General features: G+C 56.8%; 38 protein-coding genes and 2 pseudogenes. 20 read left to right on the top strand and 20 right to left on the bottom strand.

Annotated features, from left to right (window positions below; genetic code table 11):
* Positions 1-56: 56 nt before the first annotated feature.
* On the top strand, positions 57-749 hold the full coding sequence (locus ENTHG_RS07360) for an amino acid ABC transporter permease (RefSeq protein WP_044177423.1): 693 nt from the start codon (positions 57-59) through the stop codon (positions 747-749).
* Here the strand turns inward: ENTHG_RS07360 and ENTHG_RS07355 are convergent.
* The 3 genes and pseudogenes from ENTHG_RS07355 to ENTHG_RS07345 all read right to left on the bottom strand — a co-directional run bounded on the left by ENTHG_RS07355 (position 732) and on the right by ENTHG_RS07345 (position 4,669).
* Positions 732-1,178, bottom strand: coding sequence for a DUF441 domain-containing protein (locus tag ENTHG_RS07355; protein ID WP_044177421.1), 447 nt, complete (start codon positions 1,176-1,178; stop codon positions 732-734). The genes ENTHG_RS07360 and ENTHG_RS07355 overlap by 18 nt on opposite strands.
* Before the next feature lie 100 nt (positions 1,179-1,278).
* Positions 1,279-3,318, bottom strand: a complete 2,040-nt coding sequence (locus ENTHG_RS07350) for a glycoside hydrolase family 31 protein (protein ID WP_044177419.1) — start codon at positions 3,316-3,318, stop codon at positions 1,279-1,281.
* A 15-nt stretch (positions 3,319-3,333) separates the two neighbouring features.
* Positions 3,334-4,669 (bottom strand): annotated as a pseudogene (locus ENTHG_RS07345) (glycoside-pentoside-hexuronide (GPH):cation symporter).
* 313 nt (positions 4,670-4,982) lie between these two features.
* Between ENTHG_RS07345 and yoaI the strand changes: the two are divergent.
* Entirely contained in the window at positions 4,983-5,093 is a 111-nt protein-coding gene (gene yoaI / locus ENTHG_RS26280; protein ID WP_275404578.1) for a small membrane protein YoaI, read from the top strand.
* 237 nt (positions 5,094-5,330) lie between these two features.
* On the opposite strand, the pseudogene ENTHG_RS07335 reads toward yoaI, so the two are convergent.
* Both ENTHG_RS07335 and yeaG read right to left on the bottom strand, forming a co-directional pair.
* A pseudogene (locus tag ENTHG_RS07335) lies at positions 5,331-6,613 on the bottom strand (YeaH/YhbH family protein).
* 137 nt (positions 6,614-6,750) lie between these two features.
* Positions 6,751-8,685, bottom strand: a complete 1,935-nt coding sequence (gene yeaG / locus ENTHG_RS07330; protein WP_044177414.1) for a protein kinase YeaG — start codon at positions 8,683-8,685, stop codon at positions 6,751-6,753.
* Positions 8,686-9,116: 431 nt separating this feature from the next.
* Between yeaG and ENTHG_RS07325 the strand changes: the two genes are divergently transcribed.
* Together ENTHG_RS07325 and ENTHG_RS07320 are read left to right on the top strand one after the other, a co-directional pair.
* Positions 9,117-9,863 (top strand): MipA/OmpV family protein, encoded by a 747-nt coding sequence (locus ENTHG_RS07325; protein WP_044177411.1) that lies wholly within the window; start codon positions 9,117-9,119, stop codon positions 9,861-9,863.
* A 91-nt stretch (positions 9,864-9,954) separates the two neighbouring features.
* Positions 9,955-10,812: an aldo/keto reductase gene (locus ENTHG_RS07320; protein ID WP_044177409.1), complete on the top strand. Its 858-nt coding sequence runs from the start codon at positions 9,955-9,957 to the stop codon at positions 10,810-10,812.
* 107 nt (positions 10,813-10,919) lie between these two features.
* Here ENTHG_RS07320 and ENTHG_RS07315 read toward each other — a convergent pair whose 3' ends face one another.
* Entirely contained in the window at positions 10,920-11,804 is an 885-nt protein-coding gene (locus ENTHG_RS07315) for a D-hexose-6-phosphate mutarotase (RefSeq protein ID WP_044177406.1), read from the bottom strand.
* A gap of 74 nt (positions 11,805-11,878) precedes the next feature.
* Positions 11,879-12,874, bottom strand: coding sequence for a glyceraldehyde-3-phosphate dehydrogenase (gene gapA, locus ENTHG_RS07310; protein WP_044177403.1), 996 nt, complete (start codon positions 12,872-12,874; stop codon positions 11,879-11,881).
* A gap of 341 nt (positions 12,875-13,215) precedes the next feature.
* Between gapA and msrB the strand changes: the two genes are divergently transcribed.
* Positions 13,216-13,629 (top strand): peptide-methionine (R)-S-oxide reductase MsrB, encoded by a 414-nt coding sequence (gene msrB, locus ENTHG_RS07305; protein ID WP_044177400.1) that lies wholly within the window; start codon positions 13,216-13,218, stop codon positions 13,627-13,629.
* A gap of 41 nt (positions 13,630-13,670) precedes the next feature.
* Positions 13,671-13,949 (top strand): YeaC family protein, encoded by a 279-nt coding sequence (locus tag ENTHG_RS07300; RefSeq protein ID WP_044177398.1) that lies wholly within the window; start codon positions 13,671-13,673, stop codon positions 13,947-13,949.
* 57 nt (positions 13,950-14,006) lie between these two features.
* On the opposite strand, the gene pncA is transcribed toward ENTHG_RS07300, so the two are convergent.
* From pncA to sppA, 3 genes are all read right to left on the bottom strand, one after another.
* A complete protein-coding gene (gene pncA / locus ENTHG_RS07295; RefSeq protein ID WP_044177395.1) occupies positions 14,007-14,648 on the bottom strand; it encodes a bifunctional nicotinamidase/pyrazinamidase in 642 nt (213 codons plus the stop codon).
* A 10-nt stretch (positions 14,649-14,658) separates the two neighbouring features.
* Positions 14,659-15,675 carry an asparaginase gene (gene ansA, locus ENTHG_RS07290; protein ID WP_044177392.1) on the bottom strand — a complete coding sequence of 339 codons (1,017 nt, stop codon included), beginning with the start codon at positions 15,673-15,675 and terminating at the stop codon, positions 14,659-14,661.
* A 108-nt stretch (positions 15,676-15,783) separates the two neighbouring features.
* Positions 15,784-17,637, bottom strand: coding sequence for a signal peptide peptidase SppA (gene sppA, locus ENTHG_RS07285; RefSeq protein WP_044177391.1), 1,854 nt, complete (start codon positions 17,635-17,637; stop codon positions 15,784-15,786).
* 162 nt (positions 17,638-17,799) lie between these two features.
* Here sppA and ENTHG_RS07280 point away from each other — a divergent pair, with 162 nt between their 5' ends.
* The 4 genes from ENTHG_RS07280 to ENTHG_RS25580 all read left to right on the top strand — a co-directional run bounded on the left by ENTHG_RS07280 (position 17,800) and on the right by ENTHG_RS25580 (position 21,824).
* Positions 17,800-18,351 (top strand): NAD(P)H nitroreductase, encoded by a 552-nt coding sequence (locus tag ENTHG_RS07280; RefSeq protein WP_044177388.1) that lies wholly within the window; start codon positions 17,800-17,802, stop codon positions 18,349-18,351.
* A 116-nt stretch (positions 18,352-18,467) separates the two neighbouring features.
* Positions 18,468-19,511 carry a selenide, water dikinase SelD gene (gene selD / locus ENTHG_RS07275; RefSeq protein WP_044177386.1) on the top strand — a complete coding sequence of 348 codons (1,044 nt, stop codon included), beginning with the start codon at positions 18,468-18,470 and terminating at the stop codon, positions 19,509-19,511.
* A gap of 4 nt (positions 19,512-19,515) precedes the next feature.
* Positions 19,516-21,441, top strand: a complete 1,926-nt coding sequence (locus ENTHG_RS07270) for a DNA topoisomerase III (protein ID WP_044177384.1) — start codon at positions 19,516-19,518, stop codon at positions 21,439-21,441.
* A 209-nt stretch (positions 21,442-21,650) separates the two neighbouring features.
* Positions 21,651-21,824 (top strand): hypothetical protein, encoded by a 174-nt coding sequence (locus ENTHG_RS25580; RefSeq protein ID WP_154657535.1) that lies wholly within the window; start codon positions 21,651-21,653, stop codon positions 21,822-21,824.
* 71 nt (positions 21,825-21,895) lie between these two features.
* Here ENTHG_RS25580 and gdhA read toward each other — a convergent pair whose 3' ends face one another.
* Positions 21,896-23,239 (bottom strand): NADP-specific glutamate dehydrogenase, encoded by a 1,344-nt coding sequence (gene gdhA, locus ENTHG_RS07265; RefSeq protein WP_044177380.1) that lies wholly within the window; start codon positions 23,237-23,239, stop codon positions 21,896-21,898.
* Between the two features lie 231 nt (positions 23,240-23,470).
* On the opposite strand from gdhA, the gene ENTHG_RS07260 reads away from it, so the two are divergent.
* Positions 23,471-23,755: a YnjH family protein gene (locus ENTHG_RS07260; protein WP_044177378.1), complete on the top strand. Its 285-nt coding sequence runs from the start codon at positions 23,471-23,473 to the stop codon at positions 23,753-23,755.
* Here ENTHG_RS07260 and ENTHG_RS07255 read toward each other — a convergent pair.
* Both ENTHG_RS07255 and xthA read right to left on the bottom strand, forming a co-directional pair.
* Complete coding sequence (locus tag ENTHG_RS07255) at positions 23,721-24,131, bottom strand: pyrimidine (deoxy)nucleoside triphosphate diphosphatase (protein ID WP_044177375.1); 411 nt, start codon at positions 24,129-24,131, stop codon at positions 23,721-23,723. The two genes, ENTHG_RS07260 and ENTHG_RS07255, sit on opposite strands and share 35 nt — an antisense overlap.
* Before the next feature lie 4 nt (positions 24,132-24,135).
* A complete protein-coding gene (gene xthA / locus ENTHG_RS07250; protein ID WP_044177372.1) occupies positions 24,136-24,945 on the bottom strand; it encodes an exodeoxyribonuclease III in 810 nt (269 codons plus the stop codon).
* A gap of 489 nt (positions 24,946-25,434) precedes the next feature.
* On the opposite strand from xthA, the gene astC reads away from it, so the two are divergent.
* The 7 genes from astC (at position 25,435) to ves (ending at position 33,202) form a co-directional block, all read left to right on the top strand.
* Positions 25,435-26,655: a succinylornithine/acetylornithine transaminase gene (astC, locus tag ENTHG_RS07245; RefSeq protein ID WP_044177368.1), complete on the top strand. Its 1,221-nt coding sequence runs from the start codon at positions 25,435-25,437 to the stop codon at positions 26,653-26,655.
* Positions 26,652-27,686 (top strand): arginine N-succinyltransferase, encoded by a 1,035-nt coding sequence (gene astA, locus ENTHG_RS07240; protein WP_044177364.1) that lies wholly within the window; start codon positions 26,652-26,654, stop codon positions 27,684-27,686. The genes astC and astA overlap by 4 nt, the downstream gene beginning before the upstream one ends.
* Complete coding sequence (gene astD, locus ENTHG_RS07235) at positions 27,683-29,161, top strand: succinylglutamate-semialdehyde dehydrogenase (RefSeq protein ID WP_044177361.1); 1,479 nt, start codon at positions 27,683-27,685, stop codon at positions 29,159-29,161. Before astA ends, astD begins: the two co-directional genes overlap by 4 nt.
* Positions 29,158-30,483, top strand: coding sequence for an N-succinylarginine dihydrolase (gene astB / locus ENTHG_RS07230; RefSeq protein ID WP_044177359.1), 1,326 nt, complete (start codon positions 29,158-29,160; stop codon positions 30,481-30,483). Before astD ends, astB begins: the two co-directional genes overlap by 4 nt.
* Positions 30,484-30,494: 11 nt before the next feature.
* Positions 30,495-31,460, top strand: coding sequence for a succinylglutamate desuccinylase (gene astE / locus ENTHG_RS07225; protein WP_044177356.1), 966 nt, complete (start codon positions 30,495-30,497; stop codon positions 31,458-31,460).
* Between the two features lie 391 nt (positions 31,461-31,851).
* Positions 31,852-32,337, top strand: coding sequence for an ATP-independent periplasmic protein-refolding chaperone Spy (gene spy / locus ENTHG_RS07220; protein WP_044177354.1), 486 nt, complete (start codon positions 31,852-31,854; stop codon positions 32,335-32,337).
* Positions 32,338-32,644: 307 nt separating this feature from the next.
* Complete coding sequence (ves, locus tag ENTHG_RS07215; protein WP_044177351.1) at positions 32,645-33,202, top strand: environmental stress-induced protein Ves; 558 nt, start codon at positions 32,645-32,647, stop codon at positions 33,200-33,202.
* Here the strand turns inward: ves and cho are convergent.
* Positions 33,196-34,062, bottom strand: coding sequence for an excinuclease Cho (gene cho / locus ENTHG_RS07210; protein ID WP_044177350.1), 867 nt, complete (start codon positions 34,060-34,062; stop codon positions 33,196-33,198). The genes ves and cho overlap by 7 nt on opposite strands.
* A gap of 82 nt (positions 34,063-34,144) precedes the next feature.
* Positions 34,145-34,975, bottom strand: a complete 831-nt coding sequence (gene nadE / locus ENTHG_RS07205) for an NAD(+) synthase (protein WP_044177347.1) — start codon at positions 34,973-34,975, stop codon at positions 34,145-34,147.
* A 253-nt stretch (positions 34,976-35,228) separates the two neighbouring features.
* Here nadE and osmE point away from each other — a divergent pair, with 253 nt between their 5' ends.
* Positions 35,229-35,570 carry an osmotically-inducible lipoprotein OsmE gene (osmE, locus tag ENTHG_RS07200; RefSeq protein WP_044177345.1) on the top strand — a complete coding sequence of 114 codons (342 nt, stop codon included), beginning with the start codon at positions 35,229-35,231 and terminating at the stop codon, positions 35,568-35,570.
* Positions 35,571-35,702: 132 nt separating this feature from the next.
* On the opposite strand, the gene katE is transcribed toward osmE, so the two are convergent.
* Positions 35,703-37,961 (bottom strand): catalase HPII, encoded by a 2,259-nt coding sequence (gene katE, locus ENTHG_RS07195; RefSeq protein ID WP_044177343.1) that lies wholly within the window; start codon positions 37,959-37,961, stop codon positions 35,703-35,705.
* Between the two features lie 186 nt (positions 37,962-38,147).
* Here katE and cedA point away from each other — a divergent pair, with 186 nt between their 5' ends.
* Positions 38,148-38,423 (top strand): cell division activator CedA, encoded by a 276-nt coding sequence (cedA, locus tag ENTHG_RS07190; RefSeq protein WP_071825819.1) that lies wholly within the window; start codon positions 38,148-38,150, stop codon positions 38,421-38,423.
* A gap of 52 nt (positions 38,424-38,475) precedes the next feature.
* Here cedA and ENTHG_RS07185 read toward each other — a convergent pair whose 3' ends face one another.
* The 4 genes from ENTHG_RS07185 to hxpB form a co-directional block, all read right to left on the bottom strand.
* The gene (locus tag ENTHG_RS07185; protein WP_044177340.1) at positions 38,476-39,867 is read right to left on the bottom strand and encodes an L-cystine transporter; all 1,392 of its coding nucleotides are present in this window, start codon (positions 39,865-39,867) and stop codon (positions 38,476-38,478) included.
* A 131-nt stretch (positions 39,868-39,998) separates the two neighbouring features.
* The gene (locus ENTHG_RS07180) at positions 39,999-40,589 is read right to left on the bottom strand and encodes a metal-dependent hydrolase (protein ID WP_044177338.1); all 591 of its coding nucleotides are present in this window, start codon (positions 40,587-40,589) and stop codon (positions 39,999-40,001) included.
* Positions 40,590-40,684: 95 nt separating this feature from the next.
* Positions 40,685-41,446 (bottom strand): 2-dehydro-3-deoxy-D-gluconate 5-dehydrogenase KduD, encoded by a 762-nt coding sequence (gene kduD / locus ENTHG_RS07175; RefSeq protein ID WP_044177336.1) that lies wholly within the window; start codon positions 41,444-41,446, stop codon positions 40,685-40,687.
* 126 nt (positions 41,447-41,572) lie between these two features.
* Positions 41,573-42,076, bottom strand: a 504-nt coding sequence (gene hxpB / locus ENTHG_RS07170) for a hexitol phosphatase HxpB (protein WP_044177334.1), incomplete at its 5' end; no start/stop codon positions are given.

The following is a 42,076-nucleotide window of genomic DNA, read 5'->3' as shown; positions in this document are numbered from 1 at the left end:
CCTGCTGTTTAACCTCCCGCGCGGATGGCGGGCCATGACGCGCAAGGAGATGAAACGTGCTCGCTAACATTACGGTGATTACCGACAACCTTGATTACCTGCTGGTGGGGCGCGCCGCGCAGGGCGAGCCGGGCGGGGTGCTGCTTTCGCTGCTGATGACCGTTGGCGCCGGGCTGCTGGCTTTTCCCGGCGGCATCCTGCTCGCCTGTTGCGCCTGGCGTTTTCCCGGCTGGCCGCGCCGGGTACTGTTTATCTGGGCGGAGCTGATTCGTGGTATTCCACTGATTTTTGTCATCTTCTGGCTATGGTTCTTACTGCCGTGGCTGACCGGGAGTAATTTGCCCGGCGCGGTGACGGTCACTCTGGCGCTGGCCTGGTTTACCTCCGCGTCGGTGATGTACTCGACGCTGGCGGCGCTGAATGCCTTACCCAGCGGGCAGTACGAGGCGGCGTTGAGCAGCGGTTTTAGCAGTGCTGGCATTCTGCGCCTGGTGCTGCTGCCCCAGGCGCTGCGCAACGCGATTCCGTCTTATATCGGGCTGCTCATCGCGCTGTTAAAAGACACGTCGCTGGCTTTTATCGTCAACGTACCGGAGCTGACAACCGTTGCCGGTCAGGTAAATAACCGGGTACAGGTCTATCCGGCCGCGCTGTTTATTTTTACCGGTCTGGTTTATTACCTGCTGTGCAGCCTGCTTGAACTGGCGGTAAAACGCTGGCAGCGCCGCCCGCTACTGCCTGCCAATTAGCAGCGAAACAAGGCCCGCCGCGATCAGTGGCCCTACCGGCACGCCGCGGAACAGGGCCACACCCAGCACCGTTCCCACCAGCAGCCCGGCGACCAGCGAGGGCTGTGAACTCATTAGCGTCACCCCCCGCCCGCCAAGCCAGGAGACAAAGACCCCGACGGCGATGGCGACCAGCGATTTCCAGTTCAGAAAAGAGCTAATCAGCGTCGATGGGGGCAGTGTGCCGCTGGCGATAGGGGCCATGACGCCAATGGTCAGGATGACGATGCCGACGGTTAGCCCCTGTTTTTCCACCCAGGGGAAATAACTGTTGAGCGGGGTGATCCTGACGATAATCAGCACCATAACGGCAACGGCGACGGTGGTGTTGTGGCTGATAAAGCTGAGCGCCACCAGACCCAGAAGGATAAAAAGCGTGGTATCAAACATGGAGTTCGTTTCGTTCCTTGCTAAAAAAAGATAAGCCTGCTTACTTTACGCGGATGCGCGCAAGGAAGCAGGCTTTTTATAACGAAACGTGCTGTAGCGGTTAGCGGTTTACCAGCAGGGAGACCAGCGGGCTATCCTCGCGCACGAAGACCGGAATAGTGTCCAGCCCCGCGTCGACGGTTACCTTCTGCTGGCCCTGATAGCGTTCGCCGTTAAGCGCGATCCAGCCATGGTCGCCCGGCAGCCAGACCGTGCGCTGGCGCTCGCCTGCGTGCAGCACCGGCGCTATGAGCAGGTCATCGCCGAACAGATACTGATCCTCCACCTGCCAGCTCTGAGGCTCGTCAGGGTAGCGCCAGAACAGCGGGCGCATCAACGGATCGCCGTGGCGGTGGGCATTGTCAAACAGGGCATCGACATAAGGGCGCAGTTTTTCGCGCACGCCCAGCCAGTGCTGCATAATGGCATAGTTCTCTTCGCCGTAGCTCCACAGCTCATTGGGTGAGCCGCTGTTGCACTGGGGAATGCCGTTGCGATAGCTTTCCGGCGGCTGGATCTGCGGTTCGCGGTAACCATGCATACGCAGCACCGGGCAGAAGACCGCCCACTGGAACCAGCGAATCAATAATTCGTGGAACGCCGGATCGTTGACGTTGCCGCCCTGAAAACCGCCGATGTCGGTAGTCCACCACGGAATGCCTGCCAGCCCCATATTCAGCCCGGCCGCCAGCTGGTTGCGAAACGCGTGGAAGGAGGAGTGAACATCCCCGGACCAGGCCAGCACGCCAAAGCGCTGGCTGCCCGCCCACGAGCAGCGCACCAGGTTGATAATATCTTCCTCCCCGCAGGCCGCTAAGCCCTCGTAGAAGCCCTGGGCGAAATCACGCGGATACTGGTTGCCGACTTCCAGCACCGGCCCTGCGTGGTAGCGATAGTTATCAAAATCGTAGGCCCGGTACTCCGGCTCTGCCTCATCGAGCCAGAACAGTTTGATGCCCAGATCGTAGTAGTTTTTCTTTACCGTCTCCCAGACAAACGCCCGCGCCTGCGGATGGGTGGCGTCGAAAAAGGTGGTGTTGCCCATAAAGTCGAGGTTGACCTGCACCCCGCGATCGCTGGTGACCAGCAGCCCTTTCGCTTTCATCACCGGAAAGAGCGGGCTACGGGCTTCCACCGTTGGCCAGACGGAAACCATCAGCTCAATGCCTAAGGATTTCAGCTCGTCTACCATCGTTTTCGGATCGGGCCAGTCCACCGGGTCGAAGCACCAGGTGCCCTGGTTTGGCCAGTGAAAGAAGTCGATGACCATCACCGACAGCGGCAGATGGCGGCGGCGGTATTCACGCGCCACCTCCAGCACCTCCTGCTGGGTGCGGTAGCGCAGTTTGCACTGCCAGAGCCCGCTGGTGAACGCCGGGGCAGGGGGCGGCGTGCCGGTGGCCCTGGCGTACTGCCGGGTTAACGCCGGTACGCTATCGGCGGCGGTTATCCAGTAGTCCATCTCCTGGGTAACGCGGGCAAGCCAGGTGGTCTGGTTTTTAGCGAAACTGGCTTCGCCAATCGCCGGGTTGTTCCACAGCAGGCCATAGCCCAGGCTTGACTGCATAAAGGGCACGCTGGCCTGCGAGTTTCGCTGCGCCAGTTCCAGCGCGCAGCCCTTCAGATCCAGCCAGGGCTGCTGGTACTGGCCCATGCCGTAGATATGCTCGTCGGGGCGGGATTCAAACCGTACCGTAAGCTGATACTTGCCGCCTGGCAGGGGGCGGAATTCGCGGCCATCAAGCTTTAACGCGCTGACATATTTGTCCTGGCTTTTTTCGCTGGCGCCGATGCCGACCGTGGAGCGCTGTCGCCACATCTCTTCAAGCAGCAGCTCCCCGCGCTGGTTGTAGAAAGCCAGCTGCCCTTTCAGGTTGAGCACGGCGGTAATGTTGCCGTTGCGCAGTGTCAGCTGCTCTGCACCGGCGGTGATGTGCGGCGTGCTGGCAGGGGCAGGAAGCAGGGCATGCAGGGTATCGTTAAAGGCCGGAGCACAGGTCGCGCGAACGCGCAGGCTGTGCTCGCCCCAGGGTTCGATACGCAGGATCTGACGCTCAAAACGCCATTCGATACTGTCAGAGTGTTGAATCAGTTCGCTCATGAATATGCGTCCTTTTTATGCGAGATTTTGACGGGCAAGATTGATGGATTTCATGGTGTTGTCGTCGAGTTTGTACCAGCGCAGAGCGGCGAAAGAGAGCAGCGAAAGCACGCCCGGTACGACGGTGAACAGCGCCACAATGCAGTACATGGCCGTGGAGGTCTGGTGCGGCGCGTTGGCGACATAGCCGCTGAGGCCGAGCGTCCAGCCGACAATTGCGCCGCTGATGGCCATCCCCAGTTTCAGCACCGCCAGGAAGGTTGAGAAGATAACGCCGTCCATGCGCTTGCCCTGCAGCCATTCGCCGTAGTCGGCAACGTCAGCCATCATCACCCACATCAGGGTCGTGGTCGCCTGGTAGAAGGTGGAGATGATAAAGGTGAGGGGAACCAGTACGTAGACCGATTTGGGCGCGAAAAAGAGGGCGATGCTCAACACCCCAACCAGCACGCAGCAGTAGCCGAACATCTGCACTTTGCTGTAGTTACGCGTCAGCCGTTTCGCCAGCGCGCTGCCCGCCGCTTTACCCAGAATATGCGCCCCGAGCATCCACATAAAATAGCTGGCGCTGCCCAGATAATAGGTCACGAAATACATCATTGCGCCAAGACGAATAACCCCAAAGCCGATATTCGTGACCACCAGCGCAGCCACGACCCGCCACTGATCGTTACGTAACAGATCGCGCAGTTCGGCAAGATAATTATTGTGGGTTGCGGGTGCGTTAATTCGCTCGCGGGTCCAGGCGAAACAGAGCCAGAACATAATTACCGTGGCGCTGGCCATAATCGCCATCGCCCAGCGGTAGCCCATTAATTTATCTTCCCCACCCAGATATTGCGCCAGCGGCATCATTAAGAATGTCGACATTGCGCCGCCCAGCGTAGCGAGGAAAAACCGGTAAGACTGTAATGAAATACGGTCTTCGTTATTCGGTGTAATCACCGCGCCCATCGAGCAGTAGGGAATATTAATGGCGGTGTACATCAGCATCATAAAGGTATAGCTAATGGTGGCGAAGACCATCTTGCCAGTCAGGGTGAGGGATTCCGGCACGGCGTAAGTCAGCAGGCAGCTTGCGCCGAAAGGCAGGGCGAGCCACAGCATCCACGGGCGAAATTTGCCCCAGCGGCTTTTGGTGCGGTCGGCGAGATAGCCCATTGCCGGGTCGATAATCGCATCCGCCGTGCGCGCCAGTAGAAACATGGTGCCGACAAAACGCCGCCGGAAGCCCTACTACGTCGGTGTAATAGAAGGTAAGGAAAATAATGACGTTATCCAGCCCGACATGGCTGGCCATATCGCCCAGACCATAACCGATTTTTTCTTTACGAGCGATCGTAAAATTCATGGTATTCACCTGGAAGTGTAAGGTTATTTTTTCGTGAAGGTGTGAATATCATGGTGTGTTAATTACCGCTTCTTAACAATTACGAGATCTGGCAACGGATTTATGGAAACTGCTTTTCGTGATACCGGTAACAAATTAATGATAATCCACCGCAAAATAGTATTTTGCCGCTGGCGAAAGGAAAAATAGCTGACATTTCATTATGAAACGTTTCAGCGGGCGCATTTTTTCGGTAGCGCCGCCAGACGTCATCAAATCGTCATGCAGCCAGGGTAACAGTGATATTAATCGGGCAAAAAACAGGCGACTGAAAATGAACGATCCTATGTTTACCGAGGCGGTAATTATTTTTAGCGGGCTGCTGGCGGTGATGGCAATTCTGGTCATTTCGGTATTGTCGCTGGAAAAATCGGGCTGGCGCTAGCGCGGTGAGCGGGCCTATAAAAAAGCCGCCCCGAGGACGGGACGGCTTAAGGTAGCATAACATTACTGTTTTAATGTGTACTGTTAAAAAACCGCGTTCAAAAGTACAAGCGGAAAGTCGAGTTTATTCGTGAACTACTATGGCATGATTCTTCTGCGCCAAGAGGCGGAATAGCTGCATTTTTGTACCGTAATTTGCCGCTTTGAGGAGGGCCAGCGCGGTGCGCTGGCCAGGGGATTAACTGCCGGACGTAGCGTTTTGCTTGTGGAACAGCTCGCGAAACACCGGGTAGATATCTTCCTGATCGCGGATATGCTGAATGGCGAAATTATCGAACAGGGTCTGTAAGTGTTCATACTCGCGCCACAGCGTCTGGTGGGCGCGGCGGGTTATTTCGATATAGCTGTAATAACGCACCACCGGCAGGATTTTCTTCGCCAGGATCTCGTGGCACAGCGGCGAGTCATCCGCCCAGTTATCGCCATCGGAGGCCTGCGCGGCGTAGATATTCCACTGCGCCGGGTCGTAGCGCTCCTTCACCACCTCATCCATCAGTTTCAGGGCGCTGGAAACAATGGTGCCGCCGGTCTCCTGCGAGTAGAAGAACTCATGCTCATCCACCTCTTTCGCCTGCGTATGATGGCGGATATAGACCACTTCAACGTTCTTATAAGTTCGGCTCAGGAAGAGATAGAGCAGAATATAGAAGCGCTTAGCCATATCCTTCGTGGCCTGGTCCATCGAGCCGGAGACGTCCATCAGGCAGAACATCACCGCCTGGCTTGATGGCTCCGGGCGTTTTTCATAGTTTTTGTAGCGTAGATCGAAGGTGTCGATAAACGGCACCCGCTCTATCTTCGCGCGCAGTTCGGCAATCTCTTTGCGCAGGCGCTCCTCTTCCAGCAGCTGTGCTGGTTCGCTTCTGGCGACGCTCGCCAGGCTGCTCTCCAGCTCCCGCAGTTCGCGGCGCTTGCCTGCGGTCATGGCGGTGCGCCGGGCGAGTGAGTTCTGCAGCGACCGCACGACGCTGATGTTAGCGGGAACGCCGTTGGCGGTGTACCCGGCGCGGTGGGTTTTGAATTCGTTGAGCTGGCGCTGCTGATCTTTTTCAGGTTCGGTAGCGCCAGGTCTTCAAAGAGCAGATCAAGGTACTCGTCTTTGGAGATCTGGAAGACAAACTCATCCTGCCCCTCGCCATCGGCGCTGGCCTGCCCCTGACCGCTTCCGCCGCCGCCACCGCCGCCCTGCGGGCGCTCGATGCGGTCGTTCTGCACGAAATGGTCATTACCAGGGTGTACCCGGTGGCGCAGGCCGCCGCGTCCCTGGTGGAAAATCGGTTCACTGATATCTTCGTTTGGAATAGAGACGGATTCTCCTGTCTCTACATCGGTGACCGAGCGCTTATTAATGGCCTCGGAAATGGACTGCTTTATCTGCGATTTATAACGACGCAAAAAGCGCTGGCGGTTAACCGTGCTCTTATTTTTGCCGTTAAGGCGTCGGTCTATGAACCAGGTCATATGCCCCCCGTACTGCATTTGCCAACTTACGCTTTACCCTTCATGGTGTTCCGGCGTCGGCTTGATACACCCTGAGTGATGTTGCGTACAGACGAACTATTGGCCCGGTAAGCGCAGGCGCCACCGGGCAATTGTTATTATGACGATTTACGTACGCGCAAATACCATTCGCACAGTAAACGCACCTGTTTACGGGTATAGCCTTTCTCCATCATGCGGTCGACAAAATCGTCGTGCTTTTTCTGCTCGTCGGTTGAGGTCTTGGCGTTGAAGGAGATAACCGGCAGCAGCTCCTCGGTATTGGAGAACATTTTCTTCTCAATCACCGTGCGCAGTTTTTCATAGCTGGTCCAGTTCGGATTACGGCCATTATTATTGGCCCGCGCGCGCAGCACGAAGTTGACTATCTCATTACGGAAGTCCTTCGGATTGCTGATCCCGGCGGGCTTCTCGATTTTTTCCAGCTCTGCGTTCAGAGACTCGCGGTCAAACAGCTGCCCGGTATCCGGATCACGATACTCCTGATCCTGAATCCAGAAGTCAGCATAGGTAACGTAGCGGTCAAAAATGTTCTGCCCGTACTCGGAGTAAGATTCGAGATAGGCGGTCTGGATCTCTTTGCCGATAAACTCGGCGTATTTCGGGATCAGATAACCTTTCAGGAACTCCAGGTAGCGCTCTGCCTGCTCCTGCGGGAACTGCTCGCGCTCGATCTGCTGCTCCAGCACGTAGAAGAGGTGCACCGGGTTAGCGGCAACTTCCGCATGGTCAAAGTTAAAGACACGCGAGAGGATCTTAAAGGCAAAGCGCGTTGACAGCCCGTTCATGCCTTCGTCTACCCCGGCGTAGTCACGATACTCCTGGTACGACTTCGCTTTCGGGTCGGTATCTTTCAGGCTTTCACCGTCATAAACGCGCATTTTTGAATAGACGCTGGAGTTTTCCGGCTCTTTCAGGCGCGAGAGAATGGAGAATCGCGCCAGCGTCTCCAGTGTTCCCGGCGCGCAGGGGGCGTGGGAGAGTTCACTGTGGTTAAGCAGCTTCTCGTAAATTCTGATCTCTTCCGAAATACGCAGGCAGTAAGGCACCTTGACGATATAAACACGGTCAAGAAACGCCTCGTTGTTTTTGTTGTTGCGGAAAGTGACCCATTCCGATTCGTTCGAGTGGGCAAGGATGATGCCGTTAAACGGCAGGGCGGAAATACCTTCCGTACCGTTATAGTTCCCCTCCTGCGTGGCGGTCAGCAGCGGGTGCAGTACCTTGATAGGGGCTTTGAACATCTCGACGAATTCCATAATCCCCTGGTTGGCGCGGCACAGCGCGCCGGAGTAGCCATAGGCATCGGGATCGTTCTGGGCGTGGTTCTCCAGCTTACGGATATCTACTTTACCCACCAGCGCCGAAATATCCTGGTTGTTCTCGTCCCCAGGCTCGGTTTTGGCGATCGCTATCTGTTCCAGTATCGACGGCCAGACTTTCACCACGCGGAATTTACTGATATCGCCGCCGAAGTCGTGCAGCCTTTTTGCAGCCCACGGCGACATAATCGTACCGAGGTAACGGCGCGGTACGCCGTACTCTTTTTCCAGAATCTGCGCGTCTTCCTGCGGGTTGAACAGGCAGAGCGGGTGATCGTTAACCGGGCTACGCTCGCCGTTGGCGCTTAACACATAAATAGGCACACGCTGCATTAACGCTTTCAGGCGTTCGGCGAGTGAGGATTTACCGCCGCCTACCGGGCCGAGCAAATAGAGGATCTGTTTCTTCTCTTCAAGCCCCTGAGCGGCGTGCTTGAGATAGGAGACAATTTGCTCGATAGCCTCTTCCATACCATAGAACTCTTCAAACGCCGGGTAACGTGCGATGACCCGGTTCGAAAAGAGACGGGAAAGCCGTGGCTCCTGGGCAGTATCCACCATCACTGGCTCACCGATGGCCGTCAATAGCCGCTCTGCCGCGTTAGCATAGGCACTGCGATCCTGCCGACAAATAGCAAGGAACTCCTGCAGTGTGAACTCTTCGTCCTTGGCAGCTTCATAACGCTGGCGATAGTGATCGAATATATTCATGGCATGCCGTCCTTTCGTTTTTTAGCACAGGTAAAGAGCCGTTCATATGAATAGTAGAGGCTCCCGGAAGCGTTAACTGAACGACGCTAAGTGTCACGCAGCAACCCTTGTGCCAGGTTGCATGTTAATAACAGCAGGCGGGTTCGGTAAAATATCTTCTTAAATACAGCGTAGATCGCAATTGCAAAACTTGCCTGTTGAGCAAAATTAATTTCAATGACTTATCAATAACTCATCCATTAATGCTCGCTTTTGTGATAAGCCTTGCAGTGTGAAAAAATGCAGGCTTAACAAATCCGCAAGCAGCTTGTCATATAAAAGCCGCATGGTAGGGAGTTCGATTTGTATTGGTTAAGTAAAAATATTTGGGATGATTGTCAGAGCCAGTTAAACTTCTTTCGCCGATCACTGACTACAGGAACTCAAGGACTGTGACCAAATTCAAAATCCTGACACTGGGCGCACTTGTTGCCGCTTCTTCTTTTGCGGTAAATGCGGAAAGCAACTTCTCCCTGGGTGCGGGCGTGGGCGTTGCCGAATCGCCTTATAAAGATTACGATCGTGACGTTGTTCCCATTCCGGTTATCTCCTGGGAGAGCGACAACTTCTGGTTCCACGGACTGGGGGGTGGTTATTATCTGTGGAATGATGATACCGATAAGCTCTCTATCGCCGCGTTCTATAACCCGATGCAGTTCAAACCGGGCGACAGCGACGATCGCCAACTGCGCGAGCTGGACAAACGTAAGTCCACGATGATGGCGGGGCTGAGCTACGTGCATAACACCCCTTATGGTTTCCTGCGGACTACGCTTGCGGGCGATACGCTGGATAACAGCAACGGGGTTATCTGGGATCTGGGCTGGCTCTACCGCTACAACGCCGGAGCGCTGACCGTGACGCCTGGTATTGGCGTTGAATGGAACAGCGATAACCAGAACGAATACTACTACGGTGTTTCCCGCTCAGAAGCCCGTCGCAGCGGTCTTGACAGCTACGATCCGGAAGACAGCTGGAACCCGTACCTGGAGCTGACCGCAAGCTACAGCCTTACCGACAACCTTAGCGTTTACGGTACCGGTCGCTACACCCATCTCTCCGATGAAATTAAAGACAGCCCGATGGTGGATAAGTCCTGGGCGGGCATCTTCTCTACCGGGGTAACCTGGCGTTTCTGATTGTGCTAATCACTAGTGCAATCTGTGCATTAAAACAGGGCCTTTGGCCCTGTTTTGCTTTACGGTGGTGCGTTTAACCAAGGAGGAATCAATGACTGATAAAAATGTTTGTTTTGCAGGTGAGATAGCGCTGCCTGCAATTGGTCAGGGAACCTGGTATATGGGGGAAAACGACAGGCAGCGGCAGAAAGAAGTGGATGCGCTGCGGGCGGGCATCGAAGCCGGACTTACGCTTATTGATACCGCAGAAATGTATGCCGATGGCGGCGCGGAAGAGGTCGTCGGCGAGGCGCTGCGCGGCGGCCTGCGGGACAAAGTCTATCTGGTCTCTAAAGTTTACCCCTGGAACGCGGGGGGGAAAAAGGCCATTGCCGCCTGTGAAGCGAGCCTGCGCCGGCTGAATACCGATTATCTGGATCTTTACCTGCTGCACTGGCGCGGTAATTACTCTCTGGCCGAAACCGTTGAGGTGATGGAGACCTTAGTGCAGCAGGGTAAAATCCGCCGCTGGGGCGTCTCTAACCTTGATTACGGCGATATGCAGGAGCTGTGGCGGGTGCAGGGCGGCCAGGCCTGCGTCACCGATCAGGTGCTTTACCATCTCGGCTCGCGCGGCATCGAATATGACTTACTGCCCTGGTGTCAGCAGCAGGGAATGCCGGTGATGGCCTACTGCCCGCTGGCGCAGGCCGGGCGGCTACGCGATGGCCTGCTCAATCACAGCGCGGTGGCGCATATCGCCCGGGCGCACAATGCCACCGCCGCACAAATCCTGCTGGCCTGGGTTATCAGCCATCAGGGCGTTATGGCCATTCCGAAGGCGGCGAGCGTGGCTCATGTTGAGGAAAATGCGGCGGCGTTGAAGATTGTGCTCAGCGCGGCAGATCTGGCGCGGCTGGACGATGCCTTTCCTGCACCGGGGCGCAAGACGCCACTGGATATGGTGTAACACACCGTCTGGCGTGGGGATACCCGGATGCGGCGCGTCTGCGCCTTATCCAGGCTACACGTGAAGCGCTGCGGGGATATGGCAGCGCCGCATCCGGGCAAACCCAATCAGCGTTTAGCCACGCGAATGGTCTGCGCCAGGCGGGACGGCTTGTCGTCACTGGCTTTCTGCGGAGCGGTCGCACAGGCGGACTCCACGCAAACAAAGGTCTTATAGCCATCGTCCGGCATATCCGTCATGCTGGCGGAGAGCGCCGGACCCGGGTTCCACGCCACGACGTTGCTATGATGGTGATGGATAACCTCAATAGCGCGGTTCAGCGCGGCATCATGGATAACGCTACAGGCTTCCGGATTCAGATAGACGCGGTCGGTACGGTCCGGGAAGGTCTGGACGCCGTCCTTCAGCGCATCTTCCTGCGCATTGTTCACTTTATCAATGAAACGGTCGCCGAGGCCGCTCACTTTCACCGCGCTGATATCGCCAACGTTGAAATAGGTGTGCAGGGCAGAGGTGGTTTCAAAGTCGCCGTGCGCTTCCAGCTCGATCTCACAGGTTTTACCCAGCTTATAACGGGCATAGAGCGTGAAGTCATGCGGCCAGTACTGGCGCGACGCGTCGCTGCTCTGCAGTTCGAAGGTCAGCACTACGCCGCTTTCGTCTTCGTTGTGCCCCTGCAGCGTCCACGGCAGATTACGCGCGAAACCGTGAGCAGGCAGGCCCTGCTGCTGCGCCGGGCCAAACCACGGCCAGCAAATCGGTACGCCGCCACGCAGCGCTACGCCATTTTTGAACGGCGTGGTGTCGCTCAGCCACAGAACTTCTTCTTCACCCTGCGGTTTCCAGGAGAGCAGGTGAGCGCCCTGCAGGGCAAAGGAGGCCTTCACCTGCGGATGGTCAATGACAATCACGTCCAGTTCATCGAGCTGGCGGCGGGAGATAGCAGGGGTGATGTTTTCGATTACGGGAAGTGCAAAAATTTTATTAATCATTACGCAATCCTTGTTAATCAGGCAAAAAAAAGAGCGACCGAAGTCGCTCTTACAGATTACTGTCTCATCTCAACTTATTTGGAGATGTGGGCAATCAGGTCCAGAACTTTGTTGGAGTAGCCAGTTTCGTTGTCGTACCAGGAAACCAGTTTCACAAAGTTGTCGTTCAGTGCGATACCCGCTTTAGCATCGAACACGGAAGTGCAAACTTCGCCGTTGAAATCGGTAGATACAACGTCGTCTTCGGTGTAACCCAGAACGCCTTTCATCGGGCCTTCGGAAGCAGCTTTAACGGCAGCTTTGATCTGCTCGTAAGTTGCCGCTTTTTCCAGACGAACGGTCAGGTCAACAACGGATACGTTCGGAGTCGGAACGCGGAATGCCATACCGGTCAGTTTGCCGTTCAGTTCCGGCAGTACTTTACCTACAGCTTTAGCAGCACCGGTAGAGGACGGGATGATGTTCTGGGATGCGCCGCGGCCGCCGCGCCAGTCTTTATGAGACGGGCCGTCAACGGTTTTCTGAGTAGCGGTGGTCGCGTGAACGGTGGTCATCAGACCTTCGATGATGCCGAAGTTGTCGTTGATAACTTTCGCCAGCGGTGCCAGGCAGTTAGTGGTGCAGGATGCGTTGGAAACGATATCCTGGCCTGCGTATGCTTCGAAGTTAGCACCACGTACGAACATCGGGGTGTTGTCTTTGGAAGGACCAGTCAGAACAACTTTTTTCGCGCCGGCAGTGATGTGTTTACGCGCGGTTTCGTCGGTCAGGAAGATACCGGTTGCTTCGGCAACAACGTCAACGCCGATTTCGTTCCACTTCAGGTTAGCCGGATCTTTTTCAGCAGTAACACGGATGGTTTTGCCGTTAACAACCAGATGGCCATCTTTCACTTCTACGGTGCCGTTGAAACGACCGTGAGTGGAGTCATATTTCAGCATGTACGCCATGTATTCAGCGTCTAACAGATCGTTGATACCAACGATTTCGATGTCAGAACGTTCCTGAGCAGCACGGAAAACAATGCGACCGATACGGCCAAAACCGTTGATACCTACTTTGATAGTCATATATTCCACCAGCTATTTGTTAGTGAATAAAAGGTTGGCTGTAAAATTACAAAAACCTTACGCAGCGTCAAGCGGAATCGTGTCAATCATTGCGACAAATCAATTCTCCGCATAACCTTTGTTCGACTGACTCGCCTCACTCTTCCTATGAGCATGCTCCCCATATGGGGACGCCGCCCAAAATTCTAAAGGTCGCGTAGGATAAAAATGTGATTGATGTCACAATTACCTGCCGCTGTTTTCGCAGCTAGTAAGTTTAGATCAAAAGTTATCACTTCATTGTTAATGTTTTGTTAGAATCGAATGAAAATGTACGGGTTTTTATTGCGAGATGTGAGCATATGACGATGAAACCTTCCCAGGACGATCTGAAACAAAATCTGACAGAAATGCAGTTCTACGTGACGCAAAATCACGGCACGGAGCCGCCTTTCACTGGCAAACTTTTGCATAACAAACGCGAAGGGGTCTACCACTGCCTGGTCTGCGATGCGGCGCTGTTCCATTCGCAAACCAAGTATGATTCCGGCTGCGGCTGGCCGAGCTTTTTTGAGCCGGTAAGCGAAGAGTCTATCCGCTATCTGAATGACTACTCGCACGGCATGCAGCGCGTTGAAATTCGCTGCGGCAACTGCGATGCTCACCTGGGGCATGTTTTTCCGGATGGACCACAGCCTACCGGTGAGCGCTACTGCGTCAATTCCGCCTCGCTAAGCTTTACCGATGAGGAAAACGGCGACACAACTCAGGGTTGAAAAATCGATTCAGCTTTTTATTCCACAGGAGCCGGGTAACGATGAATATTGAACAGGTTCTTAACAGCATGACGCCGGAGATCTACCAGCGGCTGCTCACAGCGGTTGAGACGGGAAAATGGCCGGATGGCGTGGCGCTGACCCCGGAGCAAAAAGAGAACAGCCTGCAGCTGGTGATGCTGTGGCAGGCGCGCCATAACACTGACGCCCAGCATATGACCATCGATACCCAGGGGCAGATGGTGATGAAGAGTAAGCAGCAGCTGAAAGAGGATTTTGGCATTGCGCCAAAACCGATCGCGACGCTGAAAATGCATTAATTCGCACATGCCGCGCAGGATAAGCCGGGAAGGGCGAAAGCCTTCCCGGTACAGATATTACCCCTGCGTTTCCTGCCAGTCGGCCAGCGTATAGAGCGTGGCGCCCGCTGCCGCCATCTCCATAAAGGCCTGAGCGCTGTCCTGAGGCTGGACGTTAACGCCGCGGCAGCCGTCGGTAATGACATTGACGGTATACCCCAACTGTAGCGCGTCCAGCACGGTGAACTTCACGCAATAGTCGGTGGCCAGGCCCATCACGATCAGCTCAACAATATCCCGCTGGCGTAGCCAGGCTTCCAACCCGGTTTTCTGCCGGTGGCCGTTGTCGAAAAAGGCGCTGTAGCTGTCAATCGCCGGGTTTTCCCCTTTGCGGATCGTCGCCTGTACGGCTGCGCGGTTAAGCAGAGGATGGAGCTGCGCGCCCTCGCTCTCCTGTACGCAATGGTCCGGCCAGAAGGTTTGCGGCAGACCGTCCAGCTCACCCTGGGTAAAGGGTTCAACGTTGTGCTGACTGGCGAAACTGCCGTGATGAGCCGGGTGCCAGTCCTGGGTCGCCAGCACCGCTTCGCCGCGGGCCTCGCACCAGTCGATCAGAGTATTTGCCACATCAACCGTGCTGTCGCCTTCGTAAACGGCCAGCGCGCCGCCCGCGCAGAAATCATTTTGTAGATCGACCAACAGTAGAGCGCGTTGTTTCATGGTGTTCTCCTTAGTCATCCGGCGTCAGTTCGCCGCGCAGATTCTGCATCATGGCCTGACGTATGGCGTCGGCATCCAGATCCTGGCTCAGCAAATAGTGAAGTTTAGTCAGGGTGGCCTCGACCGTCATATCCGCGCCGCCAATCACGCCAGCGTGCGCCAGCGCGTTACCCGTGGCGTAACCGCCCATGTTTACCTTACCGGACATACACTGCGTCAGGTTAACCACCACGATGCCGCGCTCGCTGGCCTGCTGAAGTTCTTTGAGAAACTCGCCGTTCTGCGGCGCGTTACCCACACCATAAGAGCGCAAAATCAGCGCCTTCACCGGCTGGCGTAGAAAGTTTCTGACTACATCTGCTGAAATACCCGGATAAATCGTCACCACGCCAATGGGCTGCGGAGTAATGGGGTGAACGATAAGCTCACCCACGCTCAGTGGCGCAGGCGGCGTCGCCAGCCGGCGGATGTGGATGCCCGCTTCCAGCAGCGGCGGAAGGTTAGGGGAAGCAAACGCATTGAAACCGTCGGCGTGGGCTTTCGTGGTGCGGTTACCCCGATAGAGGCGGTTATTAAAGAACAGCGTCACTTCGTTAATGGGGAAATTCGCCGCCACGTATAACGCATTCAGCAGGTTGATTTGCCCGTCAGAGCGCAGCTCCGCCAGCGGAATTTGTGACCCTGTCACAATGACCGGTTTGCCGAGATGCTCAAGCATAAACGACAGGGCAGAAGCGGTGTACGCCATGGTGTCGGTGCCGTGCAGAATGACGAAGCCGTCGTAATCGTCATAGTGGGCTTTGATATCGTCGGCGATATGCTGCCAGTCCTGCGGCGTCATATCCGAGGAGTCCATCAGCGGCGCGTATTCGTGAATCGTGAAGGCGGGCATTTCGGGGCGATGGAACTCCGGCATCAGCGCCAGCTGGCGCTGCAGATGACCGGATACGGGGATGTAGCCATGTTCGGAGCGCTGCATGCCAATGGTGCCGCCCGTATAGGCAACGTAGATCGATTTCTTTTGCATGAGATAACAGGTATGAAAACTGAGTGGGGGGAGTATATACGCAGTGAATGAATGATGCAGCGAAAGTAAAAGGCGGAGGCCGCACAGCGGCCCCCGCGATAAGCATGTTTAACGGATATTGGCGCAGGTCAGGCAAAACGCATAACGGTTCTGCGGGTCGTTAAACGCCGCCAGCTTGTCCGTTTCTGTTTTGACCTGCTGGGCAGCGCTGGCCAGCGGCGCGGGCAGCATAGCCTGCAGCGCCTGCGGCAGCATGGCGCGCACCGAGCCCGACATACTGTCTACCACACGGTCAAAGAAAGAAGGCTCACTCTGATACCAGTCTACGTGCCACTGTTTCAGTTTTGCCAGCTCCGCCGCCTTTTTCACCGCGTCGTCGAAATCACCGAGTCCGTCAACCAGCCCGTTCGCTTTTGCGTCCTGCCCCGTCCAGACGTGACCCTGGGCAATTTTATCCACCTGCTCCGGCGTGCTCTTGCGCGCGTCGGCGACCAGGGTGATAAAGCGCTTATAGCCGTTTTCAATGCTGAGCTGCATCATTTGCTGCACCTCAGGCGGCAGCGCCTTCGTCACGGAAACATCCGCCAGCGGCGAGGTTGCAACGCCGTCGGTATGCACGCCGATGCTGTCGAGGCTGTTTTCAACGGTATTGATAACGCCGAAGATGCCAATTGAGCCGGTGAGGGTGCTGGGGTTGGCGACGATATAGTTCGCCGGTGTGGAGATCCAGTAGCCGCCGGAGGCCGCCATCCCGCCCATGGAAACCACTACCGGTTTACCCGCGGCTTTCGCAGCGGCAAGCTCGGCGCGGATCACCTCGGAGGCGCTGACGCTACCCCCAGGGCTGTTTACCCGCAGGACAATGGCTTTGACTTTCGGGTCCAGGCGCGCATCACGAATTTGCGACGCGGTGGTATCGCCGCCCACGTTCCCCGGCGTCTCTTCACCATCCATAATCGCGCCATTAGCAACCACCGCCGCAACCGCGTCACCCTGATCCACCGGCTTTTTGAGCTGATAGTCGTAGTAGCTGATGGCGCGGAAGTTTTTGTCTTTATCGCTCCAGCCAAACTGTTTGGTCAGCGCTTTTTCAGCGTCTGCGCTGGTGCCCAGCTCATCCACCAGCTTGTTATCCAGCGCGTATTTCGCCGTGTCGCCGCCGGTTTTACGCAGCCCGTCCAGTACCCCCTGCGCGCCCGGGAAGATTTGCTGGGCGGTAAGCTGGCGGTTAGCCGCTACGGTGTTGAGATAGTTCTGCCACAGTTCGCCTACCCAGCGGCTGTCCGCCTCACGCGCGGCAGGAGACATATCATCGCGGATAAACGGCTCGACGGCGGATTTATAGGTGCCGACGCGGAACACGTGGGTGCTGACTTTCAGCTTATCCAGCAGGGATTTGTAGTACAGCCCGTTGGTGGCGAAACCGTGCAAATCCACCACGCCCTGCGGCGACAGCCAGATTTTGTTGGCGAAGCTCGCCAGATAATACTGGCCCTGGCTGTAGTTATCGCCCACCGCATAAACCGGTTTGCCGCTGTCGCGGAACTCGCGCAGCGCCTTGCCGATATATTGCATGGAGGGCTGATCGGCCCCGGCGAAGTTTTTCAGATCCAGCACGATGCCGGTGATATTACGATCGTCCTTCGCCTGACGAATCGTATCAACGATATCGAACAGCGAATTCTCCTGTAGCCTGTCAGAACTGGCGCCAAAGAGTTGCCGCCCCAGCGTGCCAAGCCGGTTGCTGGCGGAAGGTTTATCCACCACCACGCCGGTAATATCCATCAGCAGCGCGCCGCGACCGGCCTGTTCCGCTTTACTGTCATCAAGCTGCATCCAGATGCCAACCACCACCAGCAGCAGAAAGATAAAGAAAATGTTGAGCACCAGATTGCGGATAAAATTCAGCAATCGCCATGTCCACTTAAAAAAACCGGCAATAATACGCCAAAGGGTTCGCATGTATTCTCCCTGATTAGTAACGTTTACCGCTGACCCGAGCGGCAAGTGTGGTTATCCTAATTACCCGCGTTCCCGTTGTCAGCAGGAATCGCTGGCGGCGCTGTAACAAATTCTACGCACGTGTTAATTTTAGGAACAAATTTCACAACAGGAGTTTAACTAATGGATGCACTTGAACTGCTCGTCAACCGCCGCAGCGCGTCCCGTTTGGCAGAACCGGCACCGACAGGCGAACAACTGGAAAACATTATCCGTGCGGGAATGCGCGCGCCGGATCACGGTACGCTGCAGCCCTGGCAGTTTTTTATTATTGAAGGCGAAGGGCGCGAACGTTTCAGCCAGACCCTGACCGAAGGCGCGGTTCAGGCAGGCTTCGATGAAAAAGCCATTGAAAAGGCCCGCACCTCGCCGTTTCGCGCGCCGATGATCATTGCCGTGGTGGCGAAATGCCAGCAGCACCATAAAGTGCCGCAGTGGGAGCAGCTGCTCTCTGCCGGCTGCGCGGTGATGGCGATGCAGATGGCGGCGCTGGCGCAGGGTTTTAACGGTATCTGGCGCAGCGGCCCGCTGACCGACAGCGACGTGGTTCGCCAGGCGCTCGGCTGCGGCGAGCTGGATAAAATCGTCGGCTTTTTATATCTCGGCACCCCACAGCTGAAGACGTCTACCACCATTAGCACCCCCGATACCGCCCCCTTTGTCCGTTACTTCTGACACAAGATGAGCAATTTGTCTGGATTGTGAGCGAATCGCCGCAATTCAGACACTCTCGCTTATCAGATAACGCGTTGAGCGTTACCATAGCCGCAATGACCAGACAGGAGATGTTCATGAACGAACAAGGTATTCGTCTCACGCAATACAGCCATGGAGCCGGTTGCGGTTGTAAAATTTCCCCTAAAGTGCTCGATACCATTCTGCACAGCGAGCAGGCAAAGTTTTTCGATCCGAACCTGCTGGTGGGTAACGAAACCCGCGACGATGCAGCGGTGTACGATCTTGGCGACGGCACCTCGGTAATCAGCACCACCGACTTTTTTATGCCGATTGTCGATAACCCTTACGATTTTGGCCGTATTGCCGCGACCAACGCCATCAGCGATATTTTCGCCATGGGCGGCAAACCGATTATGGCCATCGCTATCCTCGGCTGGCCGGTAAACACCCTGGCGCCGGAGATCGCCCGCGAGGTGGTGGAGGGGGGGCGACATGCCTGTAAAATCGCCGGGATCGCGCTGGCGGGCGGGCACTCAATTGACTCCCCGGAGCCTATTTTTGGCCTTGCGGTGACCGGCGTCGTTCCTACCGAGCGTATTAAGAAAAACAGCACCGCCCGCGCGGGCAGCAGGCTCTTTCTGACCAAACCGCTTGGCATTGGCGTACTGACGACCGCGCTGAAAAAATCGCTGCTTAAACCGGAGCATCAGGGGCTGGCCACCGAAGTCATGTGCCAGATGAACCTTGCCGGGGCTGCGTTTTCCCGTATTGACGGCGTGCAGGCGATGACCGATGTCACCGGTTTCGGCCTGCTGGGGCATTTAAGCGAAATGTGCCAGGGCGCAGGTGTACAGGCGCAGATCTGCTACGAAGATGTGCCAAAACTGCCGGGTGTAGAGGAGTATATCGTCCAGGGCGCAGTGCCGGGCGGAACCCAGCGTAATTTCGCCAGCTACGGTCACTTGATGGGCGATATGCCTGACACCGTGCGCGATCTGCTTTGCGATCCGCAAACCTCCGGCGGCCTGCTGCTGGCGGTCGCGCCAGAGGCCGAGGGCGATGTCTACGCCGCCGCCGCAGAGTGCGGCGTAACCCTTTCGGCAATAGGCGAACTGGTGCCGGCCCGCGCAGGTCGCCCGATGATCGAGATCCGTTAAGCCCATGCGGTTGTTTATTGCCGAAAAGCCAAGCCTGGGCCGTGCCATTGCTGATGTGCTGCCAAAGCCGCATCGCAAAGGCGACGGCTATATTGAGTGTGGCAACGGGCAGGTGGTGACCTGGTGTATCGGCCACCTTCTGGAGCAGGCGCAGCCGGACGTTTACGACAGCCGCTACGCCCGCTGGAACCTTGCGGATCTGCCCATCGTCCCGGAAAAGTGGCGTTTGCAGCCGCGCCCCTCCGTCACCAAACAGATCAATGTGATCAAGCGATTACTGGCGCAGGCGACAGAAGTGGTTCACGCGGGCGACCCCGATCGTGAAGGGCAACTGCTGGTTGATGAGGTGCTGGACTATCTGGAACTCCCCGCGCCCAAGCGCCAGCAGGTGCAGCGCTGCCTGATTAACGACCTGAACCCGCAGGCGGTGGAGCGGGCGATTTCACGTCTTCGCGCCAACAGCGAGTTTGTTCCGCTGTGCGTGTCCGCACTGGCCCGCGCTCGCGCCGACTGGCTCTACGGCATCAATATGACCCGGGCCTATACCCTTTTAGGGCGCAATGCGGGCTATCAGGGGGTGCTCTCCGTCGGCCGGGTACAGACGCCGGTGCTGGGGCTGGTGGTCCGGCGTGATGAAGAGATCGAAAACTTCGTGGCGAAGGACTTCTTCGAGGTGAAGGCGCATATCGTGACCCCCGCCGGGGAGCGCTTTACCGCGCTCTGGCAGCCGAGCGAGGCCTGCGAACCTTATCAGGACGAAGAGGGGCGTTTGCTGCATCGGCCGCTGGCTGAGCATGTCGTCAACCGTATCGCCGGGCAGCCTGCGCTGGTCACCAGCTACAACGATAAGCGGGAGTCCGAGTCCGCTCCGCTGCCGTTTTCACTTTCCGCGTTACAGATTGAAGCGGCAAAACGCTTTGGCCTGAGCGCGCAGAACGTGCTGGATATTTGCCAGAAGCTTTATGAAACCCATAAGCTCATTACCTACCCGCGCTCCGACTGTCGTTATCTGCCGGAGGAGCACTATGCCGGGCGGCACGCGGTGATGAATGCCATTGGCGTGCACGCGACAGGGCTACTGCCCCAGCCGGTGGTCAACCCGGATTTGCGCAACCGCTGCTGGGACGATAAAAAGGTGGACGCGCACCATGCCATTATTCCTACCGCGCGGGCGTCAAAAGTGAATCTCAGCGAGGGCGAAGCCAATGTCTATAGCCTTATCGCCCGCCAGTATCTGATGCAGTTCTGCCCGGATGCGGTATTTCGTAAATGTCAGATCGATCTGGATATCGCCAACGGCAAATTTGTCGCCAAAGCGCGCTTTCTGGCGGAGGCGGGCTGGCGCACCCTGCTGGGGGCGAAAGAGCGTGATGAAGAGAACGACGGCACGCCGCTGCCGGTGGTGGCTCAAGGCGACGAGCTGCTCTGCGAAAAGGGCGAGGTGGTAGAGCGGCAAACCCAGCCGCCGCGTCATTTTACCGACGCAACGCTGCTCTCGGCGATGACCGGCATCGCCCGTTTCGTGCAGGATAAAGAGCTGAAAAAAATCCTCCGCGCCACGGACGGGCTGGGCACCGAAGCTACCCGGGCGGGGATTATCGAGCTGCTGTTTAAGCGTGGTTTCCTCAATAAAAAGGGGCGCTATATTCTCTCCACCGAGGCCGGTCGGGCGCTGATACATTCGCTGCCGGAGATGGCCGCAAGGCCGGATATGACGGCGCACTGGGAATCCGTACTGACGCAGATAAGCGAGAAACAGTGCCGCTACCAGGATTTTATGCAGCCGCTGGTCGGCACGCTTCACGATCTTATTCAGCAGGCGCGTTCGACGCCAGTGCAGCGCTTTCGCGGTATCGTTGCGCCAGGCGGCGCGAAAAAGAGCGCGGGCAAAAAACGCCCCGCCAGTAAACGCCGCCCGGATGCGCAATAAAATGTAGACCGGGTAAGCGTCCGCGCACCCGGGATATTCCCCGAAGCGGCGTTGCCTTATCCGGTCTTCCACCCCCGCGTTCCGTGTTTTTGCCCAAAGATGGCATAAATTTGCCCAATTCCTTAAGCAGGATGAAAGTGTCGTCTTCCTGTCACAGCAAAATGGGATTATTATGCGCGCGAAGTCAGACCCGTTAGCAGGACAAAAACATGAACGAGTATAAAACCACAGAAACCCATACAGTCTCTACTCCCGCCCCTTTGCGCAACACCCAGCAGGATCGCAGCCAGATGATGTTTAACGATCTTACCGCCAAAGAGCAGATCGCGATTATCCTCAAGCGACACCGCGAGATCGTTTCGTCATTAGTGAAAAGCATCTGAAAAAGCAGTGAGAAGAAAAGCAAGGTGAGAATTGATAAGCCGGGCCAGCATTTATGCGCCCGGCTTAAGGATTAAATCAGCCCCTGGCCTATCATCGCATCAGCCACTTTCACGAAGCCCGCGATATTCGCGCCGCGGACATAGTTGGTCTGTTTCCCTTCGCCGCCGTACGCCACGCAGGCATGGTGGATATCCAGCATAATGTGGTGCAGACGCGTATCAACTTTCTCTGCTTTCCAGCCCATACGTGCGGCGTTCTGCGCCATTTCGAGGCCTGATGTCGCCACACCGCCCGCGTTCGCCGCTTTGCCCGGCGCGAACAGCACGCCTGCTTCCAGGAACAGATCGGTGGCGGCGATGGTAGTCGGCATGTTTGCCCCTTCCGCGACCGCTTTCACGCCGTTGGCGATAAGCGTACGCGCTGCCTCTACGTCCAGTTCGTTCTGGGTAGCGCACGGCAGGGCAATGTCTACCGGCACGGACCACGGCTGCTGGCCTTCCAGATATTGCAGGCCAAACTCACGGGCATAATCCGCCACGCGGCCATGGCTGCGCTCTTTAATGTCGATCAGGCGCGCCAGTTTTTCTTTGGTGAAACCGGCTTCGTCCACCACGGTACCGTTTGAGTCGGAGGCGGTGATGACCCGCGCGCCAAGCTCCATCGCTTTCTCAATGGCGTACTGCGCCACGTTGCCCGAACCAGAAACCGATACGCGAGCGCCTTCGAAGCCGTGACCGTGGCGTTTGAGCATCGCTTCGGTGAAATAGACCAGACCATAGCCGGTTGCTTCCGGGCGGATCAGGCTGCCGCCGAAGGAGAGCCCTTTGCCGGTAAAGACGCAGGCGTTGCTGTTGGAGAGTTTTTTCATCATACCGGCCATAAAGCCGACTTCGCGCCCGCCCACGCCGATATCGCCCGCAGGCACATCGGTATCCGGGCCAAGGTGACGATACAGCTCGGTCATCAGCGACTGGCAGAAGCGCATCACTTCGCCATCGCTTTTACCTTTCGGATCGAAATCGCTGCCGCCTTTGCCGCCGCCCATAGGCAGGGTGGTCAGGGCATTTTTAAAGGTCTGTTCGAAGCCGAGGAATTTCAGGATGGATAAGTTCACGGAAGGGTGGAAGCGCATTCCGCCTTTATAAGGGCCGATGGCGGAGCTGAACTGGACACGCCATGCGCGGTTAACCTGCACCTGGTTTTTATCATCGACCCAGACTACGCGAAACTGAATAACGCGCTCCGGCTCAACCAGACGTTCCAGCAGGGAGAGCTGACGGTAGCGTGGGTTCTGTTCGAGGAAAGGCCACAGCGTGGTCATGACTTCACGAACGGCCTGAGCAAATTCGGGCTGGTGCGGATCGCGCTTTTGAACGTGGGAAAGGAACGATTCAAGAGAGCATGTCTGTTCCATAGAATAAGAGCCTCTTATGTTGGATGTTGTAAGTTCTGATTGTTGTGTATGCAAAATGCAGCGGTTTTTGACTATAACATTCACCGCATGGCGCAAAGCAAGTAAAAATAGTAAAGCGATGGCAAATTAATAATTTGCGAAAAGTCATAATAAAAAGCGATGATGAGAGACAATGTTTTTGATTGATAATTGTCCGTTATGGCAGGTTGGTTATTTATGCGGAAAATAAATATGTTGAAGCATGCAATAGTACTGGTGGCAGGGGCGTTGGCGCTGGTCTCCGTCGGCGCTCACGCCGAGCGGCATCCGGCCCCGGATGTGGAGGTCAATGTGCCCGCCGAAGTGTTTAGCGCCGGCGGGCAGAGTTCGCAGCCGTGTAACCAGTGCTGCATTTATCAGGACCAGAATTATTCAGAAGGGGCGGTCATCAAAGCCGAAGGGGTGCTGCTCCAGTGCCAGCGGGACGATCGCACGCTCTCGACTAATCCGCTGGTCTGGCGGCGCGTAAAGCCATAAAGGCGGCGAGTAACGGGATATCCGCTGGAGCCAGCGGCCAGTTGGTCGCGTCCTCCGGCAGGCACCACACCAGTGCGGCGTGATGTTGCCGGGTAAGCTGGCCGCTAAATTCCGCTACGTGCCAGGCGTGCAAATGAATAAGCCTGCCTGAGACCTCCCGCTGGTGGCTGGCAATGTAGCCGCCGGGCGTTGCTTCAATGCCCAGCTCTTCGCGCAGCTCGCGCACCAGCGCCTGTGTTTGCGTCTCGCCCGCTTCTACTTTACCGCCGGCAAACTCCCACAGCCCGGGCTGGTCGCCCTTTTCCGGGCGCTGCGCCAGTAAAATCTTTCCGTCGCGTTCAATAATCGCGGCGACCACGTCAATCACGTTACCCATATTGTCAGTCGAGCTTAAAGGTGGCCCAGACCGGCGCATGATCCGACGGTTTTTCCATGCCGCGGATCTCATAATCAATACCGGTTTCAACGCAGCGTTGCGCCAGCGGGCCGCTTGCCAGCAAAAGATCGATACGCAGGCCGCGATTATCATCGAAGCCTCTGGAACGATAATCAAACCATGAGAAGCGTTCATTGTTATCCGGGTTAGCGGCCCGCCAGGTATCCACCAGGCCCCAGTTGAGCAGGCGACCCATCCACTCGCGTTCTTCCGGCAGGAAGGAGCACTTGCCGGTGCGCAGCCAGCGCTTGCGGTTCTCTTCGCCAATCCCGATGTCTAAGTCCGTGGGGCTGATATTCATATCACCCATTATCAGCACCGGGCTCTCTTTCTTGACGTCGTTATCCAGGAAGTTTTGCAGGTTCTGATAAAACTTCTCTTTAGCCGGAAACTTGACCGGGTGGTCGCGGCTCTCTCCCTGCGGAAAATAACCATTAATCACCGTAATATTGCCCAGTGAAGAGGGGATCTCCGCCATGATGATTCGCCGCTGCGCCTCTTCGCCGTCATCCGGAAAGCCGCGACGAACGGAAACCGGGGTCTCTTTGGTTAACAGCGCAACGCCGTAGTGCCCCTTCTGACCATGATAAAAGACGTTGTAGCCCAGCTTCGCGACCTCTTCGAGAGGAAACATATCGTCATGGACTTTCGTCTCCTGCAGGCCGATCACATCAGGCTGGTGCTGCTCGACAATCGCTGACAGTTGGTGAGGGCGGGCACGAAGGCCGTTGATATTAAAAGAGACAAATTTCATGGTTGCCGCCAGGGTGCTATGGAAATGTGGCTGGGATGTTAGCAGATGCGAGGGAGAGTGACTATGGGAAGCCGCGACGTGAATAAGGGATCTGTCTGCAACGTTAAGCGGCGATAGCGCCATGTATTAATGTTTTTAAAGCGTAAGCCGCTTCGCTACCCGTCATCATGCTCGTTTATCGTGCACGCTGCCCGCTAATGATGCACTTTATTTAAGTAAATCCCGCAGAGGATCACACTTCCAGAATTATATCTTAACGGTGCATAATCCCGCTGTTTATCCCGCTATTATTCGTCCTTTCGATAAAATTATTCACTTATTATGCAAATAAAGTGAATAGCGACAGGTTTTAAGTCATTGATTTTTCGTTTCCCGTCTCCTGTTATGCATTTTGCTCGCTGGCTGGCATGCCCTGTGCAATATACATTTACAGCGTAAATAACCATATTCATTAACATTTATTCAACCAATTGTTTACCGGGAGGGACTATGCCGCACTCAATTACGCGTGAAAACTTCGACCAATGGATGTTGCCCGTCTATGCGCCTGCGCCCTTTATCCCGGTTCGCGGTGAAGGTTCCCGCCTGTGGGATCAGGACGGGAAAGAGTACATCGATTTTGCAGGCGGCATCGCGGTCAATGCCGTGGGGCATGCTCATCCCGCTTTGTGTCAAGCGCTCAGTGAACAGGCGGCGCGCTTCTGGCATACCGGCAATGGCTATACCAATGAGCCCGCGCTGCGGCTGGCTAAAAAGTTAATTGACGCCACCTTCGCCGACCGCGTCTTCTTCTGTAATTCCGGGGCGGAGGCCAATGAGGCGGCCCTTAAGCTGGCGCGCAAATACGCCCATGACCTTTTCGGCCCGCAAAAAAGCGGCATCGTTGCTTTTAAAAACGCCTTTCATGGCCGCACCCTTTTTACCGTCAGCGCGGGGGGCCAGCCCGCCTATTCGCAGGACTTTGCGCCGTTGCCGCCGGATATCTCCCACGCGCAGTACAACAATCTGGAATCTGCCCGCGCGCTGATTAATGACAATACCTGCGCGGTGATTGTTGAACCGATGCAGGGGGAAGGGGGCGTGGTGCCTGCCGACGTCGAATTTTTACAGGGCCTTCGCGCCCTTTGCGATAGCCATAACGCGCTGCTGATTTTTGATGAGGTGCAGACCGGCGTCGGACGCACCGGCGAACTCTATGCCTGCATGCATTATGGCGTCATGCCAGATGCGCTCACCACCGCTAAAGCCCTCGGCGGCGGATTTCCGGTGGCGGCGATGCTGACCCGTGAAAAATTCGCCCGCGTAATGACGGTGGGTACCCACGGCACCACCTACGGCGGCAACCCGCTGGCGTCGGCGGTAGCGGGCGCGGTGCTTGATATCGTCAATACCCGCGAAATGCTGGACGGCGTAAAACAACGCCACCAGTGGTTTACCGAGCAGTTGCAGGCTATCAATGCCCGCTGCGATCTGTTTGCTGAGATCCGCGGGCTGGGGCTGCTGATTGGCTGCGAGCTTAAACCGCAGTATGCCGGAAAAGCGAAGCAGATAGCCCAGCTTGCCGCAGCCGAAGGGGTGATGGTACTGATTGCGGGCGCCAACGTGATGCGCTTCGCCCCGGCGCTCAATATCAGTGAAGATGAAGTCTCTCGCGGGCTGGCGCGCTTTACCGCCGCCTGCGATAAATTTGTCGCGGGGTGCACATCATGATGGTGGTCAGACCTGTTGAGCGCAGCGACCTCCCGGCGCTGCTGGCGATGGCCGGGAAAACCGGCGGCGGGCTGACGTCGCTGCCTGCGGACGATAAAACCCTGCTGGCGCGGATTGAACGGGCGCGAAAAACCTGGGACGGGGAGCTCGAAAAAAGCGAACAGGGCTACGTTTTTGTGCTGGAGTGCTGCGAAACCGGCGAAGTGGCGGGGATCTGCGCGATAGAGGTCGCCGTAGGCCTTGATGCTCCCTGGTACAACTACCGGGTCGGCACGCTGGTGCATGCGTCGAAAGAGCTTAACGTCTACAACGCCCTGCCGACGCTATTTCTCAGCAACGACCACACCGGCAGCAGCGAGCTGTGCACCTTGTTCCTCGATCCGGCCTGGCGCAAAGAGGGGAACGGCTATCTGCTTTCCAAATCGCGTTTTCTGTTTATGGCGGCGTTTCGCGACCGCTTCAACGAAAAAGTGGTGGCGGAGATGCGCGGCGTTATCGATGACACGGGCTATTCACCGTTCTGGGAAAGTTTAGGCAAACGCTTTTTTTCCATGGAGTTTAGCAAGGCGGACTACCTGTGCGGCACCGGGCAGAAGGCGTTTATCGCCGAGCTGATGCCCAAACACCCTATCTATACCGACTTCCTCTCTGACGGGGCGCAGGCGGTCATCGGGCAGGTTCATCCACAAACCGCGCCAGCCCGCGCCGTACTGGAGAAAGAGGGCTTTCGCTACTGCAACTATATCGACATTTTCGACGGCGGCCCGACGCTGGAGTGCGACATTGACCGGGTTCGCGCCATTCGCAAAAGCCGTCTGGTTGAGGTGGCGGAGGGGGAGCCAGCCCCTGGCGAATGGCCTGCCTGCATGGTTGCCAATGAGCAGTATAAACAGTTCCGGGCCATGCTGATTAACGCCGATCCGCACACCGGGCGGCTTATCCTCAACGCGGCTCAGCTTGACGCGTTGCAGTGCAGGCCGGGAGATACCGTAAGACTGGTGCGTCTGTGTGCCGGGGAGAAAAAACAATGAGTCACTGGATACAGGGTGAGTGGGTTACGGGTCGCGGCGCGCAGCGGGTAAAAACAGCCCCCGTCGGTAACGAGGTGCTCTGGCAGGGGCGGGACGCCGATAGCGCGCAGGTGGTGCAGGCGTGTCAGGCGGCGAGAAGCGCCTTTCCTGGCTGGGCGATGCTTACGTTCGCCCGGCGCCAGGCCATCGTAGAACAGTTCGCGGCTTTGCTTGACGCTAACAAAACGGCGCTCGGGGAAATTATTGCCCGCGAGACGGGTAAACCGCGCTGGGAAGCGGCGACGGAAGTGACCGCCATGATCAATAAAGCCGCCATCTCGGTGAAAGCCTGGCATACCCGAACCGGCGAGCAGCGCACGGAAATGGCCGACGGCGCGGCGACATTACGTCATCGCCCTCACGGCGTACTGGCGGTTTTCGGCCCTTATAACTTTCCCGGCCATCTGCCGAACGGGCATATCATCCCGGCGCTGCTGGCAGGTAATACGCTTATCTTTAAGCCCAGCGAGTTAACGCCGTTGACAGGCGAAGCCGTGGTTAAGCTCTGGGAGCAGGCGGGCCTGCCGCCGGGGGTGCTGAACCTGGTTCAGGGCGGCAGAGAGACCGGACAGGCGTTAAGCGCCCTTGATGATATCGACGGGCTGCTATTTACCGGCAGCGCCAGCACCGGGTATCAGCTTCATCGCCAGCTTGCAGGCCAGCCGGAAAAGATCCTCGCGCTGGAGATGGGCGGCAACAACCCGTTGATTGTTGAAGATCCCCATGACATTGATGCCGCCGTTCATCTTGCTATCCAGTCCGCTTTTATCACCGCGGGGCAACGCTGTACCTGCGCGCGCCGTCTGCTGGTCAGGCGCGGTGAGGCGGGGGATGCATTCCTTTCCCGGCTGGTGGAGGTCAGCGGGCGTCTTACCCCGCAACGCTGGGATGCCGAGCCGCAGCCTTTCTTTGGCGGCCTGATCAGTGAACAGGCGGCCCGGCAGGTTTATGAGGCGTGGCAGGCACACGCGGCGCGAGGCGGCAGAACGCTGCTGGCGCCCCGGCTGCTACGGGAGGGCACATCGCTGTTGACCCCGGCGATAATCGACCTGACCGGGGTGGAGAACGTCCCCGATGAAGAGGTGTTCGGGCCGCTGCTCTGCGTCTGGCGCTATGATGATTTTAACGAGGCGATAGCCCTGGCGAACCGCACGCGCTACGGGCTTTCATGTGGTCTTATCTCACCTGAACGGGAAAAGTTCGACCAGCTCCTCCTGCAGGCGCGCGCCGGTATTGTGAACTGGAATAAGCCGTTAACCGGGGCCGCCAGCACCGCGCCTTTCGGCGGCGTGGGCGCATCCGGCAACCACCGTCCCAGCGCATGGTATGCCGCTGATTACTGCGCCTGGCCGATGGCCAGTCTCGAAGCCCCGGAGATGACTCTGCCGCAGGCGTTAAGCCCGGGGCTGGATTTCAGCACGGAGGAGAGCCGATGACAGCACGCGAGTTTAACTTTGACGGCCTCGTCGGGCCAACTCACCACTACGCCGGGCTGTCCTTTGGCAATGAAGCGTCTACCCGACACCGCTATCAGCGTTCCAGGCCGCTGCTCGCGGCGAAGCAGGGGCTGCTCAAGATGAAGGCGCTGGCGGATGCCGGTTTTCCGCAGGCGGTCATTCCGCCGCAGGAAAGGCCCAATATTCCGCTTCTGCGCCAGCTTGGCTTTAGCGGCAGCGATGAGCAGGTTTTGCAAAAGGCGGCGGCGCACTCGCCGGTTTTACTGAGCGCCGTCAGCTCCGCCTCCTCAATGTGGGTGGCGAACGCCGCGACGGTTTGTCCATCTGCCGATGCGCTGGACGGTCGGGTCCATCTGACGGTGGCCAATCTCAATAACAAATTTCACCGCGCCAGCGAAGCGCCGACCACCGAAGCGCTCCTTAACGCTATTTTTCGTGACCCGCGCTACTTCACCGTCCATCCGGCGCTGCCGCAGGTGGCGAAATTTGGCGATGAAGGGGCGGCAAACCATAACCGCTTAGGCGGCGATTACGGCGAACCCGGCGTCCAGCTTTTTGTCTACGGACGCAAGGAGGAGGGCGATATTCAGCCCGGCCGCTACCCGGCGCGCCAGACCCTTGAAGCCAGCGAAGCGGTAGCGCGACTGAACCAGGTGATCCCGGAGCGGGCTATTTTCGCCCAGCAAAATCCCGCGGTAATTGACCAGGGCGTGTTCCACAATGATGTCATTGCGGTCTCTAACCGCCAGCTGCTTTTTTGCCATCAGCAGGCATTTGTGCACCAGCAGGCGCTGTTCGCCCGGCTGCGCGAAAACGTGCCGGGCTTTACGGCGCTGGAGGTGCCGGACAGTGAGGTTTCCGTCAAAGAGGCGGTGGAAACTTACCTCTTCAACAGCCAGCTGTTAAGCCGGGACGATGGCAGCATGGTTCTGGTGTTGCCGCAGGAGTCCCGGGAACACCCGGGCGTCTGGCGGTATCTGAATCGGTTACTGGCTGAGGATAATCCTGTCAGCGAACTGAAAGTGTTCGACCTGCGTGAAAGCATGTCTAACGGCGGCGGCCCGGCATGCCTGCGGCTGCGGGTGGTGCTCAACGCTCAGGAGCAGCGTGCGGTAAACCCGGCGGTTATCATGAACGATACCCTTTTCGCCACGCTGAATAGCTGGGTGGATCGCTACTACCGCGACGTGCTGACGCCGGGAGATCTTGCCGATCCCCAGCTGTTGCGCGAAGGGCGCGAGGCGCTGGATAGCCTGACACAGATCCTGAACCTGGGCTCCGTTTATCCTTTTCAGCAGTAGCAGGAGGCCGTATGCATCATTTTCTGGCGATGACCCTGGCAGGCGAGATCCCCCGCAGGCCGACAGGCGAAGCCGGGGCGCTGCGCTGGATATGGCATGAACAGGGTATTCTGGAGCTCCAGCCCCGGCAGCCCACCCGCCGCGCGCTGGTGATTTCCTGCGCGATTCACGGCAATGAAACCGCGCCGGTTGAGATAGTGGACGCGCTGTTGCAACAGTTGCTCGACGGAAAGCTGGCGCTCAGCTGGCGGCTGCTGGTGATTATTGGCAACCCGCAGGCGCTGGCGCGCAATCAGCGTTATCTGCAACGCGATCTGAACCGGCTGTTTAGCGGCCGCTGGCAACAGCTGCCCGCCAGCGATGAGACGGTACGGGCTGCGCAGCTGGAGCGCGCCATCAGCCACTTTTATCACGATGATGATGAGGAGCGCTGGCATCTGGATCTGCATACCGCGATCCGCGGCTCGCACTATCTGCGTTTTGGCGTGCTGCCGGCACGCCACACGCCCTGGGATGAACTGTTTCTGCGCTGGCTGGGGGATGCGGGGCTGGAGGCGCTGGTATTTCATCAGGCGCCGGGCGGGACGTATACCCACTACACCAGCGAACAGTTTGCCGCCCAGGCCTGTACCCTGGAGCTGGGCAAAGCCTTGCCGTTTGGCGAAAATGACCTGCGCCAGTTCGCGCGCACCGCGCTGGCGCTTGCTGCGCTGCTGGCGGGCGACGCCGCGCCGGAGGCGACCGCTGTCCCGACGCGTTATCGGGTCGTGCAACAACTGACGCGACACAGCGAGTCGTTTGTCCTTTATGTGCCGCAGGATGCCCTGAACTTCACCGCTTACCCTAAAGGAACATTGCTGGCAGAAGATCGCGGCGAACGGTATGTGGTGCAGGGGGAGCAGGCCTGGATTCTGTTTCCCAACCCCGCCGTCGCCGTGGGGCTGCGCGCAGGGCTGGTGCTCGAGCGGCTTGATTAAGGTTTGCCATCGGGGGAGGCAATAGCCTCCCTTTCATTAGCATATCTTAATATTTCATCTTTAATTGCACCGGCTAACGGTCGCTTTTTCAGGCTGGTAGAATAACCAGACGTTTTTTCTGCGTCGCCGTTACAGAATATTCTGGTAGATTTGCTTTATTATTAGGCCCGTCTGCTTTATAGTCTTCATAATTTCCTGAAAATATGCCCTGCGGTTCACGTCTTTTGCAACTCTCCATTTTTTTCCTTATTTCCTCCATAATTGCTGATAATTTGGTTTTTATACTTTCACTGTTTTACGGTCCCTCTGATTAATTGACGATAAAGCCGCTAAAGTTATTAACGTCAACACGGCATACGCCGCAAGAAAACATGAAAGTAAGGAATTTATTATGCGTAAACTGACCGCTCTGTTTGTTGCCTCTACTCTGGCGCTTGGCGCTGCTAACCTGGCTCACGCTGCTGATACCACGACCGCCGCGCCAGCCGATGGCTCTCCGATGATGCACCATAAAGGGCCGCGTGGACCGCATCACGATATGATGTTCCGTGACCTAAATCTGACGGATGCGCAGAAACAGCAGATCCGCGACATTATGAAAACCCAGCGCGACCAGTGGCAACGCCCGTCGCTGGAAGAACGCCGCGCTATGCATGACGTGATTGCCAGCGATACCTTCGATAAAGCAAAAGCCGAAGCGCAGGTAAACAAAATGGAAGAGCAGCGTAAGGCGCATATGCTGGCGCATCTGGAAACCCAGAACAAAATTTATAACATTCTGACCCCGGAACAGAAAAAACAGTTTAATGCCAATTTTGAGAAGCGTCTGACAGAACGTCCGGCGGCAGGCGCTAAAATGGCTCCATCTGCTGAATAATCGTTTCAGTATTCCCTCTCAAGACCGCCGGTCTTGCCCATATCACGCAGTCGCGTAGTGGGCAGGCCCGGCGGTTTTTTCTTGCCTCCCTCTTGTCTGCCACCACCGTCACGGTATTCTCATGATGTCGGGCTTAAGCGTCTGACTTCCCTGACCATAACGCATTTATAATTATTTACATGTCGGCGACAGACATCGCTAAGGCTGCGGCGTTTCGCTGCCGATAAGCAGATTATGGCAAGGTGAATAATAACAATCAGGCTGTGGGATCGCGCAGCCGCGCAGCATGCGCCTTTCAGGAGTGATGATGGAATATTTTGATATCCGTAAGATGCCGGTTAGCCTCTGGCGCAACGGTGCAGGCGAGACCCGTGAGATTTGCTGTTTTCCGCAGGCCACCCGTGATTTCAGCTGGCGAGCCAGTATTGCTTCCTTAGCCAGTAACGGGGAGTTTGCGCCCTTCCCGGGCGTAGACCGCAGCGTCACGTTGCTGGAAGGCGGCGATATAACGCTGGATGGCGGGGCAGAGTTTCGCCACACCTTAAAAAAATTCCAGCCTTTTTCATTTGCGGGTGAACAGTTAGTGAAAGCGCAGCTGAATGATGGCCAAATGTCGATGGACTTTAATATTATGACTCGCCGCGATCGTTGCCAGGCGAAAGTACGCATTGCCGATCGTACTTTCACAACTATTGGCGCGCGCGGCGGCGTAGTATTTGTTTTAAGCGGCGCCTGGCAACTGGGTGATAAATTACTCACCGCCGATCAGGGTGCCTGCTGGTATGAAGGACGGCATACGCTGCGCCTGTTAAAAGCGCAGGGGCAGTTACTGTTCAGCGAAATAAGCTGGCTGCCCGGTCACTGATTAAGTTCGGTGATGGTGTAAGCACCGGACATTAACGGCTTGCAGAGAATTTTATAGCCGTCATGGTCAAAGCCCGCTGGCGTGCGCAGCAGGTCTGCCGCCTCGCTGAGATTATTCACTGCCCCCAGCCACAGCCAGTTATGGATAATATGATAGTGGGTCATCGTCGGGCCCACCTCTTCAAGCGCTATCGGGCCTTTCCACGGCCAGCAGACCAGCCGCATGCGCTCCATTGCCGCCAGGAAACGGCTGTCGTGCTCCTCCTGGGTCTCTTTGCCGCAGCAGGCACCGGCGCAGCGGCGCAGGGCTGAGCGAAAACAGCCGCGGCCGCGCGTCAGTGATTCAAGCCCAAGCAGGCCGTAACAGAGTTTTTCTTCATCGGCGATGGTTTGTAACGTTTGCAGCGCGGCGCGCCGGTTAGCAAACAGACCATACAGCCCCGGCTCGGCGGAAAAATCCACTTCACGCGCATAAACCACCTGCGGCTTATCGCCCTTAAACAGCAGCGAGCAAAGCTGGCGGTTACGGCGCAGTCGTTTATTGAACAGCGGCTGTTGTTCTTTAATCAGGCGCGCTTCCAGCAACAGTGCGCCCAGCTCCCCGGCGGTGCAAATCCAGGTTATACGCCGCGACTGGCGCAGCATGGCCGCTTCGTCCGGCGTGCGCAGGTGGGAAAGCACGCGGCTGCGGATATTGACGCTTTTGCCAATATAGAGCGGCATGGCTTCGCTCTCGCCGTGAAAAAAATAGACGCCGGACTGTTTGGGCAGCGCCTCCAGCCACGGACGGAGATGTTCGGGATATTCATAAATGGCCGCCGCTTCGAAATCGAGGCGGGGGGCAGATTGACGCCTGTTCACTGAGTGCTCCTGATACTGTTTACATATCCAGTGTAGCAGGCAATATGCGGCGAAAAAAGAGGCGGCTTACGCCGCCCTGATTTTAGTGCTTTTTCCAGAAGTCGTCGAAAACAGTAATCGGTGGACGACGCTTATGTTCGGTTTTGATATACCAGCCTTCGATAATGTGCGCTGTACCGGCATACAGCGTTTTGCCTTCCAGATAATCATCAATGTTTTCATAGGTAACGCCAAGCGCCGCTTCATCCGGCAGGGAAGGGCGATCGTCTTCCAGATCGGCGGTAGGCGCTTTCTTGTACAGGTGTTCAGGGCAACCGAGGGCGGCAAGAAGCTGCTTACCCTGGCGCTTGTTGAGGCGGAACAGCGGGTTGATGTCGGTACCGCCATCGCCATATTTAGTGTAAAAACCGGTCACCGCTTCGGCCGCGTGGTCGGTGCCCACCACGACCCCTTTGGTCATACCGGCAATGCTGTACTGCGCTTTCATTCGCTCACGGGCTTTTTCATTACCGCGGATAAAATCGCTTAGCTCAATTCCGGCGTCGCGCAGGGCCTGCTCGCTGGCCAGCACCGCGCTTTTGATGTTCACGGTCAGTACACGGTCTGGCTGAATAAAGCCAATGGCATCCTGGCAATCCTGCTCATCCGCCTGAACGCCGTAAGGCAGGCGAACCGCAATAAACTGATAGCTGTCGTCACCGGTCTCCTGGCGCAGTTCGCTTATTGCCATCTGGCTCAGTTTCCCGGCGAGGGTGGAGTCCTGACCGCCGCTAATCCCCAACACCAGCGAACGTAAAAAAGGGAAGCTTTGTAGATACGTTTTGAGGAAATCTACACTACGACGCACTTCTTCTTCAGCGTTAATCGTTGGTTTGACGCCCAGCGCCGCAATAATTTCTTGTTGCAGAGTCATGTAACCCCTCCGGTTGGTGAGCCTGCCTGGCAGGTTGCAAATAGTGAATAAAATAAAACTAACGCTTCATTGCCAAAACAACAAGGTGCGAGGGTGCAAGTGCTGTAGTTTGCGCCATTCTGGCGCGTAATACTTCTTTATTAGAATTTTCCGAAAGGAACTGTCGTCTGGTTTGTAGGTTGAAAAATGTAATTTTATATTCCAGGCTTAGATAACACGCTGATACGAAAGCGGATACAAAAGAGGAAGGAATATGAAAAAGAACCTGGCAGGAATTTTGGGCGCAGCAGCGGTACTGACTATGTTAGCGGGTTGTACGGCGTATGACCGTGCAAAGGATCAGGTCTCCCAGCCCGTCGTGAAAGACGTTAAAAAAGGTATGAGCCGCCAGCAGGTTGAGCAGATCGCAGGGCGTCCGTCTTCGGAAGTGACTATGATCCACGCACGTGGTACCTGTCAGACCTATATCCTGGGTCAACGCAACGGTAAGACCGAAACCTATTTTGTTGCGCTGGATGAAACCGGCCGCGTTATGAATTCTGGCTATCAGACTTGCGCCGAGTATGACACCGATCCGCAGGCGCCTAAGCAGTAATTTTTTAATCTTTTTGCCTGAGCATAAAAAAACCGGCCTGTTGGCCGGTTTTTTTATTCCGCAGCGGGCGAAAACGACACACCGCCACGTGTAGGACCTGAGTTTCCCGCAACGTCGGCTGCGGGTGTGTCATCAGGCGGGAATACGCTCAATTTTACCGATGCGTGACCATACGCGGTGGGCGGCCAGCAGGTCGATAAAATCGTCCATAAAGCTGCCGGAGGCGTCATCCGCCAGCAGTACCCCCTCTTCGCCCTGCGCATCCACCTGCAGCGCGGCGGTGAACTGACGGGCATCGCCAGCCAGCGCGATGGGTTTAAGGTGTTTATAGGCTTCAAGCAGGTAGTAGATGGCATCGCCGCTGGTCAGCAGGCTGCTCAGATCGCCCCCGGGGACAATAACGCCATCCACGGTCAGGGAAGGCGATCCCGCAAAGGTCCCGGCTACGGTCAGCACCGAGCCGTCATCCGCGGTGACTTCCCCCATCCGCGAGAAGAGCAGCTTCGCGTGCACCCCTTTGGCCTTCAGGCTTTGCAGGGTGGCAAGCAGATCGCTGGCCTTCACTTTTTCATTGAGCAGCACGGCGACCACGCGGCCTTTAACCGAGCCGTCAGGGACGGCATACAGGCTCAGCGAAGGGTCCTCTTTCAGCCCGTTTACATCGGCTGGCGGCGCAATATTGCACTGCTCATCGGTCAGGGTGATGCCCAGGTTTTTCGCTACCGCGCTGGCAAGCTGCATATCAATGCGGACCAGCTGATCGACAACCCGCTCACGAATATAGGCGCGGACCACTTTACTGAGCTCAAAACTGAACGCATCGATGATATGGCGCTGCTCAAACGGCGTCTGGCTCAGCCAGAACAGGCGCGGGTGGGAGTAATATTCGCCGAAAGAGGGGCTGCGCTCGCGCACTTTATGCCCTTCAACCCGCTCCTGGTAAGACTCAAAGCCGCCGCGCTTCGGCCCCGGCGGCGTCTCGCGCGGCCAGTTATCATTGATAGAGTTCGGCTCGTAGTTGGCCGGGTTGGTGTCGATATCCATCCGGTGCATGCCGTCGCGCTGGAAGTTGTGGTACGGGCAGGTGGGGCGGTTAATTGGGATCTCGTGGAAATTCGGCCCGCCAAGGCGGCTGATCTGGGTATCGGTGTAGGAGAAGAGACGCCCCTGCAGCAGCGGGTCGTTGGTAAAGTCCAGGCCGGGAACAATATGGCCGGGGTGGAACGCCGCCTGTTCGTTTTCGGCAAAGAAGTTATCCGGATTACGGTTAAGCACCATTTTGCCCACTCGTTTTACCGGCACCAGCGCTTCCGGAATAAGCTTGGTCGGATCGAGCAGGTCGAAATCGAATTTAAACTCGTCTTCTTCCGGGATGAGCTGCAGTCCCAGCTCATATTCCGGGTAATCACCCGCCTCGATGGCCTCCCACAGCTCGCGGCGGTGGAAATCGGGGTCGCGCCCGGTCAGCTTTTGCGATTCGTCCCACACCAGCGACGCTTTCCCGGCCAGCGGTTTCCAGTGGAAGCGGACAAAGGTGGCTTTCCCTTCGGCATTAATCAGCCGGAACGTGTGGATGCCAAAGCCTTCCATCGTACGGTAGCTGCGCGGAATGCCGCGATCGGACATCGCCCACATAACGTTATGCAGGGTTTCCGGCTGCAGAGAGACATAGTCCCAGAAGGTGTCATGGGCGCTCTGACCCTGCGGAATGGCCCAGTGCGGCTCGGGTTTCACCGCGTGGACAAAATCAGGAAATTTATGCGCGTCCTGAATAAAAAAGACCGGCGTATTGTTGCCGACTAAATCAAAAATCCCCTCTTCGGTATAGAACTTGGTGGCAAAGCCGCGAATATCACGCACCGTATCGGCGGAGCCTGCGCCGCCCTGCACGGTGGAGAAGCGAACAAACACCGGGGTAATTTTATCGGGGTCAGAAAGAAACGCCGCCTTGGTGATGGCGGATAAGTCTTCATAAGGCTGAAAGTAGCCGTGCGCCGCCGAGCCGCGGGCGTGCACGATACGCTCGGGAATGCGCTCGTGGTCAAAGTGGGTGATTTTCTCACGCAGAATAAAATCTTCCAGCAGCGTTGGCCCGCGTGAGCCCGCCCGCAGCGAGTTCTGATCGTTAGCGATGCGCACGCCCTGATTGGTGGTCAATGGCGCATCTTCGCTGTCTTTACGGAACTGCTGGAGAGAGGTGAGCTTTTCGTTGGCGGTATCGGGGGCTTTCAGGCTGCCTGGCGCGGTAGGTTGTTCACCGGGCTCCGTGGGATGAGGGGAGGGGCGATGGGAATTATCCTCAGGGGCTAATGAGTCCAGGCCCGGTTTTGCCTCGCGATCGTCATGCACCGGCGATTGATGGTTACGGGGATGTTCATCGTTGTTCGACATTGCATTTGTCTCCTGCTTTCATCACTGAAAAAGTGGTTGTTTTTGAAAAACCCTTCTAACTATAGAACAACCATCCCAACCTATTATTCTGGCCCGGCAGGATTCAGGCGTTATCACAGGAAGATGTAACAGAAAGTCAGTCCGGACGCGACGCGCAGGGCGACTATCGGCTATCATAGCTCTTTCATGTTTGTAGAATTTGATTTAGTGAACTCTTCGCTTATGAAACCTTTGCGCCATCAAAACCGCCGCGTTATCAGTTATGTTCCCCGTATCGAACCCGCCCCGCCTGAGCATGCCGACAGGGTGGAGGGCTTTCGCGACGTGTGGATGCTGCGTGGAAAGTATGTGGCCTTTGTGTTTATGGGTGACCACTTCCGCCGCTCGCCCACGTTTAGCGTGCCGGAAGCCGCCCAGCGCTGGGCAACCCAGATGCGTCAGGAAGGGGAAATCGAAGAATAAAAAAACCGCCTGGGTTCAGCAGGCGGTTTTATTAAGGGGCGAAGGGCAGCGCTTAGCGATGCGCCAGCTCGGCGTCTTCTTCACTATCCAGAATGGCTTTATCAGTCTGTTTCAGCCACTGGCTGGTCAGCGTGCCCGCGGTCATGGAGCCGCTAACGTTCAGGGCTGTACGCCCCATATCGATCAGCGGTTCGACCGAAATAAGCAGCGCCACCAGCGTCACCGGCAGGCCCATTGCAGGCAGCACGATCAGCGCGGCGAAGGTGGCGCCGCCGCCAACGCCCGCTACCCCTGCTGAGCTTACCGTCACAATGCCCACCAGGGTCGCTATCCACATCGGATCGAGCGGGTTAATACCTACCGTTGGCGCAACCATGACCGCCAGCATCGCCGGGTACAGACCCGCACAGCCGTTCTGACCGATGGTCGCCCCGAAGGAGGCTGAGAAGCTGGCGATGGACTCCGGCACGCCCAGACGACGCGTTTGCGCTTCCACATTCAGCGGAATGGAGGCGGCGCTGGAGCGACTGGTAAAGGCGAAAGTCAGCACCGGCCATACTTTGCGAAAGTATTTAAGCGGGCTGACGCCGTTAACGCTCAGCAGCAGGCCGTGTACCACAAACATAATGCCAAGGCCCAGATAGGAGGCAATAACAAAGCTGCCCAGCTTGATAATGTCCTGAACGTTGGAGCCCGCCACGACTTTGGTCATCAGCGCCAGCACGCCATACGGGGTGAGCTGCATCACCAGACGCACCAGCTTCATCACCCAGCTTTGCAGCGTATCAATGGCGACCAGCACGCGTTCGCCCTTCGGCGCATCGTCTTTCAGCAGCTTAAGGGCGGCAACGCCGAGAAAGGCGGCGAAGATCACCACGCTGATGATAGAGGTAGGGCTAGCGCCGGTAAGATCGGCAAACGGGTTTTTAGGCACGAAGGACAGCAGCAGCTGCGGTACGCTCAGATCGGCCACTTTACCCGCATAGTTACTCTGAATGGCATTCAGCCGTGCGGTTTCCGCCGTTCCCTGCACCAGCCCTTCTGCGGAAAGACCGAAGAGGTTAGTGACCAGTACCCCCACCAGCGCCGCAATAAGGGTAGTAAAGAGCAGCGTGCCGATGGTCAGAAAGCTGATTTTACCCAGCTGAGAGGCATTATGCAGACGGGCTACCGCGCTCAGAATAGAGGCGAAAACCAGCGGCATAACGATCATTTGCAGCAGTTGCACATAGCCGTTGCCGACCACGTTAAACCACTGAATAGACGCTTTCAGCGTGGGGTTATCCGCACCGTAAATCGCCTGCAGCGCAAGGCCGAAGACCACGCCCAGCCCTAAGCCGACCAGCACTTTTTTCGCCAGGCTCCACTGTTTGCGACGCGTTTGCGCCAGCAACAACAGCAATATGACGAACACCACGATGTTCGCGATTAATGGAAAGTTCATCCCCGTTCTCCTGATGTAATTATGTGATCGACATCAAAAGGTCGACCCGTGGGCGGAAGGTTAGCAGAAGGCGAGTATCGCGCTTATATCCAAATGGAATGATTTATTCCATATGCTTTGATTGTGGCTGATTAATGGCCAATATGCTGGTGAATAAAGCGGTTGAACTGATTTTGCAGCACGTTTATCAACTCAGAGGACCAGCGCACTGCACTGTTATCGGGCAGCGTCTGCGGCATCCATATCGCCCAGGTAAAGAGGGCCATGCACAACGCGCGCTCAAGCTGGTTGCCCTTTTGCGGCGCCAGTATTGGCAGGCGAAAGCGCCAGCGGCAGGGCCAGAGCAGCGGCACGCCTGCGGGGGTGAGCATATCGGCAAGGATGTGGCTCAGATAGCCAAGCACCAGCCCCTGCAGCGCATCGGCGGGGATAATCCAGCTATCCGGCACTTTTAAATAGAACAGCGTCAGGGCGATAAAGACCGCCAGCAGGCTGTGGGTGAAGCCCCGATGGCCGAACGCTCTGGCTACGGGTTTAGAGATCCACTTAAGCCTCTGGCCGAGGAAAGATTTGGGGTGATCGATATCGGGCAGCAGACAGGTCAGAATGGCGGAGGGCACAATATGCCACCAGTCCCCCTGCGCGAGCACAGGGGTCAGTTCGGCGTTTTTGGCAAACACCGCACAGGCAATTGAAAAAAGCAGGTGTCCTTCCGCCGTCATGATCTAACTCGCTAAACTGTCGATGCATACAGTATAGGATTTTTATACAGTAGACGGAAGCGGTGACGTTGTAACTCAATGTCACAAAGTGATCATTATCGCGCCAGCCAGCCGCCGTCTACCGCGATCGTGTAACCTTTGATATAGTCCGACGCGCTGGAGGCGAGGAAAACCGCCGGCCCTTTAAGATCGTCCGGGTTACCCCAGCGTCCGGCCGGAATACGGTCGAGGATGGCCTGATTGCGTTCCGCGTCATTGCGTAGCGCTTCGGTATTGTTGGTGGCCATATAGCCCGGCGCGATGGCGTTGACGTTTATATTATGCGGCGCCCACTCATTTGCCAGCAGGCGGGTCAGCCCCAGCACGCCGCTTTTTGACGCCGTATAAGAGGGCACGCGGATACCGCCCTGGAATGAGAGCATCGAAGCGATATTGATAATTTTGCCGCCGCCGCCCTGGGCGATAAACTGGCGCGCCACCGCCTGCGATAAGAAGAAGAGCGTCTTGACGTTAAGGTTCATCACGTCGTCCCAGTCTTTTTCGCTGAAATCGATGGCATCACAGCGGCGAATGGTACCGGCATTGTTCAACAGAATATCCACACGGCCCATCTGCGCGACGGTCTCGCTGACGATATTTTCCAGCCGATTCTGCTGGCTTAAATCGGCCTGGATAGCATGAAACCTGCGCCCCAGCGCGGTCACCTGCAGGGCGGTCTCGAGCGGCTCCTTACGGCCCACGCCGACGATGTCGCACCCTGCCTCGGCAAGCCCCAGCGCCATGCCCTGACCAAGCCCGGTATCGCAACCGGTGACAATAGCCACTTTGTTCGCCAGCGAAAAGGCATCCAGAATCATACTTCCCCCATCAGTTAGTCACATTGCTGAAATGAGGATAGGGGGTGGCGAAGAGAAACACAAATTAATTGAAATGATGTTTCATAAAGCTAGCCGGAAACCGCCGGAGCGGCTTCCGGCTAGTATTCAGCCCAGCAGGTGGCGCAGGGTGAGGCCTTCCAGGCTTTCCAGCTTCACGTCTGCCAGGGCATAGCGCGGATCGTGGCGGTTTTCCTCAGCCGGAACCACAATGGAGCGCATCCGCGCCGCTTTGCTGGCTACCATGCCATTGACGGAATCTTCCAGCGCCACGCACGTTTGCGGGTCTACTCCCAGCTTAGCCGCGCAGTCAAGGTAGACCTGCGGGTGCGGTTTACTCCACATCAGTTTTTCCGCAGAGGCGAGCGCGTCAAAGCTGTCGCGCAGATCGAACATTGTCAGCACTTTTTCCAACATATGCAGCGGTGACGCTGACGCCAGCCCGACCTTGAGTCCGTTCGCTTTACACAGCGCGACCGCCTCACGAGCGCCGGGTAACAGCGGGCGCGTCTCTTCTACCAGCGAGATGGCTCTGCTGATAATACGCGCGGTGACCTCCTCCTGAGACGGGCCGTTCCACGGCTGTTGCGCATACCAGAGACCCACCACCAC

The sequence above is a fragment of the Phytobacter massiliensis JC163 genome, assembly GCF_000321045.1.
GTDB lineage: Bacteria > Pseudomonadota > Gammaproteobacteria > Enterobacterales > Enterobacteriaceae > Phytobacter_A > Phytobacter_A massiliensis.
Note: the sequence above shows the minus strand (reverse complement) of the source record. Positions and strands in the feature narration are given on the sequence as shown.

Bases quoted from the DNA above. Each gene is read 5' to 3' on its own strand.
- astD (WP_044177361.1), top strand. From the start codon at position 27,683: ATGAGTCACTGGATACAGGGTGAGTGGGTTACGGGTCGCGGCGCGCAG.
- osmE (WP_044177345.1), top strand. From the start codon at position 35,229: ATGAAAAAGAACCTGGCAGGAATTTTGGGCGCAGCAGCGGTACTGACT.
- gapA (WP_044177403.1), bottom strand. From the start codon at position 12,874: ATGACTATCAAAGTAGGTATCAACGGTTTTGGCCGTATCGGTCGCATT.
- pncA (WP_044177395.1), bottom strand. From the start codon at position 14,648: ATGAAACAACGCGCTCTACTGTTGGTCGATCTACAAAATGATTTCTGC.
- astE (WP_044177356.1), top strand. From the start codon at position 30,495: ATGCATCATTTTCTGGCGATGACCCTGGCAGGCGAGATCCCCCGCAGG.
- spy (WP_044177354.1), top strand. From the start codon at position 31,852: ATGCGTAAACTGACCGCTCTGTTTGTTGCCTCTACTCTGGCGCTTGGC.
- astB (WP_044177359.1), top strand. From the start codon at position 29,158: ATGACAGCACGCGAGTTTAACTTTGACGGCCTCGTCGGGCCAACTCAC.
- ansA (WP_044177392.1), bottom strand. From the start codon at position 15,675: ATGCAAAAGAAATCGATCTACGTTGCCTATACGGGCGGCACCATTGGC.
- selD (WP_044177386.1), top strand. From the start codon at position 18,468: ATGAACGAACAAGGTATTCGTCTCACGCAATACAGCCATGGAGCCGGT.
- yoaI (WP_275404578.1), top strand. From the start codon at position 4,983: ATGAACGATCCTATGTTTACCGAGGCGGTAATTATTTTTAGCGGGCTG.
- kduD (WP_044177336.1), bottom strand. From the start codon at position 41,446: ATGATTCTGGATGCCTTTTCGCTGGCGAACAAAGTGGCTATTGTCACC.
- yeaG (WP_044177414.1), bottom strand. From the start codon at position 8,685: ATGAATATATTCGATCACTATCGCCAGCGTTATGAAGCTGCCAAGGAC.
- ENTHG_RS07315 (WP_044177406.1), bottom strand. From the start codon at position 11,804: ATGATTAATAAAATTTTTGCACTTCCCGTAATCGAAAACATCACCCCT.
- cedA (WP_071825819.1), top strand. From the start codon at position 38,148: ATGTTTGTAGAATTTGATTTAGTGAACTCTTCGCTTATGAAACCTTTG.
- astC (WP_044177368.1), top strand. From the start codon at position 25,435: ATGCCGCACTCAATTACGCGTGAAAACTTCGACCAATGGATGTTGCCC.
- astA (WP_044177364.1), top strand. From the start codon at position 26,652: ATGATGGTGGTCAGACCTGTTGAGCGCAGCGACCTCCCGGCGCTGCTG.
- ENTHG_RS07260 (WP_044177378.1), top strand. From the start codon at position 23,471: ATGTTGAAGCATGCAATAGTACTGGTGGCAGGGGCGTTGGCGCTGGTC.
- ENTHG_RS07320 (WP_044177409.1), top strand. From the start codon at position 9,955: ATGACTGATAAAAATGTTTGTTTTGCAGGTGAGATAGCGCTGCCTGCA.
- ENTHG_RS07255 (WP_044177375.1), bottom strand. From the start codon at position 24,131: ATGGGTAACGTGATTGACGTGGTCGCCGCGATTATTGAACGCGACGGA.
- ENTHG_RS07350 (WP_044177419.1), bottom strand. From the start codon at position 3,318: ATGAGCGAACTGATTCAACACTCTGACAGTATCGAATGGCGTTTTGAG.
- xthA (WP_044177372.1), bottom strand. From the start codon at position 24,945: ATGAAATTTGTCTCTTTTAATATCAACGGCCTTCGTGCCCGCCCTCAC.
- nadE (WP_044177347.1), bottom strand. From the start codon at position 34,975: ATGACTCTGCAACAAGAAATTATTGCGGCGCTGGGCGTCAAACCAACG.
- katE (WP_044177343.1), bottom strand. From the start codon at position 37,961: ATGTCGAACAACGATGAACATCCCCGTAACCATCAATCGCCGGTGCAT.
- sppA (WP_044177391.1), bottom strand. From the start codon at position 17,637: ATGCGAACCCTTTGGCGTATTATTGCCGGTTTTTTTAAGTGGACATGG.
- ENTHG_RS25580 (WP_154657535.1), top strand. From the start codon at position 21,651: ATGAACGAGTATAAAACCACAGAAACCCATACAGTCTCTACTCCCGCC.
- ENTHG_RS07185 (WP_044177340.1), bottom strand. From the start codon at position 39,867: ATGAACTTTCCATTAATCGCGAACATCGTGGTGTTCGTCATATTGCTG.
- ENTHG_RS07355 (WP_044177421.1), bottom strand. From the start codon at position 1,178: ATGTTTGATACCACGCTTTTTATCCTTCTGGGTCTGGTGGCGCTCAGC.
- gdhA (WP_044177380.1), bottom strand. From the start codon at position 23,239: ATGGAACAGACATGCTCTCTTGAATCGTTCCTTTCCCACGTTCAAAAG.
- ENTHG_RS07300 (WP_044177398.1), top strand. From the start codon at position 13,671: ATGAATATTGAACAGGTTCTTAACAGCATGACGCCGGAGATCTACCAG.
- ENTHG_RS07270 (WP_044177384.1), top strand. From the start codon at position 19,516: ATGCGGTTGTTTATTGCCGAAAAGCCAAGCCTGGGCCGTGCCATTGCT.
- ENTHG_RS07180 (WP_044177338.1), bottom strand. From the start codon at position 40,589: ATGACGGCGGAAGGACACCTGCTTTTTTCAATTGCCTGTGCGGTGTTT.
- ves (WP_044177351.1), top strand. From the start codon at position 32,645: ATGGAATATTTTGATATCCGTAAGATGCCGGTTAGCCTCTGGCGCAAC.
- ENTHG_RS07280 (WP_044177388.1), top strand. From the start codon at position 17,800: ATGGATGCACTTGAACTGCTCGTCAACCGCCGCAGCGCGTCCCGTTTG.
- msrB (WP_044177400.1), top strand. From the start codon at position 13,216: ATGACGATGAAACCTTCCCAGGACGATCTGAAACAAAATCTGACAGAA.